Raw genomic sequence first — 57,671 nt, forward strand, 5'->3', positions numbered from 1 at the left:
TGACAAGTGTTTATTGCAAAAAAATAGCTGAGCGTCTCTTTTTTGAGCGAAAGCGCTAAAAGCAGGCATTATATGACCAATTAATGGCCAAAATGGCCTCGTAAGAGGCACAAATCAACGTCATCGCCTGTAACTGCAATGCTATTCTTTTCTGATAATGCTGTTTGCCAGCACCACCAATAGAAGGATTTTCGATGATTCGTTCTGCGCGCAGTATGGCTGGCTTGCCGTGGATAGCCGCAATGGCGTTTTTTATGCAGGCACTCGACGCAACCATTCTTAATACAGCGCTGCCGGCCATTGCCACCAGCCTTGAACGCTCCCCCCTTGCTATGCAGTCCGCCGTTATCAGCTATACCCTGACTGTCGCTATGCTGATACCCGTCAGCGGCTGGCTGGCCGATCGATTTGGCACGCGCCGTATTTTTATTATTGCCGTTTCACTGTTTACGCTGGGATCGCTGGCCTGTGCCCTGTCGGGCTCGCTGACTATTCTGGTGGTGTCACGCATTGTGCAGGGCGTGGGCGGTGCCATGATGATGCCGGTGGCGCGTCTGGCTCTGCTGCGTGCCTATCCGCGCAGTGAACTGCTGCCGGTGCTTAACTTTGTGACCATGCCGGGTCTGGTCGGGCCTATCCTCGGACCGATGCTGGGAGGCCTGCTGGTTACCTACGCCAGCTGGCACTGGATTTTCCTGATCAATATTCCCATTGGTATTGCCGGTATTTTTTACGCGCGTAAATATATGCCGGATTTCACAACGCCCAAGCGCCGCTTCGATTTTTCCGGCTTTCTTCTCTTCGGCCTGGGGCTGGTGCTGATCTCAGTAGGCATTGAGCTTTTCGGCGAGCGCATTGTTGCATCATGGCAGGCGCTACTGGTGCTGTTTGGCGGCTTTGCACTGCTGCTTCTTTATATAGTACATGCGCGGCGCCATCCCGCACCGCTGATCGGTCTGCCTATGTTCCGCACCCGTACATTTTCTGTCGGTATCCTCGGCAATATTGCGGCGCGTCTCGGAACCGGCTGTATTCCCTTTCTGATGCCGCTGATGCTGCAGGTGGGCTTTGGCTATCCGGCAATTATTGCAGGCTGCATGATGGGGCCTACGGCGGTAGGCTCACTGCTTGCCAAATCGACGGTGACGCAGGTGCTGCGCCGCTTTGGCTATCGCCGGACCCTGGTGGGCATCACCATCATTATCGGTATCCTGATCGCCAGCTTCTCGCTGCAGTCGCCGGGTGAGGGCGCAGTTATGCTGCTGATAGCGCTGTTTGTGCTGGGCATGGCAATGTCAACGCAGTTCACCGCGATGAACACGATTACGCTGGCCGATCTGAATGATGACAACGCCAGCGGTGGCAACAGCGTACTGGCGGTAACGCAGCAGGTTTCTATCAGCTTTGGTGTTGCGGTCAGCGCGGCGGTGCTGCGCTTTTACCAGGATTTTGAAAGTACGACCGTGCAGCAGTTCCACGCTACGTTTCTGACGATGGGCGTCATTACCGTGCTGTCTGCCGCCGCGTTTCTGTTACTGCGGCCCGGCGACGGCCGTAACCTGATCGCCAACCGGGAAAAGAAAAAGAAAGCGGCTTAAACAGAACCGCGTTCCACCAGCTCCGGCGTCAGCACCAGCGTTTGCTGACTGGCGTCGGGCGCGCCCATGCGGTGAATCAATGTATCGATAGCCAGCTCGCCCAGCTCATCTTTTGGCTGATGTACCGTGGTCAGCGGCGGTGTCAGATAGCGGGCCAGTTCGATGTTGTCATATCCCATAACCGCAATATCCTGCGGTACCTGCAGGCCCGCCTGATACAACGCGTGATAGACGCCAACGGCCATCGCATCGTTACTGGTAAACACCGCCTCCGGTACCGGCTCCAGCGCCAGCAACTGCGTCATGGCATTGAATCCGCCCTGGAACTCAAAGTCGCCGTCAACCACATACCCATCAGGTACCGTTAAACCGTGCGCCGCCATCGCTTTATGAAAGCCTTCAAGACGAAGTCGCGCCGGCGTTTTGTCCTGCGGTCCCGCAATACAGGCAATACGCCGGTAGCCTCGTTCAATCAGATGGCGGGTCGCCATTTCGCCGCCCAGTAAGGCATTATCCTGAATGATATCGCCCCGTCCTTCAAACGGTGCCCAGTCCATCATTACCATCGGCACCGAGGGATAACGATTCAGGATCTCAGCCGAAGGCAGATGCGTCTCCGTGCACATCAGCAGCAGGCCATCCACGCGCTTTTGCATCAGCGTTTCCAGGCTGCGATTCATGCGCTCTTCATCCCCTTCGGTATTGCACAGGATCAGGCTATAGCCGCGTTCGTAACAGCTGTTTTCCACGCCGCGCACGACCTCAGCATAGAAAGGGTTGCTGCTGGCCGTCAGTAACATACCGATAGTACGCGTCTGCCTGATCTTCAGGCTGCGCGCCAGCGCCGAAGGGGCATAGTTCAGCTCACGGATGGCCTGTTCAACCTTTTCGCGCACCTGCTCGCTGACAAAGCGATTGTTATTGATCACATGCAAAACGGTAGAGGTGGAGACGCCCGCCTGACGGGCAACATCTTTCATGGTAGCCAAGCGCTTATTCCTGTTGCTGCAGGAAAGCGTCGATTTCGCGGCGCCACGGTACAGCAGGCTGAGCGCCGGGCCGCGTCACGGCAATCGCCGCTGCCGCATGCGCAAACCGTACCGCATCATGCATCGTCATGCCTTCCAGCCGCGCGGTAATAAAAGCACCGTTGAAGGTGTCACCTGCGGCAATGGTGTCAACGGCCTGTACGTTAAAACCAGGAATGCGCTCGCCGTTACCCTGTTCGCTCAGCCATACGCCGCGCCGCCCCAGCGTAATCAGCACGGTGCGGATCCCTTTGGCATGCAGCACCTGCGCTGCCTGTGCGGCCTCAGCGTCACTGGTAACGGCAATCCCGGTCAGGATCTCCGCTTCGGTTTCGTTAGGCGTAATGATGTCAATCTGTGCCAGCAATTCATCCGTCAGCCTGGTCGCAGGGGCCGGATTGAGGATCACCTGCGTGCCGTGCTGTCGCGCAAGCTGCGCTGCCGTCAGCACGCTTTCCAGCGGGGATTCCAGCTGCATCAGCAGCGCCTCAGCGTCAGCGATCACCTGCTGATGACGCCGTACATAGTCTGGCGTCAGCGCGGCGTTCGCGCCGGCATAAATGCCGATGTTGTTTTCACCTTCACCGTTGACGAAGATCATCGCCACGCCGGTTGCCTCTGACGGGATGGCTTCAACCGGCGTGATATCAATATTGTCGCGCTGCAGCTGTTCACAGATGCGTTCGCCCGTGTCATCGCCACCTACACAGGCGATAAAGGCGATATCAGCACCCGCGCGTCCGGCTGCCACCGCCTGATTAGCGCCTTTGCCGCCAAACGCAATCTGATACGCCTTACCGATAACGGTTTCACCGGGGCGCGGGAAGTGACTCAGGTTCAGGATATGATCGGCGTTGATGCTGCCCATTACCGCCAGTTTTGCGCATTTACTCATAGGGAGAGATCCAGGAAGTTGCGTCACCCTGAGGGTGACGCGAGGCCACGCTTTTCTTTGGTTTTATTTAGTGACGAGTTTCAGGTCAACCGGGTTGATCGCCTGCACTTTTTCACCTTTCAGCACTTTGTCTGCGGTATCCACGCCAATCATACCAATCTTATCCGGCATCTGCGCCACGGTTGCGGTCAGTTTACCGGACTCTACCGCTTTCACGCCGTCAGCCGTACCATCAAATCCAACCACCAGCACATCGGTTTTACCGGCGGTCTGCAGCGCACGCAGCGCACCCAGCGCCATCTCATCGTTTTGTGCAAACACCGCCTGCACATCCGGATGCGCCTGCAGCAGGTTCTGCATCACGTTCAGCCCTTTAGTACGATCGAAGTCAGCCGGCTGACTGGCAAGAATAGCAAATTTGTGCGCATCAGCGGCCTGCTTGAAACCTTCACCGCGCTCGCGTGCGGCTGATGTGCCGGCGATGCCCTGCAGCTCAATGATTTTTGCGCCGTCACCCACTTTTTTCGCAATAAAATCGCCCGCCATTTTACCGCCAAAGCGGTTGTCAGAGGCGACGTGGCTCACTACCTTGCCCTGTGCTGCCATACGGTCCAGCGTGATCACCGGGATATTTGCCTGGTTAGCCATTTTTACGGCGTTGCCAACAGCGTCGGAATCTGTCGGGTTGATCAGCAGCAGCTTAGTGCCGCGAACGGTCAGATCCTGCACGTTAGCCAGCTCTTTTGCCGGGTTGTTCTGGGAGTCCAGCACCACCAGGTTGTAGCCAAGCTTGTCCGCTTCTTTCTGAGCGCCATCTTTAAGCGAGACAAAGAAGGGGTTATTGAGGGTAGAAACCACCAGCGCAATCGTATCCTTGGCCATTGCGCCGGCACTCAGGGTGGCACCAAGAATGACGGCCAGTGCAGTTAATTTTTTCATTTACAGGATCCTGTGTGAGGGTCAGAGTTATTTACTGCTTTTGTTATCTACCAGCACCGCCAGTAAAATCACGACGGCTTTAACAATCATCTGGTAGTAGGAAGATACGCCCATCAGGTTCAGGCCATTATTCAGGAAGCCCAGAATCAGCGCGCCAATCAGCGTACCCATAATACGGCCTTTACCACCTGCCAGGCTGGTGCCGCCCAGGACCACAGCCGCAATCGCATCCAGTTCATAACCGGTGCCAGCCGTAGGCTGTGCTGAGGAGAGACGGGCCACTTCAATCGTGCCTGCCAGCGCCGCCAGCAGTCCGCTCAGCGCATAGACGGTAATTTTGACGCGGTTAACGCTGATACCTGACAGACGGGTAGCGGCTTCATTACCGCCCAGCGCATAAATATAGCGACCGAGGCGGGTGTGATGCAGCATGTACCACGCCAGCGCGAATACCAGTGCCATCAGCCATACCGGCGTCGGGATCCCCAGCGGGCGACCAATACCGAACCAGCCAAACAGATCGGCGTTTTCACTGAAGCCGGTATTCACCGGACTGCCGTCGGTATAGACCATGGTGACACCGCGCAGCAGCAGCATCATTACCAGCGTGGCGATAAACGCCTGCACCCTGCCGCGCGCGACTATCACGCCGGTGATGCCGCCAATAAACGCGCCCAGCGCCAGAGAAGCGGCAACGGCAACCAGTGCATTGACCTCCATGCCGACAATAGACGCGGCAACCGCACCGGTAAGCGCCAGCAGCGATCCCACTGACAGGTCGATGCCTGACGTCAGGATCACCAGCGTCATGCCCACTGCCATAATGGCGTTGACCGAGGTCTGCTGCAGAATGTTGAACATGTTGGCCAGCGTAAAGAAGTTCGGGCTCTGGCTGGCGACCACGACGATCAGCACAATCAGCGCAATCAGTGACTTCTGCTCCAGCAGCCAGCTTTTGCTGAACCAGCGGCGGCTGGCGGGTAGGGTTTGGGTACTCATACGACTAAATCCTCGCTGTGTTGCTTACCGACCGCCGCCGCCATCAGGGATTCCTGGGTAGCCTGCTCGCGGGAAAATTCGCCACTGATATGGCCTTCATGCATCACCAGAATGCGATCGCTCATGCCCAGCACTTCCGGCATTTCCGATGACACCAGAATGATGCTCAGCCCTTCCGCTTTGAACTGATTAATTAACTGATAAATCTCTTTTTTGGCACCTACATCGACACCGCGCGTGGGTTCATCCAGGATCAGCACGTCCGGACGGGTCATCAGGCCGCGGGCAATCGCCACCTTTTGCTGATTACCGCCGGAGAGCAGGCCAATTGGCTGCATCATTGAGGGCGTCTTTACATTGAACAGGCGGATAAAATCGCCTACCGCCAGCTGCTCTTCCGCATGTTTCAGGTTACCGCCGGCGTGGCTGAAATAGCGCAGCGCCGTCAGCGACATGTTCTCTTTTACCGACATTCCGAGCACCAGTCCGTCACGCTTACGATCTTCAGAGATATAAACGATACCGCTGGCGAGCCCCTCCTGCGGCGAACGTACGGTCACAGTACGGCCATTCAGCGTGACGCTGCCGCTGCGGCGCGGCAGGGCGCCATACAGCACTTTCATCAGCTCAGTGCGCCCGGCCCCCATCAGCCCTGAAATCCCCAGAATTTCGCCTTTGCGCAGGATAAAGCTGACATCCTCCACGCCTGAGCCACAGAGCTTTTCAACCTGCAGGCGGATTTCACCGGGCGATTGATCGAGATGGGGATACTGATCTTCCAGCTTGCGTCCCACCATCATCTCAATCAGCTGCTCTTCGCTCAGATCGCTGACGGCGCGCTCGGCAATAAACTGCCCGTCACGGAATACGGTTACGTCATCGCAGATCTCAAAAATTTCTTTCATGCGGTGCGAGATATAGACAATGCCGCACCCCTGCGCTTTCAGTTCGTTAATAACGTGAAACAGCGACAGCGTTTCGGTATCCGTCAGCGCATCCGTCGGCTCATCCATGATGATGACGCGTGATTCAAAACTCAGTACTTTGGCAATCTCTACCATCTGCTGATCGCCAATTGAGAGATCGCCCACCAGTTTGTGGCTGCTGAAACGCAGGTTAAGACGCTTAAGCAGCGCCTCTGCCTCACGATGCATCTTTTTCCAGTCGATACGGCCAAACCGGTTTATAAACTCCCGGCCGAGGAAAATATTCTCCGCCACGCTCAGCTGCGGGATCAGATTAAGCTCCTGGTGAATAATGCCGATGCCTGCCTCCTGCGACGCCTTTGGGCCGGAGAACGCAACAGGTTCGCCCAGCCACTGCAGCGAGCCGGCGTCCATGGTGTAGATGCCGGTCAGCACCTTCATCATGGTGGATTTACCGGCCCCGTTTTCGCCCACCAGCGCCATAACGCGCCCCGGGTAGACCGCCAGCGAGGCACCATTCAGCGCCTTTACGCCAGGAAACGACTTTTCGATTCCTTTAAGTTGCAGTAAGGGTTGCATAGCGGCCTCAGAAGGTGACGCCGGCGCTCAGGATGACATTCGCATACGGAGAACACTCTCCGCTGCGAATGACCGCCTGGCTGCACTGCGTCTGTTGTTTGAACTGTTCATGACTGATGTAACGGACGGTGATGCTATTCCCCTGGTGCTGTTGCAACGCTTCGAGCACGGCGAGCAGCTGGCTGTGAAGCTGCGGATTATGTTCTTTTATCTCCTCCGCAATCAGGGCGCTTTCTACCTGCATCTCCTGTGTGACTACCTCCACAACCTGTAAAAATCCGGGCGTACCGGGCGTTAACGCCAGGTCAATACGCCGGGGGCCGTGCGGAACAGGCAGGCCCGCGTCCGCAATAGTCAGCGTATCAGTATGCCCGAGGCGGGCAATCACATGAGAGAGTTCAGCGTGTAACAGGCGACCTTTTTTCATTTCATCCACTCCACAGCGAACGTTTCGCTGTGGAGCAGTGTATAAAAGCAGTATAGTAACGCAATGACACCATCACGGAAGTGTGATCGCCATCGAAACGTTTCGCTGTCAGCCGGAAAAAATTTGGGTAAGGGAGTACAGAGAGGCAGGGAGCAGGATGATATGGGCCCATCAGAATGAATGAAGCCACTCAGGCAGTGGCTTCACAGTGTGCTTATGGCAGTTTGCGAACCTGTTTCACATCAAGCTCAGTGGCATTGAAATCTTTATCCAGCTCGCCCGTCAGTTCGACGCGATCTTTTGGCGTAATGGTCACGCCGTTCCAGCGCTTGTGGTCAATTTCCACTTTCATGGTGCCGCTGCTGTCGCGGAACAGATAATCTTCATCGCCAGTCTGCTTTTCCAGCGTCCCGCGCACGGTGATCCAGCTGTCATCTTTCATCTCTTCAGCCTGTTTTACCGTCACGACGCTGGCTTCGCCCGCTTTAAAACCGCCCGCCTGATTACTTTGTGCGGCTGGCGCAGCGGGATCCATAAAGCCGCCCTGCGGCGCAGCAAGTACCGGTGCGGTGGCCAGGGCAATCAGGGTCAGTAACGCGATACGTGTTTTCATTAGTTACCTCATTTCTGTGAACAGGTGGAATATCAGCAGTAGACCAGAGAGTTCTTAACAGGATCTTAAGGAGCGCTGTTTTTTATCGTTGCGTGAAAAATAGCTGAAAATCGCGCTGCTGGCCTGTACAAGCTCGGACGGGCTTCGTATAACTCGCCTGTAGCCGGGGGAGAGCACAATGCGAATTCTGTTGATTGAAGATGACACGCTGATTGGCGACGGGCTGAAGGTTGGCCTGACAAAACTGGGATTCAGCGTCGACTGGTTTATATCCGGTGAGGCCGGATGTCAGGCGCTGAGCGCAGCGCCCTGGGATGCAGTGGTGCTGGATCTGTCGCTGCCGGAACGCGACGGGCTGGAGATCCTGCGCCAGTGGCGCGCTGCAGGCGCGGATATTCCGGTGCTGATCCTCACCGCGCGCGACGCACTGGACCAGCGCGTACAGGGTTTACAGCTGGGCGCCGATGACTATCTCTGCAAACCGTTCGCCCTCACCGAAGTGGCTGCGCGCCTGCAGGCGCTGATCCGCCGGCGGCATGGTCAGCTGCAGCCGGAGCTGCGGCACGGCAATGTTGTCATGCAGCCCGCCAGCCACAGCGTTCTGCTCAATGGCGAACCGCTTGAACTGAAAAGCCGCGAACTGGCGCTGCTGGAGCTGTTTCTGCGACATCCGGCTCAGGTGCTGACGCGCAGCCAGCTTGAAGAGAAGCTCTACAGCTGGGATGACGATGTCTCCAGCAACGCGGTTGAGGTACATATTCATCATCTGCGCAAAAAGCTGGGCAGCCAGTTTATCCGCACCGTGCACGGTATTGGCTATACGCTGGGAGCGGCAGAATGAGCCTGTTTGTCCGGCTGGCGATCGGCTTTGTGCTGCTGATCCTGCTGTGCGGTGCCAGCGCCGGCTGGAGCGCATGGCAGCAGACGCGCGACACGGTTAATGAACTGTTTGATACCCAGCAGATGCTGTTTGCCAAACGGCTGCTGGCGCTCGATCCCACCAGCCTGCATCAGGCTGTATTACCCCGAACCAAAGCCCTTTTACGCCATCACCGCGGCGATCAGGATGATGACGCTCTGGCATTTGCGGTGTTCCGCACCGACGGTACGCCGCTGCTCAACGACGGCGAGAACGGGCGCGGGTTATCGTTCGATACGCGACGCGACGGCTTTCGTGACGGGCAGCTGCGTGACGACGATGAGCGCTGGCGTCTGCTCTGGCTGACGTCACCCGATAAACAGTATCGCGTGGTAGTGGGGCAGGAGCAGGAGTACCGGGATGATATGACGCTCGATCTGGCGTCCGCCGCCCTGCTGCCGTGGCTTGTCGCGATGCCGTTTATGCTGCTGCTGCTGCTCTTGCTGGTGTGGTATGAACTGCGGCCGCTGAAGCAGCTGGCGCACCGGCTGCAGCAGCGTGCGCCGGATGACGCGACCACGCTGCCGGTTACGCATCTGCCGCGTGAGGTACAGCCGCTGGTAGCGGCGCTCAACGATCTCTTCGGACGCACGGCGCAGCTGGTACAGCGCGAGCGTCGCTTCACCTCCGATGCCGCCCATGAACTGCGCAGCCCGCTGGCTGCCCTGCGCGTGCAAAGTGAGGTGATCCAGCTGGCCGAAGATGATGAGCAGGTGCGACGGCGGGCGCTGCAGCAGCTCGATAGCGGTATTATCCGTGCGACCCGGCTGGTGGATCAGCTGCTGACGCTGTCGCGCGTTGAAGCGGACGATCTGCGCAGTGAATTTCAGCCGGTCGCGCTGCTCCCGCTGCTGCAGGCGCTGGTCGCTGAACATCTGCCGCAGGCCGCCGCGCAGCAGACAGAGATAACACTGACCAGCGATGCTGCGCCGGTGATGAACGGTCATCCGCTGCTGCTGGGCCTGATGATACGTAATCTGCTGGATAATGCGCTGCGCTATGCGCCGGCACAGAGCCGGATAGCGCTGCGGCTGGGGACGGACAGCATAGTGATAGAAGATAATGGTGCGGGCGTATCGGACGAGCAGCTGGCGCGGCTCGGCGAACGCTTCTGGCGCCCGCCCGGCCAAACACAGAACGGCAGCGGCCTGGGGCTGTCGATTGTGAAAAATATTGCGCAGCTGCACGACCTGCAGCTGCACTTCAGTCACGCCGTGCCGCAGGGGCTGCGCATCACGCTAATCCGGCAACGCAGCGGCGCTAAATCTCGACCTGCGTACCCAGCTCGATAACACGGTTAGGCGGGATTTCAAACTGATCCGGCGCGCGCAGCGCGTTACGCTGCAGCGTCAGGAACAGTTTGCCGCGCAGGCGCAGATACCAGGGCCGTTTACCGATGATCAGCGATTCATGCGACATAAAGAATGAGGTCTCCATCATCCGGCAGTTAAGCCCCTCCAGCCCGCAGCGGTGAAAAATCTCCTCCACGTTTGGCGTCTCGCGCCAGCCGTAGCTCGCCACCACGCGCCAGAACGCAGGCGACAGCTGTTCAATGGTGACCCGGCGTACGTTATGCACATAGGGTGAATCTTCCGTACGCAGCGTCAGCAGCACCACGCGCTCATGCAGCACTTTGTTGTGCTTGAGGTTATGCAGCATCGCGAAAGGGATCACGTTCAGCGCACGCGACATATATACCGCCGTACCCGATACGCGTACCGGCGGTGATTTCTCCAGTGAAGCGATCATCGCATCGAGCGAATTGCCGTGCTCATGCATGCGGCGCAGCAGACGAAAGCGCTCACTTTTCCAGGTCGTCATGATGATGAACATCATCAGCGCCAGCGTCAGCGGCAGCCAGCCGCCGGAGAAGACTTTGATCAGGTTAGCGGAGAACAGCGACACATCAATGCAGAGCATCGCGGCCAGCATCAGCATGACCAGATAGCGATTCCAGTGCCAGTTCTGGATCGCCACCGTGGCGCAGAGGATCGCCGTCAGCACCATAGTGCCGGTCACGGCAATGCCGTAGGCCGCCGCCAGATTACTGGAGTGCTCAAAACCAACAATCACAATCACCACCGCGGCGTAGAGCAGCCAGTTAATGACCGGAATGTAGATCTGTCCTGACTCCTCTTCAGAGGTGTGAACAATGCGCATCGGCGGCAGATAACCGAGCCGCACCGCCTGACGCGTCAGGGAAAAGACGCCGGAGATCACCGCCTGTGAGGCGATAACCGTCGCCAGCGTAGCGAGCAGCAGCATCGGGATCAGCATCCAGTCCGGTGCCAGCAGGAAAAACGGGTTCTTTATCGCTTCCGGATGCGCCAGCAGCAGCGCACCCTGGCCAAAATAGTTCAGCACCAGCGAAGGCAGCACCACCACAAACCACGCCAGACGGATCGGAAATTTGCCGAAGTGTCCCATGTCCGCATAAAGCGCTTCGACGCCGGTGATCGCCAGTACCACCGCACCCAGCGCAAAAAAGGAGACCGACTTATACTGAACAAAGAAGTGCAGCGCCCAATAAGGATTCATCGCGTGCAGTACATCAGGATTATTCAGGATGCTGCGCGCGCCCAGCACGGCCAGCACCAGAAACCATACCAGCATAACCGGCGCAAACAGCTTGCCTACGATACCGGTGCCCTGTTTCTGGATTATAAACAGCAGCGTCAGCACGGCGATCGCCAGCGGGACGATCCAGGTGTCGAGACCGGGCGCGGCAATCTCCAGTCCCTCAATCGCTGAGAGCACGGATACGGCCGGGGTGATCACCACCTCACCATAAAAGAAGCTGCCGCCGATCAGCCCCATGATCACCAGAACGGCTGTGGCACGCGCGCCGGTGTGACGACCCGCGAGCGACATCAGCGTCAGAATTCCGCCTTCACCCGCATTGTCCGCGCGCATGACGTAACTGATATATTTCAGCGAAACCACCAGAATCAGCAGCCAGAAGATCAGCGATAAAAAGCCGAATACCGCTTCGCGTTCAACGCCAAAGCCGAACTGGCCGGAAAGGCATTCACGTAAGGTATACAGCGGGCTGGTGCCAATGTCGCCATAGACCACGCCGATTGCAGCCAGCGTGACGGCGCTAAGAGACTGTTTCTTATCCGAGCTCATAGGGTGTCTTGTGTTGGAGCCGTTGCGACTCAGGCCATCAAAAAGCGCACAGTATGCACATAATTGGCAGAAACCAACAGACAGCGCTGATGATAATACGCAGCGTACTCTGCTTTTTCGCCGAAAATCCTGCAGAAAACGGGCTGAAAACTGCACGTTGTGCTGCCACAACCTTCTGAAACAAAAAAGCTGACGGCTATCAACGCATTCAAGCATGATAAACAGTAGAGTATTGCGCTCGCCAGACCGTAACGGCACCAGGTTCAGAAGGACAATGATGTGATTATGGCTCAACCCCATCTGTTGGCAGAAAGAATTTCCCGACTGAGTAATGCGCTGGAAAAAGGGCTGTATGAACGGCACCATGCCATTCGCCTCTGCCTGCTGGCAGCGTTAAGCGGCGAAAGCGTTTTTCTGCTCGGCCCGCCCGGCATTGCCAAAAGCCTGATTGCCCGTCGCCTTAAATATGCTTTCCAGCACGCCCGTGCGTTTGAATATCTGATGACCCGTTTCTCCACGCCGGAAGAGGTGTTTGGCCCGCTGTCGATTCAGGCACTGAAAGATGAGGGCCGCTATCAGCGTCTGACCAGAGGCTATCTGCCGGATGCGGAGATCGTCTTTCTGGATGAGATCTGGAAAGCGGGTCCGGCCATTCTGAACACGCTGCTGACCGCCATTAACGAACGCCGCTTCCGGAACGGCGACTGCGAAGAGGCGATCCCGATGCGTCTGCTGGTGACCGCCTCAAACGAGCTGCCGGAAGCTGACAGCGGCCTTGAAGCGCTCTATGACCGCATGCTTATCCGCCTGTGGCTCGATAACGTACATGAGAAGCAAAATTTTCGCAGCATGCTGACCCACCAGCAGGATGAGAACGTCAATCCGGTCGCGGAGTCGCTCTGCATCAGCGATGAAGAGTATCTGCAGTGGCAAAAGGGCATCAGTCAGGTAAAGCTGCCTGACGATGTGTTTGAGCTTATCTATCAGCTGCGTCAGCAGCTGGAAAACCTGCCGGATGCGCCCTACATCTCTGACCGCCGCTGGAAAAAAGCGATTCATCTGCTGCAGGCCAGCGCCTTTTACAGCGGGCGCACGGCGATTGCGCCTATCGATCTGGTTCTGCTCAAAGATTGCCTCTGGCACGACATCGCTTCGATGACGCTGCTGGACCGGGAAATGGATGCGCTGATGACGCAGCACGCCTGGCAGCAGCAGGCGATGCTGCACCGGCTGCAGCAGATCAATGCGCAGCGTCTGGCACTGCAGCAGCAGCAGAGCGTGGCGCAGGCGCTGACGCTGGAGAAACACAGCGGCATGTTCAGCCGTAAGCCACATTATGAGCTGCCGGAGTCGGTTGCCGGCGAACAGCTGACCCTGATGCTGCAGCAGCCGCTGACGCTGCACGATATGCAGGTCAGCCATATAGTGGTAAGCCGTGAGGCCCTGGTACAGTGGCTGCTGAAAGGCGGAGATATACGCGGCAAGCTGAACGGCATCGGCTTTGCACAGTCACTCGATCTGATGGTCGATACCCATCACTGCCTGACGCTACGCGATGTCAGCCTGCAGTCTGCGCGCCTGACGCTGCCCGGAGCGGCGAGCCTGCAGGCGCTGCCGCCGGAAATCGTTGATGAATATGATGCGCTTGAGGCCCGCCTGCGGGCGCAGCGGGCGCTGTTCAGCCAGCATCAGCGCTGCCTGTTTATCAGCGATGACTGGCTGGCACGCATTGAGACCAGCCTGCAGGATGTCGCCGAGCAGCTGAAACAGGCGCGGAAATGATCTCGCTGGAGACGCTCAGCACACTGCTCTCAATTGGTGAAACGGAGCTGATTGATGAGCTGATTCTGGCGCTGCTGGCCACACCGCAGCTGACGCTGTTTTTCGAAAAATTTCCCCGCATGAAGCAGGCGATGCTGCGCGATCTGCCGCGCTGGCGCGCTGAAATCGCCGGGCAGATGAGATCGACGCCCGTGCCCGCCGTGCTGGCGCAGGAGTTTCAGCTGTTTGAGCGGTTACAGCTGCTCAGCAGCCGTGATTTCAGCGCTCAACTGCCGCACCTCCTTGAGCAGCTGCAGAAGCTGCCATCCCCTTTTCTCACCGAAGCCGGGACGCTGCTGCAGCGTAATGAAGGCCCGGAACTGAGCAACGCGCAGCACCGGCTGTTCCTGCAGCGCTGGCGACTGAGCCTGACGCTGCAGACGCTGACGCTGAATGAAACGTTGCTGGAGGCGCAGCGTGAACGGCTGCTGGCGGAACTGCAGCAGCGTATGGCGCTGAGCGGCCAGCTGGCGCCGGTGCTGAGCGATGAAGATGAGGCCGCCGCCGGCCGGCTGTGGGATCTCAGCAAAGCCTCGCTGCAGCCAGGCGACTACACACTAATTGTGCAATATGGTGCGTTTCTGGCGCAGCAGCCGGAGCTGATGCAGCTGGCGCAGCAGCTGGGCCGCAGCCGCGAAGCCAAATCGGTGCCGTCACGCGATGCGCCGCTGGAAGCGTTTCATCAGCTGGTGCATGAGCCAGATAACGTGCCGGAAGAGGTCAGCGGCATTCATCAGAGCGATGATGTGCTGCGCCTGCTGCCGCCGGAACTGGCCGCGCTCAGTATCAGTGAACTGGAGCTGGAATTTTACCGGCGTCTGGTAGAAAAACGCCTGCTGACCTATCGCCTGCAGGGTGATGCCTGGCACGAAAAAACCGCGCTGCGGCCGGTGAGCCATCAGCAGCATGAAACAGAGCCGCGCGGTCCGTTTATTGTCTGCGTAGATACGTCCGGCTCTATGGGCGGGTTTAATGAACGCTGCGCCAAGGCCTTTTGCCTTGCGCTGCTGAAAATCGCCCTGGCAGATCGGCGTCGCTGCTACATTATGCTGTTTGCCCATGAGGTGGTCGGCTATGAGCTGACCGCCGATAACGGCATTGAACAGGCGATTCGTTTCCTCAGCCAGCGTTTTCGCGGCGGTACCGATCTGACGGCCTGCCTGAGTGCCGTGGTGCAGCGCATGGAAGGCAGCCAGTGGCAGGAGGCAGACGCGGTGATCGTGTCGGACTTTATCGCCCAGCGCCTGCCGGAAGAGCTGATTAAGACCATAAAGCAGCGACAGCGGATGCAGCAGCAGCGGTTTCACGCCGTGGCGATGTCAGCGCATGGCAAACCCGGCATTCTGCGCATCTTCGATCATATCTGGCGCTTCGATACCGGGCTGAAAAGCCGCCTGCTGCGTCGCTGGACGCGCTGATTCATCTGACAGACACGCCTGTTTGCTATAGTGAATGACCCGCTGTGTTTATTCAGCTTTATGGAGTTCACTGTGACAATCGCCGATCTGCCCTGCCAACTGCCTGCTCCGACCCGCACCCTGCGCCTTTCCGGTGGCACCGCTGAAGAGAAACGTGCCGAACTGCTCGCCTATTTCACTCAGACCTGGACGCTGTATGAAAGCCTGTTCGACTGCCTGAGCGATGAGCGCGCCTGGTTTAATAAAGCGATTTCGCTGCGCCATCCGCTGATTTTCTATTTTGGCCATACCGCATCTTTCTATATCAACAAGCTGATGGCTGGACGCTATCTCGATCGGCGTGTTGACGCGCGCATTGAGGCGATGATGGCGATTGGTGTGGATGAGATGAGCTGGGACGATCTCAATGACGCCCACTACGACTGGCCCGGTGTGGCAGAAGTGCGCGACTACCGCGGCAAAGTGAAAGCGCTGGTGACTGATTTTATCCGTACGATGCCGCTTGAGCTGCCGATCGGCTGGGAGAGTCCGGCCTGGGTGATCCTGATGGGCATTGAGCATGAGCGCATCCATCTGGAAACCTCCAGCGTGCTGATCCGCCAGCTGCCGCTGGAGTGGGTGCAGCCGCAGCCCGTCTGGCCTGCCTGCCCGCTGGCGCGTCACGATCGCGCCGCGGTGCCGGAAAACAGTCTGATTGCGCTGGCGGGTGGATCGGTGCTGCAGGGAAAAACGGATGAGACTTATGGCTGGGACAATGAGTATGGCCATCAGAAAACCGAGCTCGGCCCCTTCCAGGCCAGCAAAATGCTGGTCAGCAACGCGGAGTTTTATCAGTTTGTCGCTGCCGGTGGCTATCAGACGGCGCGCTGGTGGGATGAAGAGGGAGAGGGCTGGCGGACATTTGCCGGGGCGCAGATGCCTGCTTTCTGGGTCGGTGATATCACCCAACCTGACGCGCTGCGCCTGCGCCTGATGACGCAGGAAGTCCCGATGCCGTGGGACTGGCCGGCTGAAGTTAATCAGCTGGAAGCGGCCGCCTTCTGCCGCTGGCTGGCAGACAAAAGCGGTAAGACAATTCAGCTGCCATGTGAGGCGGAATATATGCTGCTGCGCGAACAGGTCAGCGGCGATCAGCCAGACTGGGAGCAGGCACCCGGTAATATCAATCTCGCGTACTGGGCCTCCTCCTGTCCGGTGGATCATTTTTCCCAGGGCGCGTTCTTTGATCTGGTGGGGAACGTCTGGCAGTGGACCACCACGCCCATTAATGGCTTTGAAGGATTTCGCGTCCATCCGCTGTATGACGATTTTTCCACGCCTACCTTTGACGGCAAGCATGCCATCATCAAAGGCGGCAGCTGGATCTCAACCGGTAACGAGGCGTTAAAATCGTCGCGCTACGCGTTTCGCCGCCACTTTTTCCAGCATGCCGGCTTCCGTTACGTGGTGTCAGCGCATCAGGAGAGTATGCAGCTTAACCCGTATGAAACCGACGGCATGGTGTCGCAGTATCTCGATTTCCAGTACGGGCCTGGCTACTACGGCGTGGAAAATTATGCCGAAAAACTGATTGAGCTGGTGCTGCCGCACTGCCATCAGCGCGAGCATGCGCTGGATATCGGCTGTGCCACCGGTCGCGCCAGCTTTGCTCTGGCGCGTCACTTTGCTGCCGTTACCGGCATGGACTACTCCGCACGCTTTATCGACGTGGCGCTGCAGCTCACCTCCGGTGAGGATTTCCGCTACGTGGTATCGGAGGAGGGCGAGCTGGTGGCGTATCGCCAGGTGCGCCTGAAGGAGATCGGCACTGACCGGCAGCAGGCGGAGCGGATCCAATTCGTTCAGGGTGACGCCTGCAACCTGAAGCCGCAGCCGGATCGGTACGATCTGGTGCTGGCCGCCAATCTGATTGATCGTCTGCGTCAGCCAAAGCGTTTCCTGCAGGATATCGCACCGATGATCCGTCAGGGCGGCGTGCTGGCGATCTCTTCACCTTACACCTGGCTTGAGGAGTTCACGCCGAAAGAGAACTGGCTGGGCGGTATCCGTGAAAACGGCGAAGCGCTGACCACCTGCCAGGCACTGCAGCGCCTTCTGCGCGACGAGTTTGATGAAATCGCGCCGCCGCAGGATGTTCCCTTTGTGATCCGCGAAACCGCACGCAAGTTTCAGCATACTCAGGCGCAGCTTACGCTCTGGCGTAAGCGCTAAAAGCGTGCAGACTGCGGCATGCCCGCAGTCTGCATCTTGCCTGCCCCGCTAAATTCCTGCACATTCACCTCTGTTCAGCGAAGACGAATTTAAGAGGAAGGATGATGGCAGAACATCTGCAACTGGATAATCTCGACCGCGGCATACTCAATGCGCTGCTGGAGAACGCCCGCACGGCTTACGCAGAGCTGGCAAAGCAGTTCAATGTCAGCCCCGGCACTATTCATGTCCGCGTTGAGAAAATGCGTCAGGCCGGCATTATTCTCGGTACGCGCGTGGAAATCGATCCACGCCAGCTGGGATTCGATGTTTGCTGCTTTATTGGCATCATTCTGAAGAGCGCACGAGACTATCCGGCAGCGCTCAGCAAGCTTGAAGCGCTGGATGAGGTGGTTGAAGCCTGGTATACCACCGGTCACTACAGCATCTTTATTAAGGTCATGTGCCGATCTATCGATGCGCTGCAGCAGGTGCTGATCAACAAGATCCAGACTATTGATGAGATCCAGTCCACTGAGACGCTGATCTCGCTGCAAAACCCGATCATGCGTACCATCAAGCCCTGAACCGCACCAGCCTGTGCATAAAGTTATGCAGCAGCGATCCGGCGTGGTATCCGGTTTGTCGGCGGATGCTTTCTTTTATTAACCCTGTTTTCCACAGGTGGATCACGGCTTGATCACAGCGTACAATGCCTGCCTTTAGTGCGGGAGACGATCATGGCTGATATTACCTTAATCACCGGCAGTACCCTTGGCAGTGCCGAATATGTCGCAGAACATTTAGAAGAGAAGCTGCAGGATGCGGGCTTCAAAACCAGCGTACTGCACGGCCCGGCGCTTGATGAGGTGCCTGATTCAGGTATCTGGCTGGTGGTAACGTCCACACACGGCGCCGGTGAATTGCCGGACAATCTGCTGCCCTTTTATGAGGCGCTGCAGACTGAAAAGCCCGATCTTTCCGCCGTGCGCTTTGGCGCAGCAGGCATCGGCAACCGCGAATACGATCTTTTCTGTGGCGCAATAAAAACCCTGGAGGCTCAGCTGACCGCGCTGGGCGCAACGCGCATCGGGGAACGGCTGGAAATCGACATGCTTGAGCATGAAATACCGGAAGATGCCGCTGAAGCCTGGGTCGCTGGCTGGATTGAGCAGATCTGACGGATCATAACCGGCAGGGGATCGGGAAATAGTGACGATCCCCAGACGATTACACTGTATTTCTTCCGGATCCTTCCGATCTCCTGTGGATAAACCAGCCTGAATCATGCGTATAACCGGTAGTTATCCCAAGAATAACCGCTGATGCTTTTTTCATCTGTGGATAACCAGCAAAGTTGATCCCAGCTTATCTGGATCAGGATCACCGATCTTTCACAGCAAACGATCCTTCCCAGGCTGATGTAAAATAACGGGTTTGCCACGTTATCCACAGAAACCGGCGATCCTAATAAGAGATCTAACAAGAAGATCATATAAAAGAGTAAAGATCCTTTCTATAAACACGCAGGATCCGCCGCTTTCGCCTGAACCATAATTTCAGTAGAATCCACCGCCCAGGGCAACGATCCCTGTCTGAACTTTAACGAGGACCCACTTCATGTTTTATCCAGATCCTTTTGACGTCATCGTAATCGGTGGTGGTCATGCGGGTACCGAAGCCGCTATGGCGGCCGCCCGAATGGGTCAGCAGACGCTGTTACTCACGCATAACATCGACACGCTGGGACAGATGTCCTGCAATCCGGCAATCGGTGGTATCGGGAAAGGACACCTGGTAAAGGAAGTGGACGCCCTCGGCGGCCTGATGGCCACGGCAATCGATCAGGCAGGTATCCAGTTTAGGATACTAAACGCCAGCAAAGGTCCGGCGGTGCGCGCTACGCGTGCTCAGGCAGACCGTGTACTGTACCGCCTGGCGGTACGCACCGCGCTGGAGAACCAGCCCAACCTGATGATCTTCCAGCAGGCGGTTGACGATCTGATCGTCGAAAACGATCGGGTGGTAGGTGCCGTCACGCAGATGGGACTGAAATTCCGGGCTAAAACTGTGGTGCTGACCGTTGGCACCTTCCTCGATGGCAAAATTCATATCGGTCTTGATAATTACAGCGGTGGACGCGCCGGCGATCCGCCTTCTGTCCCGCTGGCAAAACGGCTGCGGGCGCTGCCGCTGCGCGTCAACCGTCTCAAGACCGGTACGCCACCGCGCATTGACGCGCGTTCGATCGATTTCTCTGTACTGACGCCACAGCACGGTGATACGCCGATGCCGGTGTTCTCGTTTATGGGCAGCGTGGCACAGCATCCGCAGCAGGTTCCCTGCTGGATCACCTATACCAACGAACAGACGCATGATGTGATCCGTAATAATCTCGATCGCAGCCCGATGTATGCGGGCGTCATTGAGGGGATTGGTCCGCGTTACTGCCCATCTATCGAAGATAAAGTGATGCGCTTTGCCGATCGCAACGCCCACCAGATCTTCCTGGAGCCGGAAGGGCTGACCAGCAATGAAATTTACCCGAACGGAATTTCAACCAGTCTGCCTTTTGATGTACAGATGCAGATTGTCCGTTCAATGAAAGGGCTGGAGAACGCCACCATTGTGCGCCCTGGCTATGCTATCGAGTACGATTTCTTCGATCCGCGCGATCTGAAACCCACGCTGGAGAGCAAGTTTATCCACGGTCTCTTCTTTGCCGGCCAGATCAACGGCACCACCGGTTATGAAGAAGCGGCAGCCCAGGGACTGCTGGCTGGCCTTAACGCTGCACGGCAGTCTGCGGACAAAGAGGGCTGGGCACCGCGCCGCGATCAGGCTTATCTCGGCGTGCTGGTCGACGACCTCTGCACGCTGGGTACCAAAGAGCCATACCGCATGTTTACCTCCCGCGCTGAGTATCGTCTGATGCTGCGCGAAGATAATGCCGATCTGCGTCTGACTGAAACGGGCCGTGAGCTGGGACTGGTCGATGATGCGCGCTGGACGCGCTATAACCAGAAGCTGGAGGCGATTGAGCAGGAGCGCCAGCGTCTGCGCAGCCTGTGGGTGCATCCGAAGTCAGAGAATGTGGCTGACGTAAACAGCATCATCAGCGCACCGCTGACAAAAGAAGCCAGCGCAGAGGATCTGCTGCGTCGTCCGGAGATGACCTATGCCCGACTGATGACGCTGGCGGACTATGGTCCGGCACTGCCTGATGAACAGGCAGCCGAGCAGGTTGAAATTCAGGTTAAATATGAGGGTTATATTGCGCGTCAGCAGGAGGAGATAGATCGCCAGCTGCGCAATGAGAACACGCTGCTGCCTGTCGATCTCGATTACCGTCAGGTTAATGGCCTGTCAAACGAAGTGATCGCCAAGCTCAACGACCATAAGCCGACCTCTATTGGCCAGGCATCGCGTATTTCCGGCATCACGCCAGCTGCGGTCTCAATTCTGCTGATCTATCTCAAAAAACAGGGTCTGCTGCGTAAAAGCGCCTGACTGACCACCGGGGCAGCTTCGACTGCCCCTGTTAACGGAAACCTCGCTGTGATTAACAAACTCTCCCGGCTGCTTGACGCAGCAAATATTTCGCTCTCCGATCAACAAAAACAGCAGCTGGTTGGCTATGTGGAGCTGCTGCATAAGTGGAACAAAGCGTATAACCTGACCTCAGTGCGCGATCCGCATCAAATGCTGGTACGCCATATCCTCGACAGCGTGGTGGTAGAGCCGCATCTGCAGGGGGAACGCTTTATTGATGTAGGGACCGGACCAGGACTGCCGGGCATTCCTCTGGCCATTGTCCGTCCGCAGGCGCATTTTACGCTGCTGGACAGCCTGGGTAAGCGGGTTCGTTTTCTGCGTCAGGTACAGCATGAGTTAGGACTCACTAACATTACTCCGGTCCAGAGCCGGGTTGAAGAGTTCCCGGCAGATCCACCGTTTGATGGTGTCATCAGCCGGGCATTTGCCTCACTGGAAGATATGCTGACCTGGTGCCGCGCATTGCCCGGAACGCATGGACGCTTTTATGCGCTGAAAGGCGTGCGTCCGGATGAGGAGATCGCTTCGCTGCCAGCAGGCTTTAGCGTAGAAAAAATTGAAGCCTTGCGCGTTCCTGAACTGGAAGGCGAGCGTCATCTTGTGGTGATTTCGCAGCAATAAGCCTGCAAAAATCAGGGTTTTATTCAGCTTCTGGCAGTGGAACCATCGTCAGGGCTGAATAAAAAAACAGCGGTTGAACGCGCGGTGACAAACGCTTTTATTCGGCAGGGGAGGGGAAAGGCGTTAACATCCTTCGCCGTAATTATCCGAAAAGCGTTGTTACATTTAACGATTAATTCACATTTTATTGCCACTAATGTCACATGATAACCGCTGTTTTCTGCTTTCGATTATCACGCAGGGAAATATGACGCGGCAATAAATCGGCGGGCGTAATATTATTATTTCGATTTTAATTCTTTCCGCAGTGTCAACCGGATGTTTTTATCGGAAAAGAGTGAACTGAAGCAGATTTAAATTTATAAAACCATGATTTTAAATGGTTAACATGCCCTGATTATTAGTGCGGATTATGCATTCTGGTAAATTTTTCAGCGTCTGGTTGTTTATTATGTGATCTGCAGCACGCTTTATATCGCGCTTTAGCCAGAAAACGGCAACGTCGCTGATGGCTTTCCGGGTTATGAATCTTTGGAAAAATAGCCCTTCAGAAAGAAATTTAAATAATTGTTCACCTTTTCGCTACTTAGCGATTGAAATCGCAGGTGCGGCCCGTATAATTTGCACGGCTTTTGCTGCTTGACTCAAAACGGCAAAGGCAGTCTTATACGACACGCGACATACCCCGTTCGGGGCAGGAGAGTTAAGCGTCATGTCAGTGTCTCTTTACAGTGTGAAATTAGCCCGAGCCGTTCTGGTTGTCCAGCTGGTGACGTTTGTCGTAATCGGTGCGCTGTTTGCCCTGAAAGATGTCACCTGGGGCGCCTCTGCTATCGCGGGTGGTGTGGCAGCCTGGCTGCCAAACATACTGTTCACGTTTTTAGCCTGGCGTCTGCAGGATCAAACACCGGCTAAAGGGCGTGTCGCCTGGAGTTTCGCCCTGGGTGAAGTTCTTAAGGTGTTCGCCACCGTTATTTTTCTCGCTGTGGCGTTGGGTGGGTTCGGAGCGGTCTTCTGGCCACTCGCAATCACCTGGTTATCGGTGCTGGTGGTGCAAATCGTCGCACCGGCTGTAATTAACAACAAAGGGTAAGAGGCATCATGGCCGCAGGAGAAATCTCAACGCCGCAGGAATACATAGGACATCATCTGACGCATCTTCAGATGGACCTGCGTACTTTCGAGCTGGTGAATGCACACGACGCGCCAGCAACATTCTGGACGTTAAACCTGGACTCCATGTTTTTCTCTGTTGCACTGGGAGTATTATTCCTTGTGCTGTTCCGCAGCGTGGCGAAAAGCGTCACCAGCGGCGTGCCAGGGAAAATGCAGGCGGCTATCGAGCTGGTTGTCGGCTTTGTTGATAGCAACGTTCGCGACATGTACCACGGTAAAAGTAAAGTTATCGCCCCGCTGGCTCTGACAATTTTTGTCTGGGTCTTCCTGATGAACTTCATGGATCTGCTGCCTATTGATTTGCTGCCGTTTATTGGTGAGCACTATCTGGGCCTGCCGGCGCTGCGCGTCGTGCCGTCAGCAGACGTGAACATCACGCTATCTATGGCGCTGGGCGTATTTATTTTGATTCTGTTCTACAGCATCAAAATGAAAGGGGTAGGCGGCTTTGCTAAAGAGCTGACTCTGCAGCCTTTTAATCACCCGATCTTCATCCCCATCAACCTGATTCTTGAAGGTGTCAGCCTGCTGTCAAAACCGGTTTCACTCGGTCTGCGACTGTTCGGCAACATGTATGCGGGTGAGCTGATCTTTATCCTGATTGCCGGTCTGCTGCCGTGGTGGTCGCAGTGGGTGCTGAATGTGCCATGGGCCATTTTCCACATCCTGATTATTTCGCTGCAGGCTTTCATTTTCATGGTCCTCACGATTGTCTATCTGTCGATGGCATCTGAAGAACATTGATTTTTTTCTCAACAACTTAAGCATAACTGAAACAAACTGGAGACTGTCATGGAAAACCTGAATATGGATCTGCTGTACATGGCTGCCGCTGTGATGATGGGTCTGGCGGCAATCGGTGCTGCGATCGGTATCGGCATCCTCGGAGGTAAATTCCTGGAAGGCGCAGCGCGTCAGCCGGATCTGATCCCTCTGCTGCGTACGCAGTTCTTTGTTGTAATGGGTCTGGTGGATGCAATCCCGATGATCGCTGTTGGTCTGGGTCTCTACGTGATGTTTGCTGTCGCCTAAAGCCTGTAGCCATTGTTCACTCATGGCACCTGGTGTGATGAGGAACAGATTCTGCCGTTTATCGATGATAGCGGCAGAGCACGTTAACTTAATAAGAGGCATTGTGCTGTGAACATTAACGCAACAATCCTCGGCCAGGCCATCGCGTTCATCCTGTTTGTAGCGTTCTGCATGAAGTACGTATGGCCACCGATCATGGCTGCCATCGAAAAGCGCCAGAAAGAAATTGCTGAAGGCCTTGCTTCTGCTGAACGCGCGAAGAAAGATTTGGATCTCGCGCAGGCCAATGCGACCGACCAGCTGAAAAAAGCGAAGGAAGAAGCTCAGGTCATTATCGAGCAGGCGAACAAACGCCGTGCCCAGATTCTGGACGAAGCCAAAACCGAAGCTGAAACTGAACGTAACCGCATCGTCACTCAGGCGCAGGCAGAAATTGAAGCCGAGCGCTCACGTGCACGTGAAGAGCTGCGTAAACAGGTCGCGTTGCTGGCATTAGCTGGCGCCGAGAAAATCATCGAACGTTCCGTGGATGAAGCTGCTAACAGCGACATCGTTGATAAACTGGTCGCTGAACTGTAAGGAGGGAGGGGCTGATGTCTGATCTGATTACTGTAGCTCGCCCCTACGCCAAAGCAGCTTTTGACTTTGCTGTTGAGCATCAAAGTATCGAACGCTGGCAGACCATGCTGGCGTTTGCCGCAGAAGTGGCTCGCAACGAACAGATGGCAGAAGTACTCTCTGGTGCCTTAGCACCTGAAGCGTTATCTGCCTCTTTCAATGCAGTCTGTGGTGATCAACTTGATGAACACGCTCAGAACCTGATCAAGGTAATGGCGGAGAACGGACGTTTGACAGCGCTTCCAGACGTACTGGAGCAATTTATTCAACTGCGTGACGCTTATGAAGCGACAGCCGAAGTTGATGTAATCTCCGCCAGTGCGCTGAGTGACAGCCAGCTGACCAAAATCAGCACCGCGATGGAAAAACGTCTGTCACGCAAAGTTAAGCTGAATTGCAAAATTGATAAGTCTGTATTGGCAGGTGTGGTTATCCGTGCGGGTGACCTGGTGATTGATGGCAGCGTGCGCGGCCGTCTTGACCGTCTGGCAGACGTCTTGCAGTCTTAAGGGGACTGGAGCATATGCAACTGAATTCCACCGAAATCAGCGAACTGATCAAGCAGCGCATTGCTCAGTTCAATGTCGTGAGTGAAGCTCACAACGAAGGTACTATTGTTTCTGTAAGTGACGGTATCATCCGCGTACATGGCCTGGCCGATGTTATGCAGGGTGAAATGATTGCCCTGCCGGGCAACCGTTACGCTATCGCACTGAACCTCGAGCGCGACTCGGTTGGTGCGGTCGTTATGGGCCCGTACGCTGACCTTGCCGAAGGCATGAAGGTTAAGTGCACCGGTCGTATTCTGGAAGTACCGGTTGGCCGTGGCCTGCTGGGTCGCGTGGTGAACACCCTGGGTGCACCTATCGACGGTAAAGGCGCAATCGACAACGACGGCTTCTCGCCGGTTGAAATGATTGCACCAGGTGTTATCGATCGTCAGTCTGTTGACCAGCCTGTTCAGACTGGTTACAAATCTGTCGATGCGATGATTCCAATCGGCCGTGGCCAGCGTGAGCTGATCATCGGTGACCGTCAGACCGGTAAGACTGCAATGGCTATCGACGCCATCATCAACCAGCGTGATTCAGGCATCAAGTGTGTCTACGTTGCGATTGGTCAGAAAGCGTCAACCATCTCTAACGTGGTTCGCAAGCTGGAAGAGCACGGCGCGCTGGCTAACACCATCGTGGTTGTGGCTTCTGCATCGGAGTCTGCTGCGCTGCAGTACCTGTCTCCGTACGCTGGTTGTGCCATGGGCGAATACTTCCGCGACCGCGGTGAAGATGCGCTGATCGTTTACGATGACCTCTCTAAGCAGGCTATCGCTTACCGTCAGATCTCCCTGCTGCTGCGCCGCCCACCAGGCCGTGAAGCATTCCCGGGCGACGTGTTCTATCTCCACTCTCGTCTGCTGGAGCGTGCATCACGCGTAAGCGCTGACTACGTTGAGCGTTTCACCAACGGTGCTGTGAAAGGCCAGACCGGTTCTCTGACCGCGCTGCCAATCATTGAAACCCAGGCTGGTGACGTTTCTGCGTTCGTTCCGACCAACGTTATCTCGATCACTGATGGTCAGATCTTCCTTGAGTCGAACCTGTTCAACTCCGGTATCCGTCCAGCCGTTAACCCGGGTATCTCCGTATCCCGTGTTGGTGGTGCTGCACAGACCAAGATCATCAAGAAACTGTCCGGTGGTATTCGTACCGCGCTGGCACAGTATCGTGAACTGGCAGCGTTCTCTCAGTTCGCTTCCGATCTGGATGATGCAACGCGTAAACAGCTGAGCCACGGTCAGAAAGTGACCGAGCTGCTGAAACAGAAACAGTATGCGCCAATGTCCGTTGCGCAGCAGGGTCTGGTGCTGTTTGCTGCTGAGCGCGGCTTCCTGAACGACGTTGAACTGGCGAAAATCGGCAGCTTCGAAGCCGCTCTGCTGGCGTACGCCGATCGCGAACACGCTGAGCTGATGGCTGAAATCAACCAGGCGGGTAACTACAACAACGATATCGAAGCGAAGCTGAAAGGCCTGCTCGAAACGTTTAAAGCAACCCAGTCCTGGTAATGTCTGGCGGCTTGTCTGAAAAGACAGGCCGCAAGGCTTTGAGGAGAAGCTAATGGCCGGCGCAAAAGAAATACGTACCAAGATCGGAAGCGTAAAAAATACGCAGAAGATCACCAAAGCGATGGAAATGGTCGCCGCCTCCAAAATGCGTAAAACGCAGGAACGCATGGCGGCCAGCCGTCCGTATGCAGATACCATGCGCAAAGTGATTGGTCACCTTGCACTGGGTAATCTGGAATACAAGCACCCTTACCTGGATGAGCGCGACGTTAAGCGCGTCGGCTACCTGGTCGTTTCGACTGACCGCGGGCTTTGTGGTGGTTTGAACATTAACCTGTTCAAAAAATTGCTGGCTGAAATGAAAGGCTGGGCAGACAAAGGCGTTCAGAGCGATCTGGCGATTGTCGGTTCTAAAGGCGTTTCATTCTTCGGCTCTGTCGGTGGTAACGTCGTGGCTCAGGTTACCGGCATGGGCGATAAGCCTGCGCTGTCCGATCTGATCGGCCCGGTAAAAGTTATGCTGCAGGCCTACGATGAAGGCCGTATCGACAAGCTGTATATCGTCAGCAACAAGTTTAACAACACCATGTCTCAGACTCCGACCATTACCCAACTGCTGCCGTTACCGCCAGCGGAAGGTGAAGAAGAGATGAAGGCGAAGACCTGGGATTACCTGTACGAACCCGATCCGAAGGCGCTGCTCGATACGCTGCTGCGTCGTTATGTCGAATCGCAGGTTTATCAGGGTGTGGTGGAAAACCTGGCCAGTGAGCAGGCCGCGCGTATGGTAGCGATGAAAGCCGCAACCGATAACGGCGGAAACCTGATCAAAGAGCTGCAGTTGGTCTACAACAAAGCTCGTCAGGCCAGCATCACCCAGGAACTTACCGAGATCGTCTCGGGAGCCTCCGCGGTTTAACCAGGCATATATCCTGTCGCCCGAGCGCGGCCGGATATTCTCGTATTAGGTAGAGGATTCAAGATGGCAGCTGGAAAGATTGTCCAGATTATCGGCGCCGTAGTTGACGTCGAATTCCCTCAGGACGCGGTACCACAGGTATACAGCGCTCTCGAGGTTAAGAATGGTGATACTCGTCTGGTGCTGGAAGTTCAGCAGCAGCTGGGTGGTGGCGTAGTACGTACTATCGCCATGGGTTCTTCTGACGGCCTGAAGCGCGGTCTGGAAGTAATCGATCTGAAAAAACCTATTCAGGTTCCGGTTGGTAAAGCGACCCTTGGCCGTATCATGAACGTGCTGGGCGAGCCTATCGACATGAAAGGCGACCTGACAGAAGAAGATGGCAGCGCAGTAGAGGTCTCCTCTATTCACCGCGCCGCGCCTTCCTATGAAGATCAGTCAAACTCGCAGGAACTGCTGGAAACCGGCATCAAGGTTATCGACCTGATGTGTCCGTTCGCTAAGGGCGGTAAAGTCGGTCTGTTCGGTGGTGCGGGCGTAGGTAAAACCGTAAACATGATGGAGCTGATCCGTAACATCGCGGCTGAGCACTCAGGTTATTCGGTCTTTGCTGGTGTTGGTGAGCGTACTCGTGAGGGTAACGACTTCTATCACGAAATGACTGACTCCAACGTTATCGATAAAGTAGCGCTGGTGTATGGCCAGATGAACGAGCCGCCGGGTAACCGTCTGCGTGTAGCACTGACCGGTCTGACCATGGCGGAAAAATTCCGTGATGAAGGTCGTGACGTTCTGCTGTTCATCGACAACATCTACCGTTATACCCTGGCAGGTACTGAAGTATCTGCACTGCTGGGTCGTATGCCATCTGCGGTAGGTTATCAGCCAACGCTGGCTGAAGAGATGGGTGTGCTGCAGGAGCGTATTACCTCCACCAAGACTGGTTCAATCACCTCCGTACAGGCCGTTTACGTTCCTGCGGATGACCTGACTGACCCGTCTCCGGCAACCACCTTTGCTCACTTAGACTCAACGGTTACGCTGAGCCGTCAGATCGCCTCTCTGGGTATCTACCCGGCCGTTGACCCGCTGGACTCTACCAGCCGTCAGCTGGATCCACTGATCGTGGGTCAGGAGCACTATGACGTCGCACGTGGCGTACAGTCACTGCTGCAGCGTTACCAGGAGCTGAAAGACATCATCGCCATCCTCGGTATGGACGAGCTGTCTGAAGAAGATAAACTGCTGGTGGCACGTGCGCGTAAGATCCAGCGCTTCCTGTCTCAGCCATTCTTCGTTGCTGAAGTCTTCACCGGTTCTCCGGGCAAATACGTGACGCTGAAAGATACCATTCGTGGTTTCAAAGGCATCATGGAAGGCGAATTCGACCACCTGCCAGAGCAGGCGTTCTACATGGTCGGCGCTATCGAAGAAGCCGTAGAAAAAGCGAAGAAACTGTAATAACGGTTTCCCGGGAGGAATGGTATGGCTATGACTTATCATCTGGACGTGGTCAGCGCGGAGCAGCAGATGTTCTCCGGTCTGGTACAGCGTATCCAGGTGTCAGGTAGCGAAGGCGAGCTGGGTATCCACCCGGGCCACGCCCCGCTGCTGACCGCCATCAAGCCTGGCATGATTCGCATCGTGAAGCAGCACGGCGACGAGGAGTATATCTACCTCTCCGGCGGCGTGCTGGAAGTACAGCCGGGCAGCACGACCGTTCTGGCCGACACCGCGATTCGTGGTGAAGACCTTGACGAAGCGCGCGCGCTGGAAGCGAAACGTAAAGCAGAAGAGCACATGAACAGCAGCCACGGCGACGTGGACTATGCTCAGGCCTCTGCAGAGCTGGCGAAAGCTATCGCGAAACTGCGTGTTATCGAGCTGACCAAAAAAGCGATGTAATCAGGCTTTATGCGTCATGAAATGCCAGCCCTCCGGGGCTGGCATTTTTTTTGCCCGGCAAACCCGTTGTCATGCACCCTCCCTGAATCCCCTTTCCGCTTTCCTCCGGTTGTCTAATTTCGCCATGAGAAAAATGTAGTAATCTCAGGGGTAAACCTTACACTTTCGAAAGTTAAATTGAGTCTGGAAAATTATGTCTGTAAGCGCGATGAGTGTGGTGATCCTGGCCGCTGGCAAAGGCACCCGTATGTATTCCGATCTGCCTAAAGTTCTGCACACGCTGGCAGGTAAACCCATGGTGCAGCATGTTATTGATGCCGCTACCGGGCTTGGTGCCCGGCAGGTTCACCTGGTCTATGGTCACGGGGGGGAACTGCTGCAGCAGAAGCTGGCGCACAACGCCCTGAACTGGGTACTGCAGGCGGAACAGCTCGGCACCGGGCACGCCATGCAGCAGGCAGCGCCCTTCTTTGCCGATGACGAAGATATTCTGATGCTGTATGGCGATGTGCCGCTGATCTCGCAGACAACGCTGCAGCAGCTGCGCGCGGCGAAACCTGAAGGCGGCATCGGGCTGCTGACCGTGGTGCTGGATAACCCCACCGGCTACGGCCGCATCGTGCGCGAAGATATGACCGTGACCGGCATTATTGAGCAGAAAGATGCATCTCCTGAGCAGCTGGCTATTCAGGAGATCAATACCGGTATCCTGATAGCCAACGGCGGCGATCTCCGGCGCTGGCTGGCACAGCTCGACAACAATAACGCACAGGGTGAGTTCTATATCACCGATATTATCGCGATGGCGCATCAGGAAGGCCGCGTAATTAATACCGTTCATCCGGCGCGTATCAGTGAAACGGAAGGTGTAAATAATCGTCTGCAGCTGGCTACGCTGGAGCGCACTTTTCAGCAGGAGCAGGCGGAAAAACTGCTGCTGGCGGGCGTGATGCTGCGCGATCCGGCGCGTTTTGACCTGCGTGGTACGCTGGCGCACGGGCGCGACGTGGAAATTGATATCGGCGTCATCATTGAAGGTGATGTCACGCTGGGCAACCGGGTAAAAATTGGCGCCGGCTGCGTGATCAAAAACAGCGTTCTGGGCGATGACTGTGAGATCAGCCCTTATTCTGTCATCGAAGATGCTACGCTGGCCGCCGCCTGCACGGTCGGGCCGTTTGCCCGGCTGCGTCCTGGCAGCGAACTGGCTGAACAGGCGCACGTCGGCAACTTTGTGGAAATGAAAAAGGCCACGCTCGGCAAAGGCTCCAAAGCGGGCCATCTTTCCTACCTGGGTGATGCGGAAATAGGGGCGGGCGTAACATCGGCGCCGGCACTATTACCTGCAACTATGATGGCGCTAACAAGTTTAAAACCATCATTGGCGATAACGTCTTTGTGGGATCGGATACGCAGCTGGTGGCACCGGTCACCGTTGCCGCAGGCGCCACTATCGCTGCCGGTACTACGGTGATGAAAGATGTTACCGCCGCCGATCTGGTCTACAACCGCAAAGAACAGCAGCAGAAAGCGGGCTGGCAGCGCCCGGTGAAGAAAAAATAAATTTTAAGGGCCGGCAAAGATCGGCCCGTTTAGCAGTGCCATAACGATATCCCCACTCTCTACAAGGCTCGGGGAACCGGCGCAGCCGGAAATCAGGTCAGATGACAACGCAATGGCCGAAAGCCATGAAGTCAGGAAACGAATATGTGTGGAATTGTTGGAGCAGTAGCGCAGCGTGACATTGCAGAGATCCTGCTGGAAGGTCTGCGTCGTCTGGAGTATCGCGGTTATGACTCAGCCGGTCTGGCGGTGGTCGATCGTCAGGGGCACGTGACGCGTCTGCGTCGCGTTGGCAAAGTGGCTAATCTGGCGGAGGCCGCAGATCAGCAGCCGCTGATTGGCGGTACCGGTATTGCCCACACCCGCTGGGCCACGCACGGTGAACCTTCTGAGGCAAATGCGCATCCGCACGTCTCAGAGCAGATCATCGTGGTGCATAACGGCATTATCGAAAACCATGAGCCGCTGCGCGCGCAAATGATCGAACGTGGCTACCATTTTGCCTCCGAGACGGACACCGAAGTGGTGGCGCATCTGGTGCACTGGGAGCAGAAGCAGGGCGGCACGCTGCGTGAGGTTATTCTGCGCGTGATCCCTCAGCTGCGCGGTGCTTACGGCATGGTCATCATGGACAGCCGCGATCCGTCGGTGCTGGTGGCCGCGCGCTCCGGCAGCCCGCTGGTGATTGGCCGTGGCGTGGGCGAGAACTTTATCGCATCCGATCAGCTGGCGCTGCTGCCGGTTACCCGCCGCTTTATTTACCTGGAAGAGGGGGATATTGCCGAGGTTACCCGCCGTGAAGTCACTATCATCGATCGCGAAGGCCATCAGGTCCAGCGCGCGGAGATTGAATCAAACGCGCAGTATGACGCGGGCGATAAAGGTATCTATCGCCACTATATGCAGAAAGAGATCTACGAGCAGCCCAACGCTATCAAAAATACGCTGGCGGGCCGCTTCCACGACGGGATTGTCGATCTGCGCGAACTGGGTGAGCATGCAGAGTCGCTGCTGAGCAAAGTAGAGCATATCCAGATCATCGCCTGTGGCACCTCCTACAACTCCGGTATGGTATCGCGCTACTGGTTTGAATCACTGGCGAATATCCCGTGTGACGTTGAGATCGCCTCTGAATTCCGCTACCGCAAATCCGCAGTTCGCAAAAACAGCCTGCTGATCACCCTGTCGCAGTCGGGTGAAACCGCCGATACGCTGGCGGCGCTGCGCCTCTCCAAAGAGCTGGGTTATCTTGGCTCACTGGCTATCTGTAACGTCGCCGGCTCTTCGCTGGTGCGCGAATCCGATCTGGCGCTGATGACCAAAGCGGGCACGGAAATTGGCGTGGCTTCCACCAAAGCCTTTACCACGCAGCTGACGGTACTGCTGATGCTGGTGGCAAAACTGGGTCGTCTGCACGGCATGAAGCCGGAAACGGAGCATGAGATTGTGCACGCGCTGCAGGCGCTGCCAAGCCGTATTGAGCAGATGCTGGCGCAGGATAAGATCATCGAGAGCCTGGCAGAAGATTTCTCTGACAAGCATCATGCGCTGTTTCTTGGCCGCGGCGATCAATACCCGATCGCCATGGAAGGCGCGCTTAAGCTCAAAGAGATCTCCTATATTCATGCCGAAGCCTACGCGGCCGGTGAGCTGAAGCACGGCCCGCTGGCGCTGATTGATGCCGATATGCCGGTGATCGTGGTCGCACCTAACAATGAGCTGCTGGAAAAGCTGAAATCCAATATTGAAGAGGTGCGCGCGCGCGGCGGCCTGCTCTATGTCTTCGCCGATGGCGATGCGGGTTTCAGCGACAGTGAAGGGATGAAAATCATTTCACTGCCGCATGTTGAGGAAGTGATTGCCCCTATCTTCTACACCGTGCCGCTGCAGATGCTCTCTTATCATGTGGCGCTGATAAAAGGCACCGACGTGGACCAGCCGCGTAACCTGGCAAAATCGGTTACCGTTGAGTAATCGCTAAGCCGGGCGGGCCTGCAACGGGCCCGCCCGGTTTTTATCCTCGTCATAAAACTGTCACATTTCGTACATTTCGCTGTCATCAAACTGTCCTATTTTCCCTCCAGCAGCAATCACTGACTCCAACTAAAACGGCGTTAAGCCTGATTTATACTCCCCCGGAGGAACATGACACTGATGCGTAGCACCGTAGCCCGAATCCTCGCCGCCACTTTCGCCGTCAGCGCAGTTTCTGCGTTTGCCGCCACCGATCTGACCGGCGCTGGCGGGACCTTCCCGGCCCCGGTTTATGCCAAGTGGGCAGCAGAGTATCAGCAGGCCACCGGTAGCAAAATCAACTATCAGGGGATCGGCTCTTCGGGTGGCGTAAAGCAGATCATCGCAAAAACCGTGGATTTCGGTGCTTCTGATGCGCCGATGAAAGAGGAAGATCTGCAGAAAAATGGCCTGTTCCAGTTCCCGACCGTTATCGGTGGCGTGGTGCTGGCCGTTAACATTCCGGGTGTGAAGTCGGGCGAGCTGACGCTCGATGGCAAAACCGTAGGTGACATCTACCTCGGCACCATCAAAAAATGGAACGATCCGGCGATCGCTAAGCTGAACCCGAACCTGAAACTGCCTGACACCAATATCAACGTCGTGCGCCGCGCTGACGGCTCCGGTACCTCCTTTGTGTTTACCAGCTATCTGACCAAAGTGAACACGGACTGGGCAAGCAAAATAGGCAAAGGCAACACCGTTAACTGGCCAACAGGCCTTGGCGGTAAAGGCAACGATGGCGTGGCCGCTTTCGTGCAGCGTCTGCCGGGTTCAATTGGCTATGTCGAATACGCCTACGCGAAACAGAACAACCTGACCTATACCAAACTGCTGGATGCGGATGGCAAGCCGGTGGCCCCGAGTGAAAGCAGCTTTGCCAACGCCGCCAAAGGCGCTGACTGGAGCAGCTCGTTTGCTCAGGACCTGACGTTCCAGAAAGGTGACGACGCGTGGCCGATCGCCTCCACCACCTTTATCCTGATTTACAAAGATCAGGCTAATGCGGAGAAGGGCGCAGAAGTGCTGAAGTTCTTTGACTGGGCCTATAAAGGCGGCAGCAAAACCGCCACGGCGCTGGATTACGCGGCGCTGCCGGAGAGCGTAGTGACGCAGATCCGTGCGGCATGGAAAGCGAATATCAAAGACAGCAGCGGCAAAGCGCTCTGGCAGTAAGCCATTGTCAGGCTCGGCTAGTGGCTGAGTATCCCGGGGGCGGCCGCCTGGTCGCCCTGCATATCCTCTGAGAACCGAGAATTTTATGGCTGCTACCAAGCCGGCATTCAAAGCACCGGGTAAGCAAGGCGACATGATTTTTGGCGCGCTGGTTAAACTCTCTGCGCTGATTGTCCTGCTGCTGCTGGGTGGCATTATTGTCTCCCTGATCGTCTCCTCCTGGCCCAGCATTCAGAAGTTTGGCTTCGCCTTTCTCTGGACCAAAACCTGGGATGCACCAAACGAAGAGTTTGGCGCACTGGTGCCGATTTACGGCACGCTGGTGACCTCACTGATCGCATTAATCATCGCGGTACCGGTAAGCTTCGGGATCGCACTGTTTCTGACCGAGCTGGCACCCGGCTGGCTGCGTCGTCCGCTGGGCACCGCCATTGAACTGCTGGCGGCCATCCCGAGCATTGTTTATGGCATGTGGGGCCTGTTTATCTTCGCGCCGCTGTTTGCCGAATATTTTCAGACGCCGGTTGGCAACGTCCTCGCTAACATTCCCATCGTCGGCACGCTGTTCTCCGGCCCGGCGTTTGGTATCGGTATCCTGGCCGCAGGCGTCATCCTGGCGATTATGATCATTCCTTATATCGCCTCGGTAATGCGCGACGTCTTTGAACAGACGCCGGTGATGATGAAAGAGTCCGCGTATGGCATCGGCTGCACAACCTGGGAAGTGATCTGGCGTATCGTGCTGCCGTTTACCAAAAACGGCGTCATCGGTGGCGTGATGCTGGGACTGGGGCGGGCGCTGGGAGAGACCATGGCGGTGACTTTTATTATCGGTAACACCTACCAGCTCGACAGCGCTTCGCTGTTTATGCCTGGCAACAGTATCACCTCAGCGCTGGCTAACGAGTTTGCTGAAGCGGAATCGGGCGTGCATGTCGCTGCGCTGATGGAGCTGGGTCTGATCCTGTTTGTGATCACCTTTATCGTCCTGGCGATCTCGAAGCTGATGATCCTGCGGCTGGCAAAAAGTGAAGGGGCCCGTTCATGACCGCAATTGAAATGCAGAGCCGTACTGAGCTGGAAGCCTCGCGCCGCAAAATGCAGGCGTGGCGCAGTACAAAAAATAAAATCGCCCTGACGCTGTCGCTGCTGACCATGGCGTTTGGCCTCTTCTGGCTGATCTGGATCCTGTTCACCACGGTGACTAAAGGCATCGACGGGCTGAGCTGGTCGCTGTTTACCGAATCAACGCCGCCGCCCAACACCGCCGGCGGCGGGCTGGCAAATGCGCTGGCGGGCAGCGGCCTGCTGATTTTCTGGTCCACCTTTTTCGGTACGCCGCTGGGCATTATGGCCGGGATCTGGCTGGCGGAGTATGGCCGTAAGAACTGGCTGGCAGAGGTGATCCGCTTTATCAACGACATTCTGCTCTCCGCGCCCTCTATCGTGGTCGGACTGTTTGTCTACACCATTGTGGTATCACAGATGCAGCACTTCTCCGGCTGGGCAGGCGTTGCGGCGCTGGCGCTGCTGCAGATCCCGATTGTGATCCGTACCACCGAGAATATGCTGCGGCTGGTGCCGGACAGTATGCGCGAAGCGGCATACGCGCTGGGCACACCGAAGTGGAAGATGATCTCAGCCATCACGCTGAAAGCGTCTGTTTCCGGCATCATTACCGGCGTACTGCTGGCGATTGCGCGTATCGCAGGTGAAACCGCTCCGCTGCTGTTTACCGCGCTCTCCAACCAGTTCTGGAGCACTGACATGATGCAGCCGGTGGCCAACCTGCCGGTCACTATCTTCAAGTTCGCCATGAGCCCGTTTGCCGAATGGCAAAGCCTGGCGTGGGCAGGCGTGCTGATCATTACGCTGTGCGTGCTGCTGCTGAACATTGTTGCCCGCATGATCTTCGCCAAAGGCAAACACTAATTTTCCGGCGCGGCTCTGGCGGCGCTGCATAAGAGAGATGAGCAATGAGTATGGCAACCCCTTCTGCCGGTAAAATCCAGGTGCGTAATCTGAACTTTCATTATGGTAAGTTCCACGCGCTGAAAGATATCAACCTGGATATTGCCCGCAATCAGGTCACCGCGTTTATCGGTCCGTCGGGCTGCGGTAAATCCACGCTGCTGCGCACGTTTAATAAAATGTATTCGCTCTACCCGGAGCAGCGCGCAGAAGGTGAGATCCTACTGGATGGCGACAATATTCTCGCGTCGCACCAGGATATCGCCCTGCTGCGCGCGCGCGTCGGCATGGTATTTCAGAAGCCAACGCCGTTTCCGATGTCAATTTACGACAACATCGCCTTCGGCGTGCGCCTGTTTGAGAAGCTGTCGCGCGCGGATATGGATGAGCGCGTGCAGTGGGCGCTGACCAAAGCCGCGCTGTGGAACGAAACCAAAGACAAGCTTCATCAGAGCGGTTACAGTCTTTCCGGCGGGCAGCAGCAGCGTCTCTGCATCGCGCGCGGTATCGCTATCCGGCCGGAAGTGCTGCTGCTGGATGAGCCCTGCTCGGCGCTGGACCCGATCTCCACCGGCCGCATTGAGGAGCTGATCACCGAGCTCAAGCAGGATTACACCGTGGTGATTGTGACGCACAATATGCAGCAGGCTGCCCGCTGCTCCGATCATACGGCGTTTATGTATCTTGGCGAGCTGATTGAGTTCAGCGACACCGACACGCTGTTTACCAAACCCGCGCAGAAGCAGACTGAAGATTACATCACCGGTCGTTACGGCTGATTCAGGAGAGACTCATGGATAATTTAAATCTTAATAAACATATCTCCGGTCAGTTTAATGCCGAGCTGGAGCATATTCGTACGCAGGTGATGATCATGGGCGGCATGGTGGAGCAGCAGCTCACCGACGCGATTACCGCCATGCATAATCAGGATGCGGAACTGGCACGCCGGGTGATTGAAGGCGACCAGAAGGTCAATATGATGGAGGTAGAGATTGATGAGGCGTGCGTGCGTATTATCGCCAAGCGTCAGCCTACCGCCAGCGACCTGCGGCTGGTAATGGCCATCATCAAAGCGATCTCTGAGCTGGAGCGTATTGGTGACGTGGCGGAAAAAATCAGCCGCACCGCGCTGGAGAAGTTTGGCCAGCAGCATCTGCCGCTCTTGGTCAGCCTGGAGTCGCTGGGCCATCATACGGTGCAGATGCTGCATGACGTACTGGATGCGTTTGCGCGCATGGATCTCAGCGCTGCCATCACCATCTACCGTGAAGATAAAAAAGTGGATAAAGAGTATGAAGGCATCGTGCGCCAGCTGATGACCTATATGATGGAAGATCCGCGCACGATCCCCAGCGTGCTGACCGCCCTGTTCTGCGCGCGCGCGATCGAGCGTATCGGCGATCGCTGTCAGAACATCTGCGAAATTATCTTCTATTTTGTTAAGGGGCAGGATTTTCGTCACGTTGGCGGCGACCGGCTGGATGAACTGCTCTCCGGCGACGACGGCAGCAATCGCCCTACCTGACCCTCTCCTCCGGCTGCCTGTGCGGCAGCCATTACCATTTCTGATTGGTCACTCCGCCGCCCGCTCTTTATACTTGGCGCACTTTTTTTCGACAGGTGCTCTTTTATGTCCCTTTCCCGCTCTGCTAAACCTGCCGTAACGCCGGCTAAAGCGATGCTGGCCGCAATCAGCGGCTACGCCATGGATGGATTTGATCTGCTGATCCTCGGTTTTATGCTGCCGGCCATCAGCGTATCGCTGGTGCTTGACCCGTCACAGGCGGGCTCGCTGGTGACCTGGACGCTGATCGGTGCAGTGATCGGCGGTATTCTGTTTGGCCACCTCAGCGATCGCTTTGGCCGGATCCGTATCCTGACCGTAACGATACTGATGTTTTCACTGTTTACCGGCCTGTGCGCGGTGGCACAGGGCTACTGGGATCTGCTGGCGTACCGGACTCTGGCCGGGGTGGGGCTGGGCGGCGAGTTTGGTATCGGTATGGCGCTGATCGCCGAAGCCTGGCCGCAGGAGAAGCGCAACCGGGCATCGGCCTGGGTCGGCATCGGCTGGCAGCTCGGTGTGCTGCTGGCTGCCTTTATTACGCCGCCGCTGCTCAGCGTGATTGGCTGGCGCGGCATGTTTCTGGTGGGTATGCTGCCGGCACTGCTCTCATTCGTGCTGCGGCGCAGTATGGGTGAGCCGGAGAGTTTCACACGGCAGGTAAAAAGCGTACCGGCACTCTCATTTACCGCCCGCATAAGGCTGTTGTTTGCTGACCGCGCCACCCGTAAAGCGAGCCTGGGTATTTTTATCCTCTGTTCGGTACAGAACTTTGGCTATTACGGTCTGATGATCTGGATGCCGAGCTATCTCTCCTCCAGCTTTGGTTTCAGCCTGACAAAATCGGGGCTGTGGACCGCGGTGACGGTGGTGGGCATGACCCTGGGTATCTGGCTGTTTGGCGTGCTGGCCGATCGCTTCGCACGCTGGAAAATTTTTCTGTTGTACCAGTTCGGTGCCGTGGTGATGGTGGTGGTCTATGCGCAGCTGCGCGATCCGACGGTAATGCTGTTTACCGGCGCCATCATGGGCATGTTTGTTAACGGCATGATTGGCGGCTATGGCGCGCTGATCTCCGATACGTTCCCGCCGCAGGCGCGTGCTACCGCGCAAAATGTGCTATTTAACCTCGGGCGCGGCGTCGGCGGTTTTGGTCCGCTGGTGATTGGCGCGCTGGCTACGCAAATTTCCTTCACCGCCGCTATTACGCTGCTGGCGCTGATTTATCTGCTGGATATTTTCGCCACGCTGTTTCTGCTGCCTAAGAAGCAAAGCAATGAGGATTCGCTGGGCGCGATAGGCTGATAGCCTGCGCGCATGCCAGGGGCAGCATCAGACGCAATCGTCATGCCCGGGGCGCATAAATGCGCGCCCTACAGAACGTTGCAGGGGCATCCGTAGGGGCGGCATTAATGCCGCCCTGATATCAGGCGATGCCCCCGGTTCATCAGGCGATACCGTCCGCCGCATGTCAGGGGCGCATAAATGCGCCCCCTGCCGAACTTCTTCAGGGGCATTGCAGGGGCGGTATTCATGCCGCCCTGGTGTCAGGCGATGCCGTCCGCCGCATGTCAGGGGCGCATAAATGCGCCCCCTACAGAACATTGCAGGGGCGCCGTAGGGGCGGCATTAATGCCGCCCTGATATCAGGCGATGCCCCCGGTTCATCAGGCGATACCGTCCGCCGCATGTCAGGGGCGCATAAATGCGCCCCCTACAGAACTTCTCCAGGGGCATTGTAGGGGCGGCATTCATGCCGCCCTGGTGTCAGGCGATGCCGTCCGCCGCATGTCAGGGGCGCCGTAGGGGCGGCATTAATGCCGCCCTGATATCAGGCAATGCCGCCGCATGTCAGGGGCGCATAAATGCGCCCCCTACAGAACATTGCAGGGGCGCCGTAGGGGCGGCATTAATGCCGCCCTGATGTCAGGCAATGCCGCCGCATATCAGGGGCGCCCCCTACAGAACCTCGCTGGTTGATAACAGCGCCCAGCCGCGCGCCTGCCACAGCGCAGGCAGCTGCGCCATATCATCAAACCGCGTCACCAGCGGATGATCAATTGCGGGATTATGCGCATCGGCGCAGTAGTAAAACACCGGAATACCTGCAGCAATGCCGGCGCGAACGCCCGCTTCGGAATCATCCACCAGAATGCAGCGTTCAATCGGCACTTGCATCTGCTCTGCGGCGTGGAACATCAGCTGCGGATCGGGTTTCCATGCCTGAATGTCATAGCCGCTGTACAGGCGCTCGGTAAACCACGGCAGCATGCCGGTAAGACCCAGCGAATGCTGCATTTTCTTTACCGGTCCGTTAGAAACCACGCATACCGGAACGCGGATCCGCGCCACCAGCTCCGGTGCACCGCCGATCGGCTGCAGCTCCTGCTCAAACAGGCGCGCGACTTCAATACGATAGGCGTGCTCCACCTCTGCTACCGGCAGCGCCTGATGATACTCTTCGCTGATGTCGCGAATAATGTCGTAAAGCTTCACGCCTTTGTACCGCTCAAACATCTGCTGCAGCGACAGCGTGATGCCGTAGCGCGCAAACGTATTCACATAGCCCTGCGTGCAGAGCATTTCGCTGTCGACCAGCGTGCCGTCACAATCAAAGAACACACACTCCACTGTCATCGCCCACTATCCTTCTGATAACTCTTCAGCTTTTACTCTAGCCTGGATTGCCACAGGCAGCAGCAGGCAACCGGTTGCGAAAATTCCGTGTTTTACCGCAATAAAGCCTATAGGATACGCGGCGATAAATTTTTCAGCGGAACAGCGAAATGAAGACTCAGGGCCTGCTGCAGCGCACGTTTAAACTGCAGGAACACGGGACCACGGTACGCACCGAAGTGATTGCCGGGTTCACCACTTTTCTGACGATGGTTTATATCGTCTTTGTTAACCCGCAGATCCTCGGCGCTGCCGGTATGGATACCCAGGCGGTGTTTGTCACTACCTGTCTGATTGCCGCCTTTGGCAGCATCCTGATGGGGCTGATAGCGAACCTGCCGGTTGCGCTGGCACCCGCGATGGGCCTGAACGCCTTTTTCGCATTTGTGGTGGTGGGTGCAATGGGCTACTCCTGGCAGATAGGCATGGGCGCCATTTTCTGGGGTGCGCTGGGGCTGCTGATCCTGACGCTGCTGCGCGTGCGCTACTGGATGATAGCCAATATTCCGCTCTGCCTGCGCACCGGGATCACCGCCGGTATCGGCCTGTTCATCGCGATGATGGGGCTGAAAAATGCCGGCATTATTGTGCCAAACGCGGAGACGCTGGTGGCGGTCGGTAATCTGACGTCGCACAGCGTGCTGCTGGGCGCGCTGGGCTTTTTCATTATCGCTATTCTGGCATCGCGTAATATTCACGCGGCGGTGCTGGTCTCTATTGTGGTCACAACCAGCATAGGCCTTGCGCTGGGTGACGTCAGGTTCACCGGTTTCTTTGCGCCGCCGCCGTCAATCTCGGCGGTAGTGGGTGCGGTGGATATTAAAGGCGCGTTCAATATCGGTATGGCAGGCGTGATCTTCTCCTTTATGCTGGTCAATCTGTTTGACTCCTCCGGTACGCTGATTGGCGTAACGGATAAAGCGGGTCTGACCGATGAAAAGGGCACCTTTCCGCGTATGAAGCAGGCGCTGTATGTGGACAGCATCAGCTCCGTCACGGGTGCGCTGGCGGGTACGTCATCGGTGACAGCCTATATTGAGAGTTCGTCCGGCGTTGCCATTGGCGGCCGTACCGGGCTGATGGCGGTCATCACCGGGCTGCTGTTCCTGCTGGCAATATTTCTGTCGCCGCTGGCGGCGATGGTGCCGGGCTATGCGGCGGCGGGCGCGCTGATCTATGTCGGTGTACTGATGACGGCATCGCTGTCGCGCGTACGCTGGGACGATCTCACCGAAGCGGTACCGGCCTTTGTCACCGCGGCGATGATGCCGTTTAGTTTCTCGATTACGGAAGGGATCGCGCTGGGCTTTATCGCCTACTGCGTGATGAAGCTGGGCACCGGACGCTGGCGTGAAATCAGCCCCTGCGTGGTGATAGTTGCGCTGCTGTTTGCACTGAAAATCGCGTTTATTGACGCGCACTGACGCTTCAGGTGGCCTGTGCGGCCACCCGATTCAGTGCTGCCGCATCTCCTGCTGCCCGGCTATGCGTTCGCCGGGCAGACTGGTCAGGCGCAGCGTATGTGAATCCATGTTCGGCTTATTCATTTCAATATCCCGCAGCGCAACCCACTGCTGCTGCCCGTCAATCTCCCACAGTCGCAGATGTCCGGTTCCGGGTGAAAGGGCGCATGACCAGACCAGCGTCGGCTCGGCATCACAGACCGCCTGAATATCGGGAAATAGCGTGGAGCGCAACCGGCCTGATGCCGGATGCAGACGCAGCGAAGAGAGGCCCCGATCTGCTTCACCGGTCAGCTTAAGCACGCTCTGACGTAGCGTCCAGATTTGCGTGGCCGCTTCCATAAAATCCTGCTGTGCATTGATCCACGCCTTTTCACCGGAAGAGAGTTCCTGCATCAGCGCTTCCTGCGTCTGCCGGCTGTGCGCGCGGACAATCTCCATATCCAGTCCGGCACGCCCGCCTTCTTCCGCCAGCAGTACGCCGGTAATATTGCCTGTATAGGAGATGCTGAAATCAGGCAGGTTCGGATCGGCAAAGCAGGGGCGTCCGCTGCTGCTGACGCTCAGCGGTGGCAGCCGATCGATTCCGTAGATACGCAGCATCAGCTGCGCCAGCAGCTCGCGGGCAGCAAGAAAACGCGCGCGCCGCCGGTCGGGCAGACGGGCAGCGCTATCCAGCACATCCGGAGTGATGCGTGAAACCGTTACCGGCAGGGGTGTGGTGCCTGTCCAGCGCACAAAATGACCAGCCATCTGTCGCTCCGTGAAAATGGGCGAATAATCATCAGCGGCATTGTAAGAATTTTCTTAGATGTTTGCATCCGGCTTTCCCGGCAGAGCGATAAATTCAGATAAGACTGAAAATCAGCGCGGGACGAGGCGGGAAAGAGACTCTGCCGGACTGACCGGCAGAGCGCAAACGGGCTGCCAGCTTTCAGGCAAAGGTGGTGGCTTCATCAAAACCGAGTCGCGTCAGGCGCGGATGCAGTTTATCTGCCTCGCCGTAGCCAAGATTGATCAGCATGTTCACCTGCCATTTGCTTTCGCTGAAGAAAGCGGCATTTACTTTGGCGGGATCAAAGCCGGACATCGGACCGGCATCCAGACCGAGCGAACGCGCGGCGAGGATCATGTAGCCTGCCTGCAGGCTGCTGTTACGAAACGCGGTCTCTTTTGTCAGCTCCGGGCTGCTGGTAAACCAGTTGCGCGCGTCACCAAACGGAAACAGTTTTGGCAGCTGCTCAAAAAACTCCGGATCCCACGCGACAATCACCGTTACCGGCGCCGACATGGTTTTGTCCACGTTGCCTGAGGAGAGGGCAGGTTTCAGCCTGGCTTTGCCTTCCGCTGAGGTCACAAATACAAAGCGGCCTGGTGAACAGTTAGCGGAGGTCGGGCCCAGAGCCGTCAGGGTATAAAGCTCCTGCAGCAGCGCCTGTGAAACCGGCTTATCCTGCCAGTGGCTGTGGGTGCGGGCGTCAGTAAACAGCGCATCAAGCGCCGCGCTGTCGAGCGGTGTACTCATGTTTTTCTCCTGTTCAGGCTACGATGCAGGCCCGATTTTTAGCATGAATAATAGAGGCTGCGCTTAACGCAGCCTCTATCGTTATACTGTAAAGGAGAAAGGGAGCCAAATAACAAAGATGTATGATCGACTGGCAAAGAGCAGTACGCGTTTATTTCCCGTGCATCAGGGGTTCAGCTGAGCTACAGGCATCCCGGCTTATCGGAAATTTATTCCCAGCCCGCTATCAGTCTGGCTGAACGGGCTTTCAGGCCTTCCAGAATGGCGCTGCTGTTGGCATCGGGAAAGCCAGCCGGCAATTGCCGGGTCACACGCTCAATAACAACATCAACAGAGTTAGCCAGTTCTGTCAGGATCGCTTCCATAACAGAACGCTCAAACCCCACAGCTTTCGCCGTTTGGAAAAAATGGCGCGGGAATATCTGCTCAATGGCGTATTTTTTCCCCTTGCTGCTTGTCAGGCCCATAGCGAGCCTGGCGTCTCTTCGATTGAGGCCCCGGCCGCCAAACACTGGATAGACAGACAAGATGTCGTAAAAAGGAGTCAGGCGAAAACGCCCTTCCGGTTCAATAAAGACCGAGAAGTTTTTTGCATGGCCATCGGTGGCCGCCAGCAGCCAGAATAATACTTGCGCCTTCATAAAGTGATAACGATCCTGCTCTGCGTTGGCTGAACCCAGCAGAGTTTGCATTATATCGTCTATGCCAGGGCCGCCCTGATTTTCATATTTCCGTGCTGAAGGAACATTAACACCTGACAAAAATCTTCCTGGGGCAGCCGCATTACCCAGCTACCATCCGAGGCATACCGGCGGTCAAACCGTTTCACAGCCAATGCTTTGATATCATTGATATGCAATATAAAGCAATCAGGGACCGGTAAACCGAACTCTTTTGCCAGTTGCGTGCAGAGAAATTCGTTTTCGACGCTGTCTGACAAGTCGAGACTGTATGAGTGGCTCTCTATCTTGCCGATAGGCAATTTGAGAATATGGGTTGTAGGCGAGGTTCCTCTGGGCTGGCACCAGCAATCATTGCTGAACAGCAAGGCAGTTTTCTCCTGTGCGCCTGCCAGCGATATGCGAAAGTCGTCAATTTCTTCAATCATGCCCAGGGGCGCGCCAGCTTTATAGCCTGTGAGTATTTTGGCCAGATCCCGGTCAGACAATGCTTTGTAGTCGATGGTGCGAATGTCGCCCGGCGCGGCATCTTTAGGTAGCAGTTGTAGCGCGCCAACAGTATCGGCACCGATTCGTGCCAAAAGGTCGAAGGGCTGGGTTGAGTCTGCGTTATAGCGGGCCAGGATTCGGCCTCTGATCTCCGGGTTATCTGGCAATAGATTATCGAAGAAGTTAAACCTCATTGCCCTGATAAGGCTGTCGCCGCAAGGGCATGGAAAGTGATACAGGACGGCTGCCGGTCTGATTAAGCCAGGCCTCAGCATATTGAAATGCATGAGCACCGGTCCCGGCACGGCTAAAAACACCCACCTTATAGCCATTCATGTAGACATCCAGTTCAGCCATTACCACTCCTCTTTCCAGCCTTCAGAGCTTTGGGTATCGCTGCCTTTGGGTTTCACCTCCAGCTCCAGCTCCAGTGCTGACAATATCCTGAAAAAAGTTTCCAGCCTGCTGGTGCCTGGCTGGAGTTCAAAGCTGGATACGGTGTCCTGGCGAATCCCTACCTTGCTGGCCACTTTTCCCTGAGACAGTTTTTTTGACAGACGAACATCTCGCAGGTGAGCGCTGAGCTGGCTGACATTAATAATCTTCATATCGTGGCATCCTGTTAATCGGATGATTTTAATTTACACGCTTAAGCAGGTAAATCAAAGCTTACACGCTATAGCGTGTAAGAAAATTCATGCATGTTATGGTGGGTAATTAGTTGCTGACTGTTATAAACAGTAGCCAGATTATGGACACCCTGGTCAGGAATCGCTTCTGAAAATATTCAAAAAGCAGACCTTATGGAAATTTAAAAGATTGAGGGGAGGGGGTTACCAGTCTCATATCCAGAGAGACGCCTGATGCAGATACCGTTAGGTATCAGAATCAGGCACGAACATTCAAAATAATATTATTATATTCAATTGTTTATTCTATTTTCAGCTATTTCTCGCCGTATTATTTCCCGATACAGAAGCTGGAGAAGATACGGCCCAGCAGATCGTCAGAGGTAAACTCGCCAGTAATTTCGCTCAGCGCCTGCTGTGCCAGCCGCAGCTCTTCCGCGAGCAGCTCACCCGCCCACGCGCCCAGCAGCTGCGCTTTCCCCTGCTGCAGATGCGTGGCGGCACTCTCCAGCGCCTGCAGATGGCGACGGCGCGCAAGGAATCCGCCTTCTATATTGCCGGCAAAGCCCATGCTCTGTTTCAGATGATCGCGCAGCGTTTCCACACCGTCGCCGGTCCGGGCTGAAAGGCGGATTAGCGTATGGCCGTTCATCTCACTCAGCCCCAGGATTTCACCGGTCATATCCGCTTTGTTACGCACCACGGTAATGGGCAGCGCCGCCGGTAAGCGTGCCACAAAGTCGGGCCAGATAGCCGCCGCTTCGGTGGCGTCTGTTGTGGTGCCATCGACCATAAACAGCACCCGATCGGCCTGTTCAATCTCCTGCCAGGCGCGCTCGATGCCGATGCGCTCGACTTCATCACTGGCTTCGCGCAGTCCGGCGGTATCAATGATATGCAGCGGCATTCCATCAATATGGATATGTTCGCGCAGGACATCGCGCGTGGTGCCGGCAATGTCGGTAACGATAGCCGCTTCGCGTCCCGCCAGCGCATTCAGCAGGCTCGACTTACCTGCATTCGGGCGTCCGGCAATCACCACCTTCATGCCCTCACGCAGCAGGCTGCCCTGACGTGCTTCAGCGCGTACGCCATTCAGGTCGCCGATCACCGCATTAAGCTGCGCTTCAATCTTACCGTCGGAAAGAAAGTCGATCTCCTCATCCGGGAAATCGATAGCGGCCTCAACATAGATGCGCAGGTGGGTCAGCGCCTCCACCAGCGCATTTACGCGCTGTGAGAACACGCCCTGCAGCGAGTTCACTGCCGAGCGCGCCGCCTGTTCCGAGCTGGCATCAATCAGATCGGCAATCGCCTCAGCCTGCGCCAGATCGAGCTTGTCATTCAGAAACGCGCGCTCCGAAAACTCACCTGGCTGCGCAATACGCAGGCCGGGCAGGGCGACAATACGTTTCAGCAGCAGGTCCAGGATAACCGGTCCGCCATGCCCCTGCAGCTCCAGCACATCTTCACCGGTAAAGGAGTTCGGACCCGGAAACCACAGCGCAATGCCCTGATCCAGCACGCTGCCATCTGCATCGGTAAAGGGCAGATAATCGGCGTAGCGCGGCTTTGGCAGTTTACCCAGCAGCGCCTGCGCAACGTCTGCTGCCCGGGTGCCTGAGATACGCAGTATACCGACGCCGCCGCGGCCCGGTGGGGTTGCCTGCGCAACGATAGTATCGCTGTGGCTCATGATCGTCCTCTTGCCCGCGCTGTGCCGGGCTGAAAAATAGAAAAAAACAGGGCGACATAAATGCCGCCCCTTGATTATACCTGTTGCTCAGCCGGGCTGAAGGTTACGCTTTCTTCTTATCGCGGCTGTGCAGGCCCCGTTTTTCCAGGCCGCGGTAAATCAGCTGCTGCTGGAGAATGGTGACCAGGTTGCTGACGATGTAGTACAGCACCAGACCTGCCGGGAACCACAGGAAGAAGACGGTAAAGATCACCGGCATGTAGGTCATGATCTTCTGCTGCATCGGATCGGTCACGGTGGTCGGTGACATCTTCTGAATGAAGAACATGGTGATACCCATCAGCACCGGCAGAATGTAGTACGGATCCTGCGCAGAGAGGTCATGGATCCACAGTACAAACGGTGCGTGACGCAGTTCTACCGAGCCAGAGAGCATATAGTAGAGCGCCAGGAAGATTGGCATCTGAATCACCAGCGGCAGACAGCCACCCAGCGGATTCACTTTCTCCGCTTTGTAGAGCGCCATCATTTCCTGGCTCTGCTTCTGCTTGTCATCGCCCAGACGCTCACGCATCGCCTGAATCTTCGGCTGCAGCATGCGCATCTTAGCCATCGAGGTGTACTGCGCTTTGGTCAGCGGGTACATGATGCCGCGCACGATGAAGGTGATGACGATAATGGAGAAGCCCCAGTTACCGATAAAGCTGTGCAGGAACTTCAGCAGCTTGAACAGTGGCTGAGAGATAAACCACAGCCAGCCGTAATCCACGGTCAGGTCAAGGTGCGGCGCAATCGCAGCCATCTTATCCTGAATTTCCGGGCCGACCCACAGCGTTGCGCCCAGCGTCTGCTGTGCACCTGCACCAACGGTAACCGGCGCTGACTTATAGCCGATCGCCGCTACGCCGTTGCCGAGGTTGCTGGTATACAGGGTGTTATTGCCCTGCGTACGTGGCACCCACGCCGTGGCGAAATATTGCTGCAGCATCGCAACCCAGCCGTTGCTGGTGGTGGTGCTCAGATTCTCGTTATCAGCGATGGTGTCGAACTTATATTTTTCATATTTCGCATCGCTGGTGGAGTAGGCGGCACCGCGGAAGGTGTGCAGCGCAAAGTTGTTGCTGCCCGTGTCGCGATGCTTAGGCAGGTCGATGGTCTGCTTCAGCTGGCCAAACATCGCCACTTCCAGCGGCTGCTGTGAGGTGTTATTGATGTTGTAGTCAACGTTAACCGCGAACTCGCCACGCTTGAAGATGAAGGTTTTGGTATAAACCACACCGTTTTCGCCAGTCCAGCTCAGCGGCACACGCAGCTCAGTCTGGCCATCGGCCATATTGAAGCTATCCTGTGCGGCAGTATAGAGTGGACGCGCGCCATTGTTCGGGTTGTCCGGGCCGTTACGACCGGTCAGGCCGCTCTGCGCCTGATAAACAAATGCCGGCGTGGTTTCCAGCAGCTGGAATGGCGCGTCGGAGCCGAGTTTATCCGGGTAGGTCAGCAGCTGAGCCTGTTCAATATCACCACCGCGCGTGTTGATATTGAGTGACAGGACGTCAGTTTTAACGGTGATCGTTTTGCCCTGACCGCTGGCCGGCACGCCGGAAGTGGCGGCATCACCCGCTGCGCTGCTTGTGTTCTGCGTGGTCTGGGTCTGCTGTGGCTGCGGAGCGTGGTCCGTCTGCCAGGCTTGCCAGATCATAAAAGACACGAACAGAAAAGCGATGAGAAAGAGATTGCGTTGCGAATCCATCGTTAATGTTCTCTGGTATCAAAGGTTTTTGGCGGCACAGGATCGTCGCCACCCGGGTTTAGCGGGTGGCATTTTAATACGCGTTTAATCGTCAACCAACTGCCTTTTATCACGCCGAAACGGCGCAGGGCCTCAATCCCGTACTGCGAACAGGTGGGATGGAACCGACAATGAGGTCCCAGCAGAGGGCTGATAGCGCGTTGATAAACGCGTATCAGTGCGATCAGGAGCCGCGAGCCAGGCGACAGTGACGACGCCATAGTTTCTCCAACGCTTCCATCAGTGCCCGGTTATCGAGGTCAGCAATCCCCTTTTTCGCAACAATAACAAAATCCATCGCAGGCAGTTCATGCTGACGCAGACGAAAACTTTCCCGGGTCAATCGCTTGATCCGGTTACGTTCATGCGCGCGCTTTACATGCTTTTTAGCGACGGTAAGACCGATGCGGGGATGCCCCAGCGAATTGCGGCGGCCGAGGATGGTGATTTGCGGCGTGCCAGCCCGAAGAGGTTGCTGGAAGACGAAAGTGAAATGAGCGGGAGTTAACAAACGTAACTCCCTGGGAAATGCGAGCTGAACCACGAGGGTTAGCTTTTATTACTTAGAAACGGTCAGACGAGAACGGCCTTTAGCACGACGACGTGCCAGAACCTGACGACCATTTTTGGTTGCCATACGAGCACGGAAGCCGTGTGAACGGTTGCGCTTCAGTACGGACGGTTGAAAAGTGCGTTTCATGGCGATTTCTACCTAAACTTGAAAAATTTCACTGGGTGACGCGTTTTCGGGGCAGTAAAGCGACCGACGCCTCAATGTGTCTTTAATAAAGAGGCGGGATTGTAATAATTGTACAGTCCGGAGTCAATTTACTTCGCTGGTCGCGGGACCTGAATACCCGGAAACACCGCGATTCCGGGCATTAATGCACCACGTGCCAATGCCGGGTGGGGAATTATACGGCCTGTAAAGGAAAGCGCAAGGATCGTCCAGGATCTTCTTGCGATCGCACACGCTATCCACAGGAAAAAAAACGCGACGGCGGCTGAAAAATTCGCGTCTGCTGCGCGATCTTCGCTTGCTTTTTTGCCAGAACGGATAAACTGTTCAAAGGTTTTACACCCTGTGGATAAATTGGATCAAAACTGTGTAGAAAGGGAAGATCTCTGGTGCGCTTTGCGCTATGATCCGCCCTTCCGCTGACGATCCTCACTGCGATCGCCGGGGATGACTACCGCAGACAGCGGTCGCAGGCGCTTTCTGACCGCCTGTGTCAAAAAAGACAGTTTCTATTATTAGCGCCTTAAATTCTTATCGATTTTGTACGAGTGGAGTCCGCCGTGTCACTTACGCTTTGGCAACAGTGTCTTGCCCGTTTGCAGGATGAATTACCTGCCACCGAATTCAGCATGTGGATCCGTCCACTGCAGGCTGAATTAAACGACAATACGCTGGCCTTGTATGCACCAAATCGGTTTGTACTCGACTGGGTTCGGGATAAATACCTCAACAGTATTAATGGGCTGCTGAACGAGTTCTGCGGCGCAAATGTGCCGTTGCTGCGATTTGAAGTGGGTACGCGTCCTGTGGCGCAGGTTGCTGCTGCACAGCCGGTTATGACCAGCACCGTCAGCGCGCCGGCACCGGTGGAAACCCGTCCGGCACCGGCACAGCTGCTGCGTCCGAGCTGGGATTCAGTGCCGGCACCTGCGGACGTGACCTATCGCTCGAACGTGAACAACCGCCATAACTTCGACAACTTTGTTGAGGGTAAATCAAACCAGCTGGCGCGCGCGGCGGCACGCCAGGTGGCAGATAATCCTGGTGGTGCCTATAACCCGCTGTTCCTTTATGGCGGCACGGGTCTGGGTAAAACGCACCTGCTGCATGCGGTCGGTAATGGCATTATTGCCCGTAAACCCAACGCCAAAGTGGTCTACATGCACTCAGAGCGGTTTGTGCAGGACATGGTAAAAGCGCTGCAGAACAATGCGATTGAAGAGTTCAAACGCTACTACCGTTCCGTGGACGCGCTGCTGATCGATGATATTCAGTTCTTTGCCAATAAAGAGCGCTCGCAGGAGGAGTTTTTTCACACCTTCAACGCGCTGCTGGAAGGCAATCAGCAGATCATTCTCACCTCTGACCGTTATCCCAAAGAGATTAACGGCGTGGAAGATCGTCTCAAGTCACGCTTTGGCTGGGGTCTGACCGTAGCCATTGAGCCGCCTGAACTGGAAACGCGCGTGGCCATTCTGATGAAAAAAGCAGATGAGAACGATATCCGCCTGCCGGGTGAAGTCGCTTTCTTCATTGCCAAACGTCTGCGTTCCAACGTGCGTGAGCTTGAAGGGGCGCTGAACCGCGTGATCGCGAATGCCAACTTTACCGGACGCGCTATTACCATCGATTTCGTGCGTGAAGCGCTGCGCGATTTGCTGGCGCTGCAGGAGAAGCTGGTTACCATCGACAACATTCAGAAAACCGTAGCGGAATATTACAAAATCAAAGTGGCGGATTTGCTGTCGAAACGCCGGTCGCGCTCTGTGGCGCGGCCGCGTCAAATGGCGATGGCGATGGCAAAAGAGCTGACCAACCATAGTCTGCCAGAAATTGGCGATGCGTTTGGTGGCCGGGACCATACCACCGTGCTGCACGCCTGCCGGAAAATCGAGCAGCTGCGTGAAGAGAGCCACGACATCAAAGAAGATTTCTCTAACCTTATCCGAACATTATCTTCCTGACGCATATGAAATTTATTGTTGAACGTGAGCAGTTGCTGAAACCCCTGCAACAGGTAAGTGGTCCGCTTGGCGGACGTCCGACGCTGCCGATCCTCGGAAATTTGCTGCTGCAGGTAAATGAAGGGTCGTTGTTGCTGACCGGAACCGATCTGGAAATGGAAATGGTAGCGCGCGTGGCGCTGAATCAGGCCCACGAGCCTGGCGCCACCACGGTGCCGGCGCGCAAATTCCTTGATATCTGCCGTGGCCTGCCGGAAGGCGCTGAAATCAGCGTTACGCTGGAAGGCGATCGCATGCTGGTGCGTTCCGGACGCAGTCGTTTTTCACTGTCAACGCTGCCTGCCAGCGATTTTCCTAACCTGGATGACTGGCAAAGCGAGGTCGAATTTACGCTGCCGCAGGCCACGCTGAAGCGGCTGATTGAAGCCACGCAGTTCTCAATGGCGCATCAGGATGTACGTTACTACCTTAACGGTATGCTGTTTGAGACCGAAGGTGAAGAGCTGCGTACCGTTGCAACTGACGGTCACCGTCTGGCGGTCTGCGCCATGCCGATTGGTCAGGCGCTGCCAAACCATTCTGTGATCGTACCGCGTAAAGGCGTCATTGAGCTGGTCCGCCTGCTGGACGGCGGCGAGAACCCGCTGCGCGTGCAGATTGGCAGCAGCAACATTCGGGCGCACGTAGGTGATTTCATCTTCACCTCTAAGCTGGTGGATGGTCGTTTTCCTGACTACCGGCGCGTTCTGCCCAAAAATCCGGACAAGGCGCTGGAGGCGGGCTGCGATCTGCTCAAGCAGGCGTTTGCCCGTGCGGCTATTTTGTCCAATGAGAAATTCCGCGGCGTACGCATCTACATCACTGAAAATCAGCTGAAAATCACGGCAAACAACCCGGAGCAGGAAGAGGCGGAAGAGATGCTGGATGTCTCTTATAGCGGCACCGAGCTGGAGATTGGCTTTAACGTCAGCTACGTACTGGATGTGCTGAATGCGCTGAAGTGCGAGAACGTCCGTCTGCTGCTTACCGACTCTGTTTCCAGCGTACAGATTGAAGACGTAGCGAGCCCTGCTGCGGCATACGTCGTCATGCCGATGCGATTGTAGGGGCGGCATTTATGCCGACCTGACGGATTTTTGCACCACTTCGGGAGCCATTAATGGCTCCCCTACGTTGATCCCCGGAACACGTCATGGCTTTAACCCGCCTTCTGATTAAAGATTTTCGTAATATTGAGCAGGCTGACCTGGACCTCGCACCCGGCTTTAACTTTCTTGTCGGCGCCAACGGCAGCGGTAAAACCAGCGTGCTGGAGGCGATTTATACGCTGGGTCACGGACGGGCGTTTCGCAGCCTGCAGGCGGGGCGGGTGATCCGTCACGAGCAGGAGGCGTTTGTCCTGCACGGGCGTATTGATGGCGGCGGTGAACGCGCGCTGGCGGTGGGGCTGACCAAAAACCGCGCCGGCGACAGCAAGGTGCGGATTGACGGCAGCGACGGGCATAAAGTGGCCGAGCTGGCGCAGCTGCTGCCGATGCAGCTGATTACGCCTGAGGGGTTTACATTGCTCAACGGCGGCCCCAAATACCGCAGAGCCTATATCGACTGGGGCTGTTTTCATGCTTATCCCGGTTTTTTTATCGCCTGGAGCAACCTGCGTCGCCTGCTGAAGCAGCGTAACGCGGCGCTGCGTCAGGCCTCACGCTACAGCCAGATTCGTCCGTGGGATCAGGAGCTGGTACCGCTGGCCGCGCAGATCAGCGCCTGGCGCGCGGAGTACAGCGCGGCCATCGCCAGTGAGATCACCGCGACCTGCAGCCAGTTTTTGCCTGAGTTTGCCCTGTCATTCTCTTTCCAGCGCGGCTGGGATAAAGAGAGCGACTATGGCGATCTGCTGGAGCGCAATTTTGAGCGCGATCGCGCGCTTACCTACACCGCCAGCGGCCCGCACAAAGCGGATTTCCGCATTCGTGCTGAAGGGACGCCGGTAGAAGATTTACTCTCACGCGGACAGCTGAAGCTGCTGATGTGCGCCCTGCGTTTAGCGCAGGGTGAGTACCTGACGCGCAGCAGCGGACGTCGCTGTTTATACCTGATTGATGACTTCGCATCCGAGCTGGATGACACGCGCCGGCGACTGCTGGCTGAGCGGCTGAAAGCCACGCAGGCTCAGGTGTTTGTCAGTGCTATTGGCACAGAGCATGTAATCGATATGAGCGACGAAAAGGGCAAGATGTTCCGCGTGGAACAGGGTAAAATAGCGGTTCAACCTGAAGATTAAATGAGCGAGAAACGTTGATGTCGAATTCTTATGACTCCTCAAGTATCAAAGTCCTGAAAGGGCTTGATGCGGTACGCAAACGCCCGGGTATGTATATCGGCGATACGGATGACGGCACCGGTCTGCATCACATGGTATTCGAGGTCGTGGATAACGCCATCGACGAAGCGCTCGCCGGACACTGCAGTGACATCGTGGTCACTATCCACGCGGATAACTCCGTGTCGGTGCAGGATGACGGGCGCGGTATTCCAACCGGTATTCACCCGGAAGAGGGTGTCTCGGCGGCGGAAGTGATCATGACCGTTCTGCACGCCGGCGGTAAGTTTGATGACAACTCTTACAAAGTGTCGGGCGGCCTGCACGGCGTTGGCGTTTCCGTGGTTAATGCCCTGTCGCAGAAGCTGGAGCTGACCATTCGTCGCGACGGCAAAGTGCATCAGCAGACCTACGTGCACGGCGTGCCGCAGGCGCCGCTGGCGGTTACCGGCGATACCGAGACGACCGGTACGCGCGTACGCTTCTGGCCAAGCCACGAGACCTTTACCAACGTCACCGATTTTGAATATGAGATTCTTGCTAAACGCCTGCGTGAGCTGTCGTTCCTGAACTCCGGCGTCTCTATTCGCCTGCAGGATAAGCGTGATGACAAGAGCGATCACTACCACTATGAAGGCGGCATCAGGGCGTTTGTGGAGTATCTGAACCGCAACAAAAACCCGATTCACCCTAACGTATTCTATTTCTCTACCGAGAAAGATGGCATCGGTGTGGAAGTGGCGCTGCAGTGGAACGATGGTTTCCAGGAAAACATCTACTGCTTTACCAATAACATTCCGCAGCGCGACGGCGGGACGCATCTCGCCGGTTTCCGTGCGGCGATGACGCGCACGCTCAATGCCTATATGGATAAAGAGGGCTACAGCAAAAAAGCCAAAGTCAGCGCCACCGGTGACGATGCGCGTGAAGGCCTGATTGCCGTGGTTTCCGTGAAAGTGCCGGATCCGAAGTTCTCCTCGCAGACCAAAGATAAGCTGGTCTCCTCCGAAGTAAAATCGGCGGTAGAGCAGCAGATGAATGAGCTGCTGAGCGAATACCTGCTGGAAAACCCGGCGGATGCAAAAATTGTGGTAGGCAAAATCATCGATGCGGCGCGCGCGCGCGAAGCAGCACGCCGTGCGCGTGAGATGACCCGCCGCAAAGGCGCGCTGGATCTGGCCGGCCTGCCGGGCAAGCTGGCAGACTGTCAGGAGCGCGATCCGGCGCTCTCTGAAATCTACCTGGTGGAGGGTGACTCTGCAGGCGGATCGGCGAAGCAGGGGCGTAACCGTAAAAACCAGGCGATTCTGCCGCTGAAGGGTAAAATCCTCAACGTAGAGAAAGCGCGTTTCGATAAAATGCTCTCTTCGCAGGAAGTCGCCACGCTGATCACCGCGCTGGGCTGCGGTATCGGCCGCGATGAGTACAACCCGGATAAGCTGCGCTATCACAGCATCATTATCATGACCGATGCGGACGTCGATGGCTCACATATCCGTACGCTGCTGCTGACCTTCTTCTACCGTCAGATGCCGGAAATCATTGAGCGCGGCCACGTTTACATTGCGCAGCCGCCGCTGTTTAAAGTGAAAAAAGGCAAGCAGGAACAGTATATTAAAGACACCGACGCGATGGATCAGTATCAGATCGCCATCGCGCTGGACGGCGCTACGCTGCACACCAACGCCAGCGCACCGGCGCTGGGCGGCGAGCCGCTGGAGAGCCTGGTCGCGGAGTACAACAGTACGCAGAAGATGATCAAACGCATGGAGCGTCGCTTCCCGGCGGCGCTGCTGAACGCGCTGGTTTACCATCCAACGCTGGCGGGGCTGGAAGATACCGCTGCCGTCAGCAGCTGGCTGGAGACGCTGGTGGCGTATCTCAACGAGCGTGAAGCACACGGCAGCACCTATGTGGCACAGGTACGCGAAAACCGTGAGCTGCAGCAGGCTGAGCCGGTACTGCGTGTACGCACCCACGGTGTGGATACCGACTATCCGCTGGATAGCGAGTTTATCGGTGGTCCGGAGTATCGCAAAATCTGTGCGCTGGGCGAGCAGCTGCGCGGCCTGATTGAAGAGGACGCCTATATCGAGCGCGGCGAACGTCGTCAGCCGGTTGCCAGCTTCGAGCAGGCGATTGAGTGGCTGGTGAAAGAGTCGCGCCGTGGTCTCTCCATTCAGCGCTATAAAGGGCTGGGCGAGATGAACCCGGAGCAGCTGTGGGAAACCACGATGGATCCGGACAGCCGCCGTATGCTGCGCGTTACCATTAAGGATGCGATTGCTGCCGATCAGCTCTTTACCACGCTGATGGGCGATGCGGTGGAGCCGCGTCGCGCCTTTATCGAAGAGAACGCGCTGAAAGCCGCAAATATCGATATCTGATACGCTCTGACCCCTCCCGCCCGGGAGGGGTTTTTTATATCCGCAGCGTCCTTTCTCCTGAACCATCCGGCATCTCAACCACCAGGCTCAGCCTGCCGCCCACCGCATCTGCGATCCGCCGCGCCGATAAACTGGTCAATGAGAGCTGAATCGCGCTAGCATGAAAGTCAGACCCTGAATTAACCGAGGACGTTATGGCGATAAAACTGATTGCGATCGATATGGACGGCACGCTGCTGAATCCGCAGCACGAAATCACTCCGGCGGTAAAAGCAGCCATCGGGCGGGCGCGCGACAAGGGCGTGTCGATTGTGCTGGCGACCGGCCGCCCGTTTGTCGGCGTTGAGCGCTATCTGATGGAGCTGGATCTGCGCCAGCCGGGTCAGTACTGCATCAGCAATAACGGTGCGCTGGCGCACAAGGCCGATAGCGGTGACGTGGTGGCTGAGAAAACGCTGAGCTTTGATGATTACCTCTATCTTGAGCAGCTGGCGCGCGAACTCGGCGTGCATTTTCAGGCGTTCGACAAATCGTCCCTCTATACCCCCAATAAAGACATCAGCGAATACACCATCCATGAAGCCAGCCTGACCGGTATTCCGGTGCGCTATCGTGCGGTTGAAGAGATGGATCCGGCGACGCGCTTCCCGAAAATTATGATGATCGATAAGCCGGCGCTGCTGGATAAAGCGATTGCCAGGCTGCCAGCGCGCATGCAGGAGAGCTACACCGTCCTGAAAAGTGCGCCTTATTTTCTGGAGATCCTCAACCCGCTGGTGAACAAAGGCTATGGCGTGAAGATGCTGGCGAAAAAACTCGGCCTGCAGCAGTCAGAAGTGATGGCGATTGGCGATCAGGAGAACGATCTGGCGATGATTGAGTATGCCGGCACCGGCGTGGCGATGGGTAATGCCATCGACTCAGTGAAAAAGATCGCTCAGTTCGTGACTAAAACCAATATGGAAGATGGCGTTGCGCACGCTATCGAAGAGCTGGTGTTGTAACCCCAGCACGTTTATATGATTCCCGGCACGCTGCGGGAGCCCCGCAGATAATCCCCCTCACCGCGGTATCTCTGTGCCGGTTGTGGAAGGTCGTATGGCCTGCCGCACCGGCATCACCTCCTTCTCAGACCAGCCGCGCGCTTCAGGCTTCCTCATTGCCGTGGTTAAACGCTGACGCTGTGCGCGTCATGACGAGCCGGCAGGGCCTGCCGATCGGTAAAATCCGCATCGATTGTCTGTTTTGTGATCTGAATTGTAGTACGAGATGTATATGTAGTACTACAATAGTCCGCAATGGCTCAGGCAGCCGTTAGGTTTCAAACCAGGAACGCAGTAATCTGACGGGCTGATGCCCTTCATATACCGGACTCCCATGACACAACAACAGCTGAGCAAAACAGAGCGCATTATCCATACGCTGGGTGAAGAGATTGTCGCCGGTAAGTATGTGCCGGGTGCGGCGCTGCCCGCAGAAGCAGAGCTGTGCGAACAATTCGGGACCTCACGCAACATCATCCGTGAGGTTTATCGTGCGCTGATCGCAAAGCGCCTGATGGAGATGAAGCGTTACCGCGGTGCGTTCGTGACCCCGCGCAATCAGTGGAATTATCTCGATAGCGATGTATTGCAGTGGGCGCTGGCGCACGA

Annotated in this window: 50 protein-coding genes and 2 pseudogenes (1 of these 52 running past the window's edge); 34 read left to right on the forward strand and 18 right to left on the reverse strand. The window is 56.3% G+C overall.

Going from position 1 to position 57,671, the window contains the following annotated elements:
- Positions 1 to 194 precede the first annotated feature (194 nt).
- Positions 195 to 1,598 carry a multidrug transporter subunit MdtD gene (gene mdtD, locus HA43_RS11040; RefSeq protein WP_094111661.1) on the forward strand — a complete coding sequence of 468 codons (1,404 nt, stop codon included), beginning with the start codon at positions 195 to 197 and terminating at the stop codon, positions 1,596 to 1,598.
- Here mdtD and rbsR read toward each other — a convergent pair.
- The 7 genes from rbsR to HA43_RS11075 form a co-directional block, all read right to left on the reverse strand.
- Positions 1,595 to 2,587 (reverse strand): ribose operon transcriptional repressor RbsR, encoded by a 993-nt coding sequence (gene rbsR, locus HA43_RS11045; RefSeq protein ID WP_425298526.1) that lies wholly within the window; start codon positions 2,585 to 2,587, stop codon positions 1,595 to 1,597. The two genes, mdtD and rbsR, sit on opposite strands and share 4 nt — an antisense overlap.
- Before the next feature lie 4 nt (positions 2,588 to 2,591).
- Positions 2,592 to 3,521, reverse strand: a complete 930-nt coding sequence (gene rbsK / locus HA43_RS11050) for a ribokinase (protein WP_094111663.1) — start codon at positions 3,519 to 3,521, stop codon at positions 2,592 to 2,594.
- 63 nt (positions 3,522 to 3,584) lie between these two features.
- Positions 3,585 to 4,460, reverse strand: coding sequence for a ribose ABC transporter substrate-binding protein RbsB (gene rbsB / locus HA43_RS11055; protein ID WP_039381376.1), 876 nt, complete (start codon positions 4,458 to 4,460; stop codon positions 3,585 to 3,587).
- Between the two features lie 27 nt (positions 4,461 to 4,487).
- Positions 4,488 to 5,459, reverse strand: coding sequence for a ribose ABC transporter permease (gene rbsC / locus HA43_RS11060; protein WP_094111664.1), 972 nt, complete (start codon positions 5,457 to 5,459; stop codon positions 4,488 to 4,490).
- A complete protein-coding gene (gene rbsA / locus HA43_RS11065) occupies positions 5,456 to 6,964 on the reverse strand; it encodes a ribose ABC transporter ATP-binding protein RbsA (RefSeq protein WP_094111665.1) in 1,509 nt (502 codons plus the stop codon). The genes rbsC and rbsA overlap by 4 nt, the downstream gene beginning before the upstream one ends.
- 7 nt (positions 6,965 to 6,971) lie before the next feature.
- Positions 6,972 to 7,391 (reverse strand): D-ribose pyranase, encoded by a 420-nt coding sequence (gene rbsD / locus HA43_RS11070; RefSeq protein WP_039381382.1) that lies wholly within the window; start codon positions 7,389 to 7,391, stop codon positions 6,972 to 6,974.
- A 214-nt stretch (positions 7,392 to 7,605) separates the two neighbouring features.
- The gene (locus HA43_RS11075; protein WP_094111666.1) at positions 7,606 to 8,004 is read right to left on the reverse strand and encodes a YgiW/YdeI family stress tolerance OB fold protein; all 399 of its coding nucleotides are present in this window, start codon (positions 8,002 to 8,004) and stop codon (positions 7,606 to 7,608) included.
- 178 nt (positions 8,005 to 8,182) lie between these two features.
- Between HA43_RS11075 and qseB the strand changes: the two genes are divergently transcribed.
- Together qseB and qseC are read left to right on the forward strand one after the other, a co-directional pair.
- Positions 8,183 to 8,845, forward strand: a complete 663-nt coding sequence (qseB, locus tag HA43_RS11080; RefSeq protein WP_071668262.1) for a quorum sensing response regulator transcription factor QseB — start codon at positions 8,183 to 8,185, stop codon at positions 8,843 to 8,845.
- The gene (qseC, locus tag HA43_RS11085) at positions 8,842 to 10,215 is read left to right on the forward strand and encodes a quorum sensing histidine kinase QseC (RefSeq protein WP_094111667.1); all 1,374 of its coding nucleotides are present in this window, start codon (positions 8,842 to 8,844) and stop codon (positions 10,213 to 10,215) included. The genes qseB and qseC overlap by 4 nt, the downstream gene beginning before the upstream one ends.
- Here qseC and kup read toward each other — a convergent pair.
- Entirely contained in the window at positions 10,184 to 12,052 is a 1,869-nt protein-coding gene (gene kup / locus HA43_RS11090; protein ID WP_094111668.1) for a low affinity potassium transporter Kup, read from the reverse strand. The genes qseC and kup overlap by 32 nt on opposite strands.
- Before the next feature lie 285 nt (positions 12,053 to 12,337).
- On the opposite strand from kup, the gene ravA reads away from it, so the two are divergent.
- The 24 genes and pseudogenes from ravA to HA43_RS11210 all read left to right on the forward strand — a co-directional run bounded on the left by ravA (position 12,338) and on the right by HA43_RS11210 (position 38,967).
- The gene (gene ravA, locus HA43_RS11095; RefSeq protein WP_094111684.1) at positions 12,338 to 13,834 is read left to right on the forward strand and encodes an ATPase RavA; all 1,497 of its coding nucleotides are present in this window, start codon (positions 12,338 to 12,340) and stop codon (positions 13,832 to 13,834) included.
- Positions 13,831 to 15,291 carry an ATPase RavA stimulator ViaA gene (gene viaA / locus HA43_RS11100; RefSeq protein WP_094111669.1) on the forward strand — a complete coding sequence of 487 codons (1,461 nt, stop codon included), beginning with the start codon at positions 13,831 to 13,833 and terminating at the stop codon, positions 15,289 to 15,291. The genes ravA and viaA overlap by 4 nt, the downstream gene beginning before the upstream one ends.
- Before the next feature lie 72 nt (positions 15,292 to 15,363).
- Positions 15,364 to 17,502, forward strand: a complete 2,139-nt coding sequence (gene ovoA, locus HA43_RS11105) for a 5-histidylcysteine sulfoxide synthase (protein WP_244555231.1) — start codon at positions 15,364 to 15,366, stop codon at positions 17,500 to 17,502.
- Positions 17,503 to 17,606: 104 nt separating this feature from the next.
- Positions 17,607 to 18,068 (forward strand): transcriptional regulator AsnC, encoded by a 462-nt coding sequence (asnC, locus tag HA43_RS11110; RefSeq protein ID WP_039381403.1) that lies wholly within the window; start codon positions 17,607 to 17,609, stop codon positions 18,066 to 18,068.
- A 153-nt stretch (positions 18,069 to 18,221) separates the two neighbouring features.
- Positions 18,222 to 18,662 carry an FMN-binding protein MioC gene (gene mioC, locus HA43_RS11115; RefSeq protein ID WP_094111670.1) on the forward strand — a complete coding sequence of 147 codons (441 nt, stop codon included), beginning with the start codon at positions 18,222 to 18,224 and terminating at the stop codon, positions 18,660 to 18,662.
- Positions 18,663 to 19,101: 439 nt separating this feature from the next.
- Positions 19,102 to 20,991 (forward strand): tRNA uridine-5-carboxymethylaminomethyl(34) synthesis enzyme MnmG, encoded by a 1,890-nt coding sequence (gene mnmG, locus HA43_RS11120; RefSeq protein WP_094111671.1) that lies wholly within the window; start codon positions 19,102 to 19,104, stop codon positions 20,989 to 20,991.
- A 48-nt stretch (positions 20,992 to 21,039) separates the two neighbouring features.
- The gene (rsmG, locus tag HA43_RS11125) at positions 21,040 to 21,657 is read left to right on the forward strand and encodes a 16S rRNA (guanine(527)-N(7))-methyltransferase RsmG (RefSeq protein ID WP_071668258.1); all 618 of its coding nucleotides are present in this window, start codon (positions 21,040 to 21,042) and stop codon (positions 21,655 to 21,657) included.
- A gap of 712 nt (positions 21,658 to 22,369) precedes the next feature.
- On the forward strand, positions 22,370 to 22,750 hold the full coding sequence (gene atpI, locus HA43_RS11130; protein ID WP_039381414.1) for a F0F1 ATP synthase subunit I: 381 nt from the start codon (positions 22,370 to 22,372) through the stop codon (positions 22,748 to 22,750).
- Positions 22,751 to 22,758: 8 nt separating this feature from the next.
- On the forward strand, positions 22,759 to 23,577 hold the full coding sequence (atpB, locus tag HA43_RS11135) for a F0F1 ATP synthase subunit A (protein WP_039381416.1): 819 nt from the start codon (positions 22,759 to 22,761) through the stop codon (positions 23,575 to 23,577).
- A 48-nt stretch (positions 23,578 to 23,625) separates the two neighbouring features.
- Positions 23,626 to 23,865, forward strand: coding sequence for a F0F1 ATP synthase subunit C (gene atpE, locus HA43_RS11140; protein ID WP_003849523.1), 240 nt, complete (start codon positions 23,626 to 23,628; stop codon positions 23,863 to 23,865).
- A 108-nt stretch (positions 23,866 to 23,973) separates the two neighbouring features.
- Positions 23,974 to 24,444: a F0F1 ATP synthase subunit B gene (atpF, locus tag HA43_RS11145; RefSeq protein ID WP_039381418.1), complete on the forward strand. Its 471-nt coding sequence runs from the start codon at positions 23,974 to 23,976 to the stop codon at positions 24,442 to 24,444.
- A 14-nt stretch (positions 24,445 to 24,458) separates the two neighbouring features.
- Positions 24,459 to 24,992 (forward strand): F0F1 ATP synthase subunit delta, encoded by a 534-nt coding sequence (gene atpH, locus HA43_RS11150; RefSeq protein ID WP_039381423.1) that lies wholly within the window; start codon positions 24,459 to 24,461, stop codon positions 24,990 to 24,992.
- A gap of 14 nt (positions 24,993 to 25,006) precedes the next feature.
- The gene (gene atpA, locus HA43_RS11155; RefSeq protein ID WP_039381427.1) at positions 25,007 to 26,548 is read left to right on the forward strand and encodes a F0F1 ATP synthase subunit alpha; all 1,542 of its coding nucleotides are present in this window, start codon (positions 25,007 to 25,009) and stop codon (positions 26,546 to 26,548) included.
- Positions 26,549 to 26,600: 52 nt separating this feature from the next.
- Entirely contained in the window at positions 26,601 to 27,467 is an 867-nt protein-coding gene (gene atpG / locus HA43_RS11160) for a F0F1 ATP synthase subunit gamma (RefSeq protein WP_039381430.1), read from the forward strand.
- Positions 27,468 to 27,530: 63 nt separating this feature from the next.
- Positions 27,531 to 28,928, forward strand: coding sequence for a F0F1 ATP synthase subunit beta (gene atpD, locus HA43_RS11165; RefSeq protein ID WP_065647895.1), 1,398 nt, complete (start codon positions 27,531 to 27,533; stop codon positions 28,926 to 28,928).
- Between the two features lie 24 nt (positions 28,929 to 28,952).
- Positions 28,953 to 29,372, forward strand: coding sequence for a F0F1 ATP synthase subunit epsilon (locus HA43_RS11170; RefSeq protein ID WP_039381436.1), 420 nt, complete (start codon positions 28,953 to 28,955; stop codon positions 29,370 to 29,372).
- Between the two features lie 193 nt (positions 29,373 to 29,565).
- Positions 29,566 to 30,935, forward strand: a pseudogene (gene glmU, locus HA43_RS11175) (bifunctional UDP-N-acetylglucosamine diphosphorylase/glucosamine-1-phosphate N-acetyltransferase GlmU).
- Positions 30,936 to 31,079: 144 nt separating this feature from the next.
- A complete protein-coding gene (gene glmS / locus HA43_RS11180; RefSeq protein WP_039381443.1) occupies positions 31,080 to 32,909 on the forward strand; it encodes a glutamine--fructose-6-phosphate transaminase (isomerizing) in 1,830 nt (609 codons plus the stop codon).
- Between the two features lie 171 nt (positions 32,910 to 33,080).
- Positions 33,081 to 34,124 (forward strand): phosphate ABC transporter substrate-binding protein PstS, encoded by a 1,044-nt coding sequence (gene pstS, locus HA43_RS11185; protein WP_039381445.1) that lies wholly within the window; start codon positions 33,081 to 33,083, stop codon positions 34,122 to 34,124.
- Between the two features lie 85 nt (positions 34,125 to 34,209).
- Positions 34,210 to 35,172, forward strand: a complete 963-nt coding sequence (pstC, locus tag HA43_RS11190) for a phosphate ABC transporter permease PstC (protein WP_039381448.1) — start codon at positions 34,210 to 34,212, stop codon at positions 35,170 to 35,172.
- Positions 35,169 to 36,056 carry a phosphate ABC transporter permease PstA gene (pstA, locus tag HA43_RS11195; protein WP_039381450.1) on the forward strand — a complete coding sequence of 296 codons (888 nt, stop codon included), beginning with the start codon at positions 35,169 to 35,171 and terminating at the stop codon, positions 36,054 to 36,056. Before pstC ends, pstA begins: the two co-directional genes overlap by 4 nt.
- Positions 36,057 to 36,100: 44 nt before the next feature.
- Entirely contained in the window at positions 36,101 to 36,874 is a 774-nt protein-coding gene (gene pstB / locus HA43_RS11200) for a phosphate ABC transporter ATP-binding protein PstB (protein WP_039381453.1), read from the forward strand.
- Positions 36,875 to 36,888: 14 nt separating this feature from the next.
- A complete protein-coding gene (gene phoU, locus HA43_RS11205; protein WP_071668257.1) occupies positions 36,889 to 37,623 on the forward strand; it encodes a phosphate signaling complex protein PhoU in 735 nt (244 codons plus the stop codon).
- A 105-nt stretch (positions 37,624 to 37,728) separates the two neighbouring features.
- Positions 37,729 to 38,967 (forward strand): MFS transporter, encoded by a 1,239-nt coding sequence (locus HA43_RS11210; RefSeq protein WP_071668256.1) that lies wholly within the window; start codon positions 37,729 to 37,731, stop codon positions 38,965 to 38,967.
- A 654-nt stretch (positions 38,968 to 39,621) separates the two neighbouring features.
- Here HA43_RS11210 and yieH read toward each other — a convergent pair.
- Positions 39,622 to 40,299 carry a 6-phosphogluconate phosphatase gene (gene yieH / locus HA43_RS11215; protein ID WP_094111672.1) on the reverse strand — a complete coding sequence of 226 codons (678 nt, stop codon included), beginning with the start codon at positions 40,297 to 40,299 and terminating at the stop codon, positions 39,622 to 39,624.
- A gap of 149 nt (positions 40,300 to 40,448) precedes the next feature.
- Here yieH and HA43_RS11220 point away from each other — a divergent pair, with 149 nt between their 5' ends.
- On the forward strand, positions 40,449 to 41,762 hold the full coding sequence (locus tag HA43_RS11220) for an NCS2 family permease (protein ID WP_094111673.1): 1,314 nt from the start codon (positions 40,449 to 40,451) through the stop codon (positions 41,760 to 41,762).
- Positions 41,763 to 41,792: 30 nt separating this feature from the next.
- Here HA43_RS11220 and HA43_RS11225 read toward each other — a convergent pair whose 3' ends face one another.
- The 9 genes and pseudogenes from HA43_RS11225 to rpmH form a co-directional block, all read right to left on the reverse strand.
- Complete coding sequence (locus HA43_RS11225) at positions 41,793 to 42,554, reverse strand: 4'-phosphopantetheinyl transferase family protein (RefSeq protein ID WP_094111674.1); 762 nt, start codon at positions 42,552 to 42,554, stop codon at positions 41,793 to 41,795.
- 181 nt (positions 42,555 to 42,735) lie between these two features.
- Positions 42,736 to 43,326, reverse strand: coding sequence for a malonic semialdehyde reductase (locus tag HA43_RS11230; RefSeq protein WP_094111675.1), 591 nt, complete (start codon positions 43,324 to 43,326; stop codon positions 42,736 to 42,738).
- A 209-nt stretch (positions 43,327 to 43,535) separates the two neighbouring features.
- Positions 43,536 to 44,852 (reverse strand): annotated as a pseudogene (locus HA43_RS11235) (type II toxin-antitoxin system HipA family toxin).
- Positions 44,852 to 45,103, reverse strand: a complete 252-nt coding sequence (locus HA43_RS11240) for a helix-turn-helix domain-containing protein (protein ID WP_039381479.1) — start codon at positions 45,101 to 45,103, stop codon at positions 44,852 to 44,854. Before HA43_RS11240 ends, HA43_RS11235 begins: the two are co-directional and overlap by 1 nt.
- 352 nt (positions 45,104 to 45,455) lie before the next feature.
- Positions 45,456 to 46,820: a tRNA uridine-5-carboxymethylaminomethyl(34) synthesis GTPase MnmE gene (gene mnmE / locus HA43_RS11245; protein ID WP_094111676.1), complete on the reverse strand. Its 1,365-nt coding sequence runs from the start codon at positions 46,818 to 46,820 to the stop codon at positions 45,456 to 45,458.
- 103 nt (positions 46,821 to 46,923) lie between these two features.
- Positions 46,924 to 48,570, reverse strand: coding sequence for a membrane protein insertase YidC (gene yidC, locus HA43_RS11250; protein WP_094111677.1), 1,647 nt, complete (start codon positions 48,568 to 48,570; stop codon positions 46,924 to 46,926).
- A 2-nt stretch (positions 48,571 to 48,572) separates the two neighbouring features.
- Positions 48,573 to 48,830, reverse strand: a complete 258-nt coding sequence (gene yidD / locus HA43_RS11255) for a membrane protein insertion efficiency factor YidD (protein WP_071668252.1) — start codon at positions 48,828 to 48,830, stop codon at positions 48,573 to 48,575.
- Positions 48,794 to 49,153 (reverse strand): ribonuclease P protein component, encoded by a 360-nt coding sequence (rnpA, locus tag HA43_RS11260; RefSeq protein WP_071668251.1) that lies wholly within the window; start codon positions 49,151 to 49,153, stop codon positions 48,794 to 48,796. Before rnpA ends, yidD begins: the two co-directional genes overlap by 37 nt.
- Positions 49,154 to 49,168: 15 nt before the next feature.
- The gene (gene rpmH, locus HA43_RS11265) at positions 49,169 to 49,309 is read right to left on the reverse strand and encodes a 50S ribosomal protein L34 (RefSeq protein WP_003849659.1); all 141 of its coding nucleotides are present in this window, start codon (positions 49,307 to 49,309) and stop codon (positions 49,169 to 49,171) included.
- 599 nt (positions 49,310 to 49,908) lie between these two features.
- Here rpmH and dnaA point away from each other — a divergent pair.
- From dnaA to HA43_RS11295, 6 genes are all read left to right on the forward strand, one after another.
- A complete protein-coding gene (gene dnaA, locus HA43_RS11270) occupies positions 49,909 to 51,312 on the forward strand; it encodes a chromosomal replication initiator protein DnaA (RefSeq protein WP_039381492.1) in 1,404 nt (467 codons plus the stop codon).
- A 5-nt stretch (positions 51,313 to 51,317) separates the two neighbouring features.
- On the forward strand, positions 51,318 to 52,418 hold the full coding sequence (gene dnaN, locus HA43_RS11275; RefSeq protein WP_039381494.1) for a DNA polymerase III subunit beta: 1,101 nt from the start codon (positions 51,318 to 51,320) through the stop codon (positions 52,416 to 52,418).
- A gap of 86 nt (positions 52,419 to 52,504) precedes the next feature.
- On the forward strand, positions 52,505 to 53,593 hold the full coding sequence (recF, locus tag HA43_RS11280) for a DNA replication/repair protein RecF (protein WP_071668250.1): 1,089 nt from the start codon (positions 52,505 to 52,507) through the stop codon (positions 53,591 to 53,593).
- Positions 53,594 to 53,610: 17 nt separating this feature from the next.
- Positions 53,611 to 56,019 carry a DNA topoisomerase (ATP-hydrolyzing) subunit B gene (gyrB, locus tag HA43_RS11285; RefSeq protein ID WP_094111678.1) on the forward strand — a complete coding sequence of 803 codons (2,409 nt, stop codon included), beginning with the start codon at positions 53,611 to 53,613 and terminating at the stop codon, positions 56,017 to 56,019.
- Between the two features lie 194 nt (positions 56,020 to 56,213).
- The gene (gene yidA / locus HA43_RS11290) at positions 56,214 to 57,023 is read left to right on the forward strand and encodes a sugar-phosphatase (RefSeq protein WP_094111679.1); all 810 of its coding nucleotides are present in this window, start codon (positions 56,214 to 56,216) and stop codon (positions 57,021 to 57,023) included.
- Between the two features lie 373 nt (positions 57,024 to 57,396).
- Positions 57,397 to 57,671, forward strand: the start of a protein-coding gene (locus HA43_RS11295) for a FadR/GntR family transcriptional regulator (RefSeq protein WP_094111680.1). The gene runs 424 nt beyond the window's last position; 275 of the gene's 699 nt are visible here — the first part of the coding sequence; its start codon is at positions 57,397 to 57,399; the stop codon falls past the right edge of the window.

Origin of the sequence: Pantoea eucrina (assembly GCF_002095385.1) — a bacterium.
Classification (GTDB): Bacteria; Pseudomonadota; Gammaproteobacteria; order Enterobacterales; family Enterobacteriaceae; genus Pantoea; species Pantoea eucrina.

Excerpts from the sequence above, each read along its gene's own strand:
- mdtD (WP_094111661.1), top strand. The coding sequence starts at position 195 with ATGATTCGTTCTGCGCGCAGTATGGCTGGCTTGCCGTGGATAGCCGCA.
- rbsK (WP_094111663.1), bottom strand. The coding sequence starts at position 3,521 with ATGAGTAAATGCGCAAAACTGGCGGTAATGGGCAGCATCAACGCCGAT.
- rbsB (WP_039381376.1), bottom strand. The coding sequence starts at position 4,460 with ATGAAAAAATTAACTGCACTGGCCGTCATTCTTGGTGCCACCCTGAGT.
- rbsC (WP_094111664.1), bottom strand. The coding sequence starts at position 5,459 with ATGAGTACCCAAACCCTACCCGCCAGCCGCCGCTGGTTCAGCAAAAGC.
- rbsA (WP_094111665.1), bottom strand. The coding sequence starts at position 6,964 with ATGCAACCCTTACTGCAACTTAAAGGAATCGAAAAGTCGTTTCCTGGC.
- rbsD (WP_039381382.1), bottom strand. The coding sequence starts at position 7,391 with ATGAAAAAAGGTCGCCTGTTACACGCTGAACTCTCTCATGTGATTGCC.
- HA43_RS11075 (WP_094111666.1), bottom strand. The coding sequence starts at position 8,004 with ATGAAAACACGTATCGCGTTACTGACCCTGATTGCCCTGGCCACCGCA.
- qseB (WP_071668262.1), top strand. The coding sequence starts at position 8,183 with ATGCGAATTCTGTTGATTGAAGATGACACGCTGATTGGCGACGGGCTG.
- qseC (WP_094111667.1), top strand. The coding sequence starts at position 8,842 with ATGAGCCTGTTTGTCCGGCTGGCGATCGGCTTTGTGCTGCTGATCCTG.
- kup (WP_094111668.1), bottom strand. The coding sequence starts at position 12,052 with ATGAGCTCGGATAAGAAACAGTCTCTTAGCGCCGTCACGCTGGCTGCA.
- ravA (WP_094111684.1), top strand. The coding sequence starts at position 12,338 with ATGGCTCAACCCCATCTGTTGGCAGAAAGAATTTCCCGACTGAGTAAT.
- viaA (WP_094111669.1), top strand. The coding sequence starts at position 13,831 with ATGATCTCGCTGGAGACGCTCAGCACACTGCTCTCAATTGGTGAAACG.
- asnC (WP_039381403.1), top strand. The coding sequence starts at position 17,607 with ATGGCAGAACATCTGCAACTGGATAATCTCGACCGCGGCATACTCAAT.
- mioC (WP_094111670.1), top strand. The coding sequence starts at position 18,222 with ATGGCTGATATTACCTTAATCACCGGCAGTACCCTTGGCAGTGCCGAA.
- mnmG (WP_094111671.1), top strand. The coding sequence starts at position 19,102 with ATGTTTTATCCAGATCCTTTTGACGTCATCGTAATCGGTGGTGGTCAT.
- atpI (WP_039381414.1), top strand. The coding sequence starts at position 22,370 with ATGTCAGTGTCTCTTTACAGTGTGAAATTAGCCCGAGCCGTTCTGGTT.
- atpB (WP_039381416.1), top strand. The coding sequence starts at position 22,759 with ATGGCCGCAGGAGAAATCTCAACGCCGCAGGAATACATAGGACATCAT.
- atpE (WP_003849523.1), top strand. The coding sequence starts at position 23,626 with ATGGAAAACCTGAATATGGATCTGCTGTACATGGCTGCCGCTGTGATG.
- atpH (WP_039381423.1), top strand. The coding sequence starts at position 24,459 with ATGTCTGATCTGATTACTGTAGCTCGCCCCTACGCCAAAGCAGCTTTT.
- atpA (WP_039381427.1), top strand. The coding sequence starts at position 25,007 with ATGCAACTGAATTCCACCGAAATCAGCGAACTGATCAAGCAGCGCATT.
- atpG (WP_039381430.1), top strand. The coding sequence starts at position 26,601 with ATGGCCGGCGCAAAAGAAATACGTACCAAGATCGGAAGCGTAAAAAAT.
- atpD (WP_065647895.1), top strand. The coding sequence starts at position 27,531 with ATGGCAGCTGGAAAGATTGTCCAGATTATCGGCGCCGTAGTTGACGTC.
- HA43_RS11170 (WP_039381436.1), top strand. The coding sequence starts at position 28,953 with ATGGCTATGACTTATCATCTGGACGTGGTCAGCGCGGAGCAGCAGATG.
- glmS (WP_039381443.1), top strand. The coding sequence starts at position 31,080 with ATGTGTGGAATTGTTGGAGCAGTAGCGCAGCGTGACATTGCAGAGATC.
- pstS (WP_039381445.1), top strand. The coding sequence starts at position 33,081 with ATGACACTGATGCGTAGCACCGTAGCCCGAATCCTCGCCGCCACTTTC.
- pstC (WP_039381448.1), top strand. The coding sequence starts at position 34,210 with ATGGCTGCTACCAAGCCGGCATTCAAAGCACCGGGTAAGCAAGGCGAC.
- pstA (WP_039381450.1), top strand. The coding sequence starts at position 35,169 with ATGACCGCAATTGAAATGCAGAGCCGTACTGAGCTGGAAGCCTCGCGC.
- pstB (WP_039381453.1), top strand. The coding sequence starts at position 36,101 with ATGAGTATGGCAACCCCTTCTGCCGGTAAAATCCAGGTGCGTAATCTG.
- phoU (WP_071668257.1), top strand. The coding sequence starts at position 36,889 with ATGGATAATTTAAATCTTAATAAACATATCTCCGGTCAGTTTAATGCC.
- HA43_RS11210 (WP_071668256.1), top strand. The coding sequence starts at position 37,729 with ATGTCCCTTTCCCGCTCTGCTAAACCTGCCGTAACGCCGGCTAAAGCG.
- yieH (WP_094111672.1), bottom strand. The coding sequence starts at position 40,299 with ATGACAGTGGAGTGTGTGTTCTTTGATTGTGACGGCACGCTGGTCGAC.
- HA43_RS11220 (WP_094111673.1), top strand. The coding sequence starts at position 40,449 with ATGAAGACTCAGGGCCTGCTGCAGCGCACGTTTAAACTGCAGGAACAC.
- HA43_RS11225 (WP_094111674.1), bottom strand. The coding sequence starts at position 42,554 with ATGGCTGGTCATTTTGTGCGCTGGACAGGCACCACACCCCTGCCGGTA.
- HA43_RS11230 (WP_094111675.1), bottom strand. The coding sequence starts at position 43,326 with ATGAGTACACCGCTCGACAGCGCGGCGCTTGATGCGCTGTTTACTGAC.
- HA43_RS11240 (WP_039381479.1), bottom strand. The coding sequence starts at position 45,103 with ATGAAGATTATTAATGTCAGCCAGCTCAGCGCTCACCTGCGAGATGTT.
- mnmE (WP_094111676.1), bottom strand. The coding sequence starts at position 46,820 with ATGAGCCACAGCGATACTATCGTTGCGCAGGCAACCCCACCGGGCCGC.
- yidC (WP_094111677.1), bottom strand. The coding sequence starts at position 48,570 with ATGGATTCGCAACGCAATCTCTTTCTCATCGCTTTTCTGTTCGTGTCT.
- yidD (WP_071668252.1), bottom strand. The coding sequence starts at position 48,830 with ATGGCGTCGTCACTGTCGCCTGGCTCGCGGCTCCTGATCGCACTGATA.
- rpmH (WP_003849659.1), bottom strand. The coding sequence starts at position 49,309 with ATGAAACGCACTTTTCAACCGTCCGTACTGAAGCGCAACCGTTCACAC.
- dnaN (WP_039381494.1), top strand. The coding sequence starts at position 51,318 with ATGAAATTTATTGTTGAACGTGAGCAGTTGCTGAAACCCCTGCAACAG.
- recF (WP_071668250.1), top strand. The coding sequence starts at position 52,505 with ATGGCTTTAACCCGCCTTCTGATTAAAGATTTTCGTAATATTGAGCAG.
- gyrB (WP_094111678.1), top strand. The coding sequence starts at position 53,611 with ATGTCGAATTCTTATGACTCCTCAAGTATCAAAGTCCTGAAAGGGCTT.
- yidA (WP_094111679.1), top strand. The coding sequence starts at position 56,214 with ATGGCGATAAAACTGATTGCGATCGATATGGACGGCACGCTGCTGAAT.